Below are 56,332 nucleotides of genomic sequence, written 5' to 3' on the forward strand. Positions count from 1 at the left end.
GCCGAGCTCCACCACCGGCAGCACGCGACCGTCGAGCAGGTCATCGCGGACGGCAAGGGCTCGACGCTGGCCCACCTGCCCTCCGGGAACTTTCAACGGGTGGGAGGTGTCGAAGAACACCAGGTTACCCGTCACCGGGCCCGATTCGTTGCGCTGTTGTGTGATCCACATCGGATTGCCGGTGATGAGGGCCACCTGGTACAGCTCGGGGTCGCCGCGCCGGATCAGCGCGGGGGGCCGACGCGACCGCACCGGGACGTGGACGTAACGGGCCACCTGAACCTCGCCGAGGTCCAACGCCGAGGCCTCCGCCCGGAAGTCGCCCGCGTACTCGCTGGTGACGGACGTCGGCGCGATGTCGCGGCCGACCGCATCGGTGAACCACTCGAACCGGTCGGCAACCGGAATGGAAGCCGTCGATACCGTCGACTACATACGTCGTGCCCCCCGTCATCCGGCCATCCGCAAGGCCGAGCCGGCAGTGTAGTTTCCCGGCCGCCGTGTCCCGTCCTTGCCCCGCTCAGCAGGGGCAGCCGGCCGCGCCGTCAGTGAGCTCCTCCGTGCTCGGTCAACGAGAGCAGCGAGGATGGGAGGTACCCATGTCGTGGTGGAGTTCCGGGAGCGCTCGTCCCAGTCTGCGGCCGCGCGCGCCTGGAACTCCCACGCCGCTTCGACAGAGTTGCTGTTCTCCGGTTGGACGTCCATCGTCCCCTCCCTTCTGAGGCGCCGGACGAAGCCGGACCTGCACACTCAACCTTCGCTGAGACGGAGTCGGTTCCGTCAACCCTCGCTGAGATACGCGCAGCCTTCGGTGAGACAGGTCACCGGTTGACGTGTGACAGCGGAGCTGGACCGATTGACACCGAAGTTGGATCGAACGCAGTTTGTGACAGCGAAGGTGGATCACTGCTGTTCAGGGGCCCGAAGCAGTCGTACGTCGGGCTCTCGTGCCGTGCTCCTGCCAATTGGATGGCCTTGACCTGCCGCAACGAAGTTAGTCGACCGGATCGTGTTGACCTGCGCGGACTGGATTGAGTGAGACGCCGGTGGCTCGGCGATTTGCCTCTGCGGGAGGACGCTGTCCTTTGACGCTGAGGTTTGACGGCACGGCTCAGGCACTCCCCCGCGTGCCCAGCCGCCACGTCGGTAGGATGCGGTCGATCATGTTCGCGGCAACGTGTGCGCTCCAGGCCGGGGCGTGTAGGTTCGAATAAGGGGAGCACTGCGGCTCTGACAGAGCGGCCTTCGCTGGCGTGGGATGTCGCTGACCTGGCGCATCAGCAGTGGCTCGTCGTGCCGATGGTCGGTGCCGATGGTGCTCTCCACTTGCGGCGGCGGAGACGCCGGCACGGCGCACGCGGTTCCGGTGCAGTCCCAGCGGAAGAACCAAGTGCGGGCCTCCGCAACGCGCTTGGCATGTAACAGCGGTGTACGGAACATGGCACAGGGCTCGTACTGGCAGGTGCCGTTGCTTCCCCCTTAGCCCCGTCGGTGGGATGTTTGCGGCGGGAGCGGCCCGCAGCAGGCCGCGGGGAGGGATGGAGTGGACACCTTGACACGTCAGCGGCACCGCAACGGCCGCGGCAGTGGAAGAACCGGCGGAAGGGCTGGGGGAATCGGCGGGACCGGCGTGAACGGCACGACGCGGCGCCGCTGGGCGGTGGTGACCGCCGCGGCGATGGCCATGGCCGTACCCGTGACCCTCGGCGCCGCAGGCGACGCGGGGGCGGCGGGGTCGGCAGGGCCGGCGGGCGCACATTCGATCGTCTTCGCCCGCTACACCGCGGCAGCGCCCACGGAAGACCTCTACGCGATCTCCCCCAGTGGCGGCACGACCGTCAAACTCACCCACACCCCCACCGTCAGTGACGTGATGCCCAGTTGGTCCCCGGACGGCAAGCGGGTGGCCTTCGTCCGCTACGGATCCGGTGGCGCCATCGACGGCATCTGGACGATGAACACCACGGGCAGCGACCTGAAGGCCGTCCCCGGCACCAAAGGCGCCTCCGACCCGGCGTGGTCCCCGGACGGCAAGCGGATCGCCTACGCCAAGCCGGTCGGCACCCAGCACGAGATCTATGTGGCCGACATCGACGGCACTTCCGCCACCCGGCTCACCCACACCGCCGCTGACGACCTCCATCCGACGTGGTCCCCGGACGGCAAGTACCTCGCGTTCAACCGCGCGGACGCGGGCGGACACAGCAGGGTGATGAAGATCCAGCTGTCCACGCTGGCCCAGACGGCGGTCACCGGGCCCAGCTCCCACGACTCGACGCCCGACTGGTCGCACGGCAACCGGATCGCCTTCAGCCGCGTGGACTCCTCCGGCTTTGCCCACCTCTACCTCGTCCGCCCGGACGGCACCGGACTCCACAGCATCACCGGGGGGCTTTTCAACGACAAGAACCCCTCCTGGTCCCCGGACGGCAGCAGGCTGGTCTTCACCAGGGGCGGTACCGACGACGCGGACCCCGAACACCTCTACCTGGTACGGGCAGACGGCACCGCACTGACCCAGCTCACCCAGAACGACTCCCATGACCTGGAGGCAGACTGGCGCCCGTGAAACGCCAGTCCGAGAGGCCGGCACCCCGACCAGGTCCGGGGAGCTGGGTGCCGGCCCGCGCCACCCGCGCAGGCTCACCCGCGTCTGATGGAACGTGTCGCCTGCAGTCTCGGATGATCCAGGCGGCGGCTGTTTTTCGAGCCGGCGTTCAGGGTGCGACGCGGCGCCTGACCGGTTCCCCGAGCGGCTCGGTCGGCTCCGCCTCGACGGCTGCGAGCAGCGAGGCGCCCCAGACGATGTGACACCGCAGCAGGGGGCACCGGTCAAAGTTCGGTGAGATCGGTCAAGGTTCGGTGAGACGGGACAGCAACTCACCGGGACCGGGGGAACTCACCGTCCTGCCAGAAGCCGGTGCGAGGACCACCGCTGTCCCGTCTCAGCGCAGTTTGACCGTGGCGCTCCAGGCTAGAACGGCGGCTCCACGCTGAACCCGCCCGTAGCGGCCCAAGGATCGTCCTGCTCCCGCTGCTCCGCCGCCTCTCGTTCCCGCTCCCGCTTCCGCCGTTCGGCAGCCGCGCGACTCTCGGCGATCGTGGCAATGGCATCGAGGGCCGCGGCCGGGCGGCCGTGCCTGATCAGCATGTCGGGCAAGTCATGGTGAACCAAGTAGTGGGTGGAGGAGCGGAGCAGTGCGAGGGCTTCCTCCGTCCGTCCTGCTCCAGCAGCCGCGCCAGCGCGGTGTCCCACTCGCCCGGCTCCCGCTCGTTGAGGGCGATGGCCTCCGAGATGCCCTCCTTGTACACACCCTCGTTTCCCGCTGTTGCGCCCGTGCCGGTCAGCCGCCCGGGCGCAGCCGGAAACCGTGCACGGTGCGTACCGGTCGGCGAGCGCGGCCCGGAACTCCTGGGTGGTCACGAACACCGGCCCACGCACCGCCTGCTGCCGGCCATCGGACCGGTTCCGCTCGACCCCCTCGACCGCGGCCCGCACCCGCTCCTCGCGGAAGCGGTCGACCGCGCCGGCGAACTTCGGGCACCGGGCGGCGGTCGACGATCCCCGCGACGGCCCCGTACAGCGTCGGAGCGCCGTAGGTCTCGACCCGCCAGCCGAGCGAGCGGCGCTCCGCATCGCCTTCGTTGCGCCCGGTTGCGCGGATTTCGGCGGGGCGTTCGCGACGTTTCGGGCCTCATGAACCCAGCACCTTTGATGGCGGGCAGCGGGGCACACCTCCCGCAGCGCCTTCCACAGGCCCATCGCGCCGTCGCCAACGACCAACTCGGGGTCGCGCATGCCCCGGCGGCGGCAGTCCCGCAGCAGATCGGCCCACAACTCGGTCGACTCCCGCAGTCCCCTATGTGCACCACGTCGGCCCACACGTAGACGAAGCCGACCAGCTCGTGCGACCCGTCGGACAGGCCCTGGGCGGGCAGCCGTGCTCCCTTGAAGACAACGCCTACCGGCCGACCTCGCGGGCGCGGAAGTCCTCGACGGTCTCGCGGCGGATCAGCAGCCGGATCCGGCCGTCCCGGACGGCGGCCACCGCGGGACGGCCGACCAGGTTGTAGCCGGAGGCCATCGACAGTTGGTAGGCGCCCGCGGCGGGGACGGCCAGCAGGTCGCCCGCCCGCAGGTCCACGGGCACTGCGGCGCCGCGGACGAGGACGTCCCCGGCCTCGCAGTGCCGTCCGACGACGTCCGTCGGGGCGGTCGGCCCGCTGCCGCTGCGGCCGACGGGGCGGACCTGGTAGGCGGAGCCGTACAGCGCCGGGCGCGGGTTGTCGCTCATCCCGCCGTCGACGGCCGCGAACCGCCGGCCGTCGGCGGTGTGCTTCACCGACAGGACGCGGTAGACGGCGACACCGGCCGGCCCGGCGATCGCCCGGCCGGGCTCGACGATCAGCCGGGGCACGGCGAGGCCGTGTGCGGCGCAACGTTCGGCCAGTCGCGTCCCGACCGCACGGGCGAAGCGGGCGGGATCCAGTTCGCCGTCCCCGGGCAGGTAGCGGATGCCGTGGCCGCCTCCGAGGTCCAGTTCGGGGAGTTCACGGCCGTGCCGGTCGCGGACCGCCGCCAGCAGGGCGACCAGCCGGTCCACCGCGGCGAGGTAGGGCGCGGTGTCGGTGATCTGCGAGCCGAGGTGGCAGTGCAGTCCGGCGAGGTCGAGGCCGGGTCGGCCGAGGATGCGGGCGACCGCCTCGGCTGCGTCCCCGCCGGCGATCCGGAAGCCGAACTTCTGCCCGTCGGTGCCGGTCCGCACGGCGCTGTGGTGGCCGGCGGCGATGCCGGGCACCACCCGGAGCAGCACCCGCTGCGGGGTGCCGGCGTCGGCCGGGGCGGCGATCCCGGGGATCTCGGAGAGGCCGTCGACGACGATCCGGCCGACCCGCAGCCGCCGGGCGAGCCGGAGCTCCTCCGGGCTCTTGGCGTTGCCGTGCAGCAGGATCCGCTGCGCCGGGAAACCCGCGGCGGCGGCCAGCCGGAGCTCGCCGGCCGAGCAGACGTCCAGGCCGAGGCCCTCCTCGGCGATCCAGTCGGCCATGGCGCTGCACAGGAAGGCCTTGGCGGCGTAGTGCACGTCGGCGTGCGGCAGGGCGCGGCGCCAGGCCCGGGCGCGGCTGCGGACCTCGGCCTCGTCCAGGACGTACAGCGGGGTGCCGAAGCGGTCGGCGGCCTCGACGAGGCCGACACCGCCGATCAGCAGGTCGCCGCCGGGGCCGGGCCGGGCGGAGGCCGGCCAGGGGCTGCCGAGCGGCCGGGTGCCGGCCGGGCCGGCGGACGGACGGGGACCCGCGGACGGGCGACCGGTGGGCGGGTGGGCGGGTGGGCGGACAGCGTGGTCATGGCGCGGCACTCCTGCCGAGGAGGGGCGGGGACGGCGGCGCTGCGGGGACGGCGGCCGGGACGAGGGTGCGGAGCACCAGCTCGACGCGGAGGCGGGTGGCGCCGGCCCGGCGCAGTTCCACGACCACGGCGTGCAGTTCGCGGGGGCCGGTGCAGGCGAGGAGGAGTTCGAGGTCGGCCTCTCCGGCCAGCGCGAGGCCGGACCGTACGGCGGGGCAGCGCGCCGCCAGGTGGTCGAAGTCGAGGGGCGCGGGGCCGTGGCAGAGCCGGACGACGGCGTGCAGCGGACGCAGCGTCACCACTGCCGTTCCAGCGGCCGTTCGGCGGCGGGCAGCCCGCGGAGCGTGGCGCCGGCGGGGAACCCGGTGCCACCGGGGTGGGGCGCGACCAGTCCCGGGTCGAGGACGAGGCGGTCGATGCCGAGCGGGGCGGTGAGGCCGCGCAGGGCGGGTTCGGTGAGTTCGGCCGCCTCCTGGTCGGGGCCGAGCAGGGCGTGCAGGGCGGCGGCGGTGCTGAAGGCGACGGCGCAGCAGCTGCCGTCGCGGTGCCGGAAGAACCGCAGCACCTGCACCGGGCCGGTGGTCCGGACGGGCACGAAGCGCAGGGCATGCGCCGCCGGACCGCCGGGTGTCCCGGGTTCGTCGGGTTCGTCGGGCACGGTGGTGTCGGTGGTCATCGCTCGTCCTCGGGTGGCCTGGTCGGGAGGGTCGGTGAGGTGCCGTCAGTCGAGGTACTGCAGTGCCGTGCGGCAGTTGCCGGTGGTGCGGGCGTGGTCTGCCCGCGGTTCCTCCGAGCCGTCGGCGGCGGCCCGGAGGAGGGTGAGGGCGGTCCCCCGCACCTCGGCCGGCGGCACGGCCCGGCGGCTGCTCGACGGCACGGGGACGGCGGCGAGGACGGCGGCGAGGACATGGCGGTCGGTCACGGCAGGTGCTTCCTTCCGGTGGTCGGACGGGCGGCCCGGCTACCCGGGTCCCGCTCCACCAGTGGATTCCCTCCGCCCTCCCCGGGTACCGGTTCTTGACGCACGGCCTACGCGGACGGGCCCCGCCTTGACGCGTCCCTGACGCCGCCGTACCACGGCACGGCACTGCACGGCGCCGCTCCGCACCGTGCCCGTGGCTCGCCCGTCACCCGAGGGTGCGGCGGAGCCGGCCGGACAGGCGGCGCCAGATGGCCGTCCCGACGTGGCTCGTCTCCAGGCGGTCGGCCTCCCGGGCGGCCCGCTCGTTGCCGCACTCCGCGGCCCAGCGGTACCAGTCGATGGCCTCCCGGATGTCGCCGCGGGCCTCGCACGCCCGGGCGCCGTCCATGATCGCGGCGTTGTTCCCGGCCTGGCCGGCCCGGCGGAGCCAGTCCAGTGCGGTGCGGACGTCGCCGGGGCCGTCGGCCTCCAGGTGGGTCCGCGCGACCTCTCGCATGGCCTTGGTGCTGCCCGCCAGTGCGGACTGGCGCTGCCACTTCTCGCTGTTGGTGGTGTCGAGCTCGGCCATCGCGTGGATCGCCCTGGGGTCGCCGGCCTCGGCCAGTTCGCGGTACCGCTTGACGGCGCGCTTCCGCAGCCGCCGGCGCTCCTCGGGATCGTCGGTCCGGTCGCGCAGCTTCAGACAGATCCGGGCGATCTCGTGCTTGGCCTCCTTGTCGCCCAGGGCCTCGGCCTGGGTGTAGAAGCGGAGGGCGTCCTGCAGCCGGCCGGTCCGCTCGTGCCCGCCGGCCTCCGCCCGCGCGGCGGCCCGGGCGTCCGCGTCCGCGGTGCGGGCCGCCTTCGCCGACGGCTTCTCCGCGGGCGCGGCAGCGGCCTTCGCCGTGGCCTTGGGCGCGGCGGCCTTCTGGCCCGCGGCCTGCTGCGCTGCCGCCTTCGGCGGAGCGGCCGTCTTCGACGGCGCGGTCTTCCCGGCCGCGGGTGCGGAGGCGGCCCGGAGGCGGCGGGCTTCCTGCGCCGCCCCGGCGTGCCCCTTCGCGGCGGCGCGGTCGTACCACTCGAGGGCCCGGACCCGCTGGCCGGTGCTCTCCAGCAGCGCGGCCGCTTCGACCATCGACGGGAGGTGGTCCCGTTCGCCGGCCCGGCGGAGGTGGTCGATCGCCTCCGCGGTCCGTCCCTCCTCGCGGAGGCGCCGTCCGACGACGTGCAGCGCCTCGGTGTTTCCGGCGGCCCCGGCCCGGCGGTACCAGTCCGCCGACTCGGCCTGCCGCTGCGGGTCCTTGCCCAGGAGCTGCGCGGTCAGCAGCATGCCGTGGGCGTGGCCGGCCTCGGCGGCGCGCCAGTACCAGACCAGCGCCTCCTGGGGCCGCTTCTCCTTGTGGTACCAGGTGCCCAGCGCCAGCATGGCGTTGCTGTCGCCGTCCAGTGCGGCGGCCCGGTGCTGGCGCAGCGCGGTCCGCTCGGCGGCGGGCACCGTGCTGTGCGCCGCGGCGGCCCGCACCCGCAGGACGGCGTCGGCGGCCTTCGGGTGGTTGCGCTCGGCGGCCTTCTCGAACCACTGCAGGGCGTCGGCCAGCCCGCCGGGTTCCTTCTCCATCAGCTCGCCGAGCCGCATCGCGGCGTGCAGGTCTCCGGCCTCGGCCGCCTGGCGGTACAGCGCCGCCGCCTTGGGGAGGTGGTGGGGCAGCCGCTGCTCGATGAGGAAGGCGGCCTCGCGGGCGCCGGTGGGGTTGCCGCCCTCGGCGGACCGCCGGAACCAGTGCAGCGCCCCCTCGGGATCGCCCGCCTGCTTGAGGGAGGCGGCCAACCGCCGCATCGCCTCGGTGTCGCCGGCCTCGGCGTCCGCCAGGAACTTCGCGCCGGGGGTGCCCGGCCGCCCCTTCACCGCGGCGGCAGGCGGGGGTGTGGGCGGGGGCACCTCGACCTTCGCCGGAGCGGTCGGCGGCAGGGTGGTCGACTCCTCCCCCGGTCCACCGGTCGGCGCGGACGCGAGGCTCCGCTCCCGCAGGGCCCGTGCACCCGCCGCCGGCAGGCCGTCGGCCGCCGGTGCGGGAGCGGGCGTCGGCGTGGGCGTCGCCGGACCGGACCGCACCGACCACGCCCGCCCGCTGCGCATCGGCTCGGCCAGATCGAGGGCGATCGCCGACCGCTCGTCGACGGCCTCCCGCAGCACCGGCGGCAGCCAGTCCCGGCCCCGCGGCTGGGCGTCGGCGGGCAGCAGACCGGCGAACTCCGCCGGGTCCGGCCGGTTCTGCGGCTTCGGCTCCAGGCAGGGCCGGACGATCCGCTCCAGCGTCGGCGGCATGCCGTCGAGCTGCGGCCTGCCCTGGAGGATGTTCGCGCCGATCTGCATGGCGGATCCCGGCCCGAACGGGTGCCGGGCGAGGGCGGTGTAGGCGAGGACGAGGCCCAGCGCGAACATGTCGCTGGCCGGGCCGACGCGTTCGTCGCGGAGCTGCTCGGGCGAGGCGAAGGTGGTGGTGCGCAGCGCGACGCCGGTGGCGGTCAGGGTGCCGCCGTGCGCGGGGGCGAGGTGGCGGGCGATGCCGAAGTCGATGACGGCGGGCCCGGTGCCGGCGAGCAGGACGTTGGCCAGTTTGAGGTCGCGGTGCACCAGGCCGGCGGCGTGGATGCCGCGCAGGGCGTCGGTGAGGCCGGTGGCCAGCACACGCCAGGTCCGCTGGGGCAGCGGGGCGCCGTGCAGGTCGAGGGCGTCGGCGAGGTCGATGCCGGGGATGTAGCGGGCGGCGAACCAGGGTTCGGGGGCGTCGGTGTCGGCGTCGACGACCTCGGCGGTGTACTCGGAGCCGACCGCGCGGGCGGCCTGGACCTCCCGGGCGAACCGGGTGCGGAACCGTTCGGGGGCCTCGGCGAGCCGGTCGGGGCGGACGGTCTTGAGGGCGACCGCGCGGCCGTACTCGGTGCGGGCGAAGTAGACGTTGCCCCAGCCGCCCCGGCCGAGCAGCGCGAACAGCCGGTAGCGGCCGATCAGTTCGGGATCGTCCTGCTGCAGGTGCTCCACTCGCCCCCCTCTGCCCGTGCCGCCGCCGTTCTCGACCTGTCCGGATCCGCCCGCCCGGGCCGGTCCGTCCGGGCCGGTCCGTCCGGATCCGCCCGCCCGACTCAGTCCGTCCGGGTCAGCTCGTCGTCCTTCCCCGGCCGCCGGGGCGGTCGGGCCCGGACGCCCTCGGCGCGCTCGCCCGGCCAGCGCTGTCCGCTGCGGCGGAGGACGACACCGGGCACCAGCTCGATCTCGTCGTCCGGGCCGAACCCGCCGTACCGGGCGACGTCCGCCCCTCCCGCGGCCAGGTCGTCGCGGTGCGGCAGCGTCCGCCACGGCGAGGCCGCGCCGCCGGGGCGCAGGGTGCGGATCCGGCTGCGTCCCTTGCTGGTGTCCAGGACGCGGAGGGTGCCGCGGTGGGCGACGATCACCAGGTGGTGGCGGCTGACGGCCAGGCGGCGCCGCTCGGCGAGGAGTCCGGGGTCGATCCGGGCGAGGTGGCCGCGGCCGAGGGCGAATTCGCGGCCCTCGTCCTCGGCGAGGTTCTCCCAGGCCTGGCACTGCCCGTCGACGAGGATCTTGAGCTGGAGGCGGGGGCGCCGGGGCCCGGCGTCGGCGAGCAGGGTGCCGTGGCTGCGGCAGACGACCTTGCCGCCGCGGATCGCCGGGCCCGGGTTGCAGGCCTGCCGGGGGCAGCGCCAGGAGCGTTCGAGGATGTCCGCGCGGGGACGGCCGCCGAGCATCAGGTTGCGCGCCTTGAGGTCGTCGCGTTCGCCCTCGCGGGAGATCTCCCGGTCGGCGACGACCCGCATGTCCCGCCGGACCAGCCGGACGGGACCGCCCCGGGCGGGGCGTTCCGGCCTGAGGAAGTGCTCGCGGTCGCCCTGGATCCAGGGGTGGTCGCCGCGGTGGCCGGTGAAGTTGTCGCTGCTGACGACCGGGGTGCCGAAGACCTTCGCGTGGTCGAGCAGGTCCGGGTCGGCCTTGCCGATGGCGGCGATCAGTCCGCGGTCCCGCCACTCGCGCAGCAGGCCGGGTTCGCCGGGGTCGGGGAACTCGTCGTCGTACCTGCGGTCGAGCAGGCTGTTGTCGGCGATCGCGTGGACGGTGACGTCGGGGTCGCCGGTGGTCCGGCAGAGCGCCGCGAGGACGAGCCGCAGCCGCTCCAGGGAGCGGCGGGTGCCGCCGCCGAGCGCGGTCTCGCGGACGATGTTGGAGAGGTCGATCAGGTAGTCGGCCTGATCCGGTTCGCCCCGGAGATGGCGTTCCATGCCGCGGAAGGCCGCCAGGTCACTCGCCACGCCCGTCACCCCATGCAGCCGGCCCGCCCCGTACAGCAGGAGAGGCTAGCGACTCCCGCGGCCCCGCAGACCGTAATCCGGCAAACCGGGCCCACGGGCGCTCCGGGATGGTAATGGCCGGGCGCCCGGCCCCGGACGGGCCGGCTGCGGGCTGCTTCCGGGCTGTTCCCGGGTGCCCGACCGAGCGGTCCGCCCGGGGGGTCGTCCGGCTTGCCGCCGGGGCGGCCGTCCGGGCTGCGGACAGCCCTTGACATGCGTGTCCGTGGCTGGATTACTGGGATTCCCGGCACCGACCGAACGGTCGGTGGGCATTGGCTGGAGGCGTGATGAGCGGCAGCGGCACGGAGCACCATCGGGACGGGGCGCACCGCCTCGGCGAGCCGCTGCCCGCCGACCTGCGGGACGCCGGCGAGCGCCTCGACCGGCAGGAGCTGGCCGAGCTCCAGCTCCGCCGCCTCCGGCAGACCCTGCGGCACGCGTACGCGAACGTCGAGTTCTACCGCCGCTCCTTCGACGCGGCCGGCGTCCGCCCCGAGGACTGCCGCACCCTCGCGGACCTGGCGCGCTTCCCGTTCACCACCAAGGCCGACCTGCGGGACAACTACCCGTTCGGGATGTTCGCCGTGCCGATGGCCGACGTCCGGCGGGTGCACGCCTCCAGCGGCACCACCGGCCGTCCCACCGTGGTCGGCTACACCGAGAACGACCTGTCCGTCTGGGCGGACGTCGTCGCCCGCTCGATCCGCGCGGCCGGCGGCCGGCCCGGCCACAAGGTGCACATCGCCTACGGCTACGGCCTGTTCACCGGCGGCCTCGGCGCGCACTACGGCGCCGAACGGGCCGGCTGCACGGTGATCCCCGCCTCCGGCGGCATGACGGCCCGCCAGGTGCAGATCATCCGGGACTTCGAGCCCGAGATCATCATGGTCACCCCCTCGTACATGCTCACCCTGCTGGACGAGTTCGAGCGGCAGGGCGTCGACCCGCGCAGCACCTCGCTGCGGGTGGGCATCTTCGGCGCCGAGCCGTGGACGGAGGAGATGCGGCGCGAGATCGAGGAGCGCCTCGACCTGCACGCGGTCGACATCTACGGGCTGTCCGAGGTGATCGGCCCCGGCGTCTCCGCCGAGTGCGTGGAGACCAAGGACGGCCTGCACGTCTGGGAGGACCACTTCTACCCCGAGGTGGTCGACCCGCTCTCCGACGAGAGCCTGCCGGACGGCGAGGGCGGCGAACTCGTCTTCACCTCCCTCACCAAGGAGGCGATGCCGATCGTCCGCTACCGCACCCGCGACCTCACCCGGCTGCTGCCCGGCACCGCCCGTCCGGCGTTCCGCCGGATGGAGAAGGTCACCGGCCGCTCAGACGACATGATCATCCTGCGCGGGGTCAACGTCTTCCCCACCCAGATCGAGGAGATCGTGCTGCGCACCCCGGCGGTCGCGCCGCACTTCCAGCTGGAGCTGACCCGGCGCGGCCGGATGGACCACATGTCCGTCCGGGTGGAGTGCCGCCCGGACGCCACCCCCGAGCAGCGCGAGGCCGCGGCCGCCGCCATCGCCGCGGGCGTCAAGGACGGCGTCGGCGTGAGCGTCGCCGTGGAGGTCGTGCCGCCCGACACCCTGGAGCGCTCGGTCGGCAAGCTCCGCCGGGTCGTCGACACCCGCAACCGCTGAGCCGCCCGGGCCGGACGGACCGTCAGACGGGCTCCTCGCCGAGCACCCGGTGGAGCAGGCCGAGCAGGGCCGTGCGGTCGGCGGCCGGCAGGTCCGCGTAGCACTCGGCGAGGACCTCCTCCGCAACGGTGCGGCCGGCCTCCAGCATCCGTTCGCCGGCGGGTGTCAGCCGGTGGTCGATGCGCCGGCCGTGGCCGGGGGTCCGCTCGATCAGGCCCTGGGCGACGAGCCGGCCGGCGAGGGTGCCGAAGGCCTGCTCGGTCTGGAAGGTCTCGGCGGCGAGGGTGCGGGCCGAGGCGCCGGGCTGCCGGCCGACGGCGCGCAGCGCGTCCCACTGGGCGAGGGTGGTGCCGACCGCGGCGAGTCCGGTCTCCAGCGCCCGGTGCTGACGGTGCTGGACCTGCTTGACCGCTCTGCCGAGTTCCTGCAGATCACTGTGCATGGGCCGATTCTAGGCCATGACCAAGCTAGCTTATATAAGCATCCTTAGTTATGCTCGGCCCATGACCACGAACCGCGCAGTCGCGCTCGACGACGACCTGACCATCACCCTCACCGAGAACGGAACGGGCCGCCCCGCCCTGGTCCTCCACGGCGGCGGCGGGCCCGCCACCGTGGCCGGCCTCTCGGCCCACCTCGCCCGCACCCTGCACACCCTCACCCCCGTCCACCCCGGCTGGGACGGCACCCACCGCCCCGACCGGCTCACCCGCATCGCCGACCTCGCGCAGGTCTACCTGCGGCTGCTCCGCGACCGCGGGCTGACCGACGTCCTGCTGGTCGGCTCCTCCCTCGGCGGCTGGATCGCCGCCGAGATGGCCGTCCGGGACACCGCCGGGACGGTCGGCGGCCTCGTCCTGGTCAACGCCGTCGGCGTGCACGTCGAGGGCGAGCCGATCCGCGACGTCCTCACCCTCGACGCCCACGGCCTCGCCGAGCACGCCTGGCACGACGCCGAGCGGTACCACGTCGACCCGGCCGGGCTCCCCGCCGCCGAACTCGCCCGCCGCCAGGGCAACACGGCCACCATGCGCGCCCTCGCCGGCGACCCCTACATGCACGACCCCGAGCTGCTCGGCCGGCTCGGCGGGGTCGAGGTCCCCGCCCTGCTCGTCTGGGGCGAGAGCGACCGGATCGTCACCCCCGCGTACGGCGCCGCCTACGCCCGTGCCTTCGCCGACGCCCGCCTCGCCCTCGTCCCCGCCGCCGGCCACCTCCCGCACATCGAGCAGCCCGAGGCCACCTTCGCCCTCCTCGACGCCCACCTCGCCTGACCCGCCCGGCTCCGGCTCCGGGCAGTGGGCTCAGCCGGCGCCACCCGAGTGCTCCCGCCCGTTGGCGTTGAACCCGGTGAAGGGGTGCACGCCCGTCGGATCGGCCCCTGCGTCCCCATCGCCCCCGGCCCGCCGGTCGGCGCGGAACCGCCCGACCAGCAGGGCCAGCACCCGGCGGAACCGTGACGGCGCGGGCGCACCGCCACCGGTCCGCACGAAGTGCGGCCGCCGCGGCAAACCCGCCGGTCCGGGACGGTCACCATCCACCGGGCACTCCTCGTCCGCCGGAGGAAGCCCTCGGGCCCGGGTTGCGCACCGGCCCCGGGACGTCCTCGAGCTCCTCGTACACCACCTCGTTCCAGGGTCCCACCGGGATGCGCTTCGCCGCGTTCACGGCAGGGGTCACGGTGTCGCCGGCGCACGGTGCGGGTGGGGCCGTCGTCCTGCCTGCCCGAACTCCGTCCACCCGCCCGCACCCGGGAACCGGACCCCGCTACACCACCGCCGGTTCGGCGCGGCCGCGCAGCCGCGAGGGACGCAGCGCGACGAGGGCCGTCACCGCACCGAGGAGCACGGCCGCCGCGGTGAACGCCGCCGCCGGGGCGGCCCGGTCCGCCAGCAGGCCGCCCGCGGCCGAGCCCAGGGCGCCGCCGAGGTTGTAGGCGGTGTTCACCCAGGCCCCGGCCTCCGTGCGGGCGCCGGCCGGGACGAGGTCCTCGACCAGCAGGTAGCCGGTGACCAGCAGGGCATCCGTGCAGGCGCCCGCCAGGAACAGGCCGAACGCGGCACCCGGCGGGGCGAACAGCACCGCCGGCAGCCCGTAGCAGGCCGTCGCCGCGGCCGCGAGCAGCAGCAGCCGCCGTCCCGGTGCGGCCCGCCAGGCCAGCCGCCCGTACACCAGGCCGCCGACCGCGCCGCCCACCGAGAACAGCGCGAGCAACGGCCCGGCCGCGCCGGCACCCCAGGCGGCGACCACCACCAGCTCGTCGACCGCGAGTGCCGCCGCGACGGCGCACACCACCGCCAGCAGCGGAGCGAAGCCGGGCGCCCGCAGCGGACCGAGGACCGTGCCGCCCGCCGCGGGCTCCGGAAGGGCCGTCGGCCGGCCGCGCAGCGCCCGGGCGAACGCGGCGAATCCGGCCGATGCGAGCAGGGCGCAGACGGCGAGCGCCCGGGCGGCCGTGGTGTGCGCCGCGAGCAGTCCGCCGAGGACCGGACCGCAGGCGAAGATCGTCGACTCGGCCACCGTGTCGAGGCTCAGCGCGCACCGGCGCTGCTCCTCGCCGTCGGCCAGCTCGCCCCACACCGTGCGCATCAACGGCCCGACGGGCGGCGGGAAGACGCCGGCCGCCGCGGCCAGCAACAGGGCCGCCCAGGACGGCAGGCCGACGGCGGAGCCGGCCGCCAGTGCGAACAGCAGCAGGGTGTAACAGCACGTCAGGGCCATCAGTGCGGCGGGCCGCCGGGACACCAGCCGGGCGCGGACCGGGCCGAGCAGCGCCGAGAGCAGGCCGAACACACCGGCGGCCGCACCGGCCGCCGCGAACGAGCCGGTGCCGTCGCGGAGCGCGAGCAGCAGCGGCAACGGGAGGACGCCGTAGCTCAGCCGGGCGAGGAGCGCCGCGGCGAACGGCGCACGGGCATGCGGAAGGGAGAGGACAGCGCGATAGCCGACGCTGCCCCGGGAGGATCGGGACACGGGTGATCTCCGGTACGGGAAACGGACATGACGGGTCGACGGATCGCCGCCCCGTCCCGCCCGCGGAAGGGGCGAGGGGCGGCCGGAGTCGACCTGTCAGTGCGGCCCGGAGATGTCCATGCCGGAATCCTACGGTCCCTCACCACCCGCCCACCACCGCCTTCACCGAACCGGTTCCCCCGCAGGGGGCTCCCGCCCCCGGCGGCCGGCGAGCAGCCACCCCGCTGACGGCGGCGGGTCATGGGCTGCGCCGGGTGGACGTCGACGATCTCGCACGGCAGGCGGTCAACCTCGGTGGGGTTCCACCCCGGGTGGTGGACTCGCTCCTCGCACACGGGCACCTGGACGTGGTGGTCCGGGCCGCCCGCGAGCGTGCGGACTGCTTCTGCGCGCGGGCGGCGGCGCGCGGACTGTGCGAGGTCGGGGCGCTCGAACGGGCCTGGCGGTGGTGGAGCCGTTCGCACGGACGGGCCGGCCGCCTGCCGGTGCTGTGCCGGGAACCACCGTTCAGGAGCAGCCCTCACGGCACTCAGGTGGTCGATTCGGGGGCACGTGGGGCATTCCGGCCCGCCAGGCCGGGGTACGGCTGTGCAGTCCGGGAGTGGTGCTCCTGACGGGTCCGGCTCGCCCCTGGTGCGCGCGGTTGCCCGGCGCTCAGCGGGCGAAGAAGGCGCTCATGCCGTCGACGTCCGAGAGGTAGCTGTCGATCGCGGTGATCACGCCGTCCCGCACGGTGAGGACGGTGGCGAGGTGCTCGTCGAGTTCGCGGCCGTCGGCGGCGAGGGCGGTGTTGTGGAGCGAGAGGGCGACGCCGTGCTGGCCGACGAGGACGTGGAGCAGTTCGGTGCGGACGCCGCGTCCGGCGATCTCCCAGGCGCGGGTGGCGGCGGCGTCGCGGCCGTGCACGGCGCCGGAGATCGTTCCGCTGCCCGGCATCGACCAGACGACGTCCTCGGCCAGCAGTGCCCGCAGCCCCGCGTCGTCGCGTGCCCCGAACGCGGCGAGGAACCGCTCCGCGACCCGTGCGTGTCCGCTGCTCTCCACCATTCCCGCTCCTCCCGAGGGCGATTCGTCCTGGACCGACCCTAGGCCGCCGCGCAGCGGTCCGAACAGCCCCCGACGGGTGGTGTTGATACCGGTGTCAGCAACACCGAGACGCCCGCGAGGGCCACCGTCCGCCGCTGCCGAGGAAATCCGTCCGTTTACCGGTCAGTAGCCAATTCGTCCCGGAGCCTTGACGGGTGCTTTGCCGCTCGCGATTCTCGGGTGGATCCCGCACGGCATGCGCAGTACAAATCCCCCACCGCCTCCCGATGAAGCGAGGTGCGATTCCTTGACCACGCATCACCGCCGCAGAAGCCGCACGGCCACCACCCTCGTGGCGCTGCTTCTCGCCCTCACCGCCGGTGCCTTCGGCGCCGTCCGGGCCCCCGCGGCGCACGCCGCCGGCGGCTGGTGGGAGCCCGCGGCCCGACCCGCGCCCGACTCGCAGATCAACGTGACGGGGGCGCCGTTCACCGGTACCGACGCCGACGGAAACGTCCGCGGCTTCGTGGACGCGCACAACCACCTGATGTCCAACGAGGGTTTCGGCGGCCGCATCATCTGCGGCGCGACCTTCTCAGAGAAGGGCGCGGCGGACGCGCTCAAGGACTGCCCGGAGCACTACCCCGACGGCGCGCTCGCCCTGTTCGAGAACGTCACCGGCGGCGCCGACGGCCACCACGACCCGGTGGGCTGGCCGACCTTCAAGGACTGGCCGGCCCACGACTCGCTGAGCCACCAGCAGAACTACTACGCCTGGGTGGAGCGCGCCTGGCGCGGCGGCCAGCGCGTCCTGGTCAACGACCTCGTCACCAACGGGCTGCTGTGCTCGATCTACCCGTTCAAGGACCGCAGTTGTGACGAGATGACGGCGATCCGGCTGGAGGCGCAGAAGAGCTACGACCTGCAGGCGTACATCGACCGGATGTACGGCGGGCCGGGCAAGGGCTGGTTCCGGATCGTCACCGACAGCGCGCAGGCGCGGCAGGTGATCGAGCAGGGCAAGCTGGCGGTCGTCCTCGGGGTGGAGACCTCCGAGCCGTTCGGCTGCAAGCAGATCCTGGACATCGCCCAGTGCGACGAGGGCGACATCGACCGCGGCCTCGACGAGCTGTACGAGCTCGGGGTGCGCAGCATGTTCCTGTGCCACAAGTTCGACAACGCGCTGTGCGGCGTCCGCTTCGACGAGGGCACCATCGGCGTCGCGGTGAACGCCGGGCAGTTCCTGTCGACCGGCACGTTCTGGAAGACCGAGAAGTGCGCCGGCCCGCAGCACGACAACCCGATCGGTCTGCCGACCGCGCAGGCGGCGTCGCTGCTGCCGAAGGGCGTGCAGATCCCGACGTACGCGGGCGACGCCCAGTGCAACACCCGTGGCCTCACCCGGCTCGGCGAGTACGCCGTGCGCGGCATGATGCGGCGTCACATGATGCTGGAGGTCGACCACATGAGCGTGAAGGCGGCCGACCGCGCCTTCGAGCTGCTGGAGTCGCAGGCGTACCCGGGTGTGATCTCCAGCCACAGCTGGATGGACCTGCAGTGGACGGAGCGGCTGTACCGGCTCGGCGGGTTCGCCGCGCAGTACGCGCACTCCGCGGAGGGCTTCGTCGCCGAGGCGCACCGCACGGAGGCGCTGCGCGACCGGTACCACGTCGGGTACGGCTACGGCACGGACCTGAACGGGGTCGGCGGCTGGCCGGGTCCGGTCGGCGAGGACGCCCCCAATGCGGTGCGCTACCCGTTCCGCACCGCCGACGGCGGTTCGGTGGTCGACCGGCAGGTCACCGGCGACCGCATCTGGGACTACAACAAGGACGGCATGGCGCACGACGGCCTCGTGCCGGACTGGATCGAGCAGATGCGGCTCAGCGGCGGCCAGGACGTGGTGGACGACCTGATGCACGGCGCCCAGTCCTACCTGGACACCTGGAAGGCCACCGAGGGCCACCGGCCGGGCACCGACCTCGCCGCGGGCCGGGCGGCCGCCGCCAGCTCGTCCGAGTGGTCCCTGTTCACCAGTTACCGGCCCGGCCGGGCGGTGGACGGCGACCGGGGCACCCGCTGGGCGAGCGGCTGGAGCGACGACCAGTGGCTGCAGGTGGACCTCGGCTCGCCGCGGACGGTGAACCGGGTCACCCTCGACTGGGAGCGCGCCTACGGCCGGGAGTACCGCATCGAGCTGTCGGCCGACGGCAGCACCTGGCACACCGCCTGGTCGACCGCCGCGGGCAACGGCGGCATCGACACGGCCTTCTTCGACCCGGCCCAGGCCCGCTACGTGCGGGTGCACGGCGTCAAGCGCGCCACCGGCTGGGGCTACTCGCTGTACGAGGTCGGCGTCTTCGGTCCCTGACCGGGGCCGGAAGGAACGAGTGGGGCCGGCGTCCGGACGGGCGCCGGCCCCGCTCCCTCCGACGGGTACGGCCGTCAGGCCGCCGGGGGCTGCGCCGGTGCGGCCGCGGCCGGCTCGCCCCCGACGGCGGGGCCCTCCCGGAGCCGGCCGGGAGGAGCTTGACCAGGCTGACGAAGAGCAGCACGAGGCCGGCGGTCAGCAGGATGTGCCCGAGGCCGGCGATCCCGGCGATCGCCGCGCCGCTCTCGTGGCCGAGCACGGTCAGCGTCCCGTGCACGGTCATCATGCCGACGGTGAGGGCGAGGCCCGCGTTGTAGATCCAGTAGAACCAGGGGAAGAGTCTGCTGCCGGTCAGTCCGAACTGCTTCTCCAGCACCAGCACGATGAGGAAGAAGAGCATCCCGAGGGCCAGCAGATGGGTGTGGACGACGCCGAGTCGGGAGTCGCCGGTGAAGTCCTCGGCCTTGGTCAGCTCGCGGTAGTACAGGCCGCTGACCACGCCGAGGATCATGTAGACGTGCGCCGTGTTGAGGATTCTCCGCATACTGCTCGCCTCCGGACCGGTGGGATCGTGAGGCCCCACCCTCACCCGGAATCCGATGAGCCATCAACCGGGTCGCCGGTGAAGATCCCGCGGTCTCCGGCCCGCCGCCGCGGCCCGTCCTCCCCCGTGGCCGCCCGGCCGCGGCGTAGGCTCGAGGGCATGGCGGACGCGCAGTTCACGGTGCGGGCGGTCGGACGGGTGGAGTCGCCGCTGCGGACCCGGGCCGAGGCCCCGAGGCAGGGCGACGAGGGCGCCCCGGAGACCTGGCTGGTCTTCGAGCCCGAGGTGGCCCGGGGGCTGCGCGAACTGGCGGCCGGCCAGGAGGTCCTGCTGCTGACCTGGCTCGACCGCGCCGACCGCGGGGTGCTCGCCGTGCACCCGCGTGGCGACCTCGCCCGTCCGGAGACCGGCGTCTTCGCCACCCGCTCCCCCGACCGCCCCAACCCGATCGGGCTGCACCGCGTCACGATCCTCGCCGTCGACGGGCTGCGCCTGCGCGTCAGCGGCCTGGAGGCCCTGGACGGCACCCCGGTCCTGGACGTCAAGCCGGTCCTCCCCGGATCCGCCGAGCGCTGACCCGGGCTCCCCCGTCCCCGGCGCGCCCCTCCGACCCGGCCGCCGCACCGACCCCTTGCCAATTGGTATAGGCCAATCGTAGGCTCCAGGGCGGCTGACGGTGTGTCGAGTCCACACCGCCGCGCCCGCAGGCTCCCCGGGTTCGCACCTCTCCCCCACAACCGGCCCGAATCCGTACGAGGAGAACCATGTCCTGGACCCGCAGAGTCCTCGCCGCCGGCGTGCTGACGGCCGGCGCACTGGCCGCGACCGCCGGCACGGCCAGCGCGCACGGCTCGCTGTTCGGCCCCACCAGCCGGGTGGCGGCCTGCTACGCCGAGGGCCCCGAGCACCCCCAGTCCCAGGTCTGCAAGGACCTGGTCGCGATGAGCGGCACCCAGCCGCTGTACGACTGGAACGAGGTCAACATCGCCGACGCGAACGGCCGCAGCCAGCAGATCATTCCGGACGGCAAGCTGTGCTCGGCCAACCGCGACAAGTACAAGGCGCTCGACATGGCCCGCACCGACTGGCCGGCCACCTCCGTCACCGCGGGCAGCAACGCCTTCAACTTCCGCGTCACCGCCCCGCACCAGGGCGTCATGACGCTCTACATCACCAAGAGCGGCTACAACCCGACCCAGCCGCTCAAGTGGTCCGACCTCGACCTGGCCAACCCGGTCGCCCAGTACGCCACCGGGCGGACGGCGACCAACGGCTACTACACCTTCAACGGCACGCTGCCCAGCCGCACCGGCCGCCAGCTGGTGTACCTGGTCTGGCAGCGCACCGACAGTCCGGAGGCGTTCTACGGCTGCTCGGACGTCGACTTCGGCGGTTCGGCGGCCGCGGCCGGCCTCGCCGCCCCGATCGCGCCGGGGACGCCGACCGAGCAGCAGGTCGTCGCCGACGCGCCCAAGTCCACCGTGAGCCACCACGACCACGGCGCGGCGGCGGCCGCGGCGACCGCGGAGCTCGCGGCGGCCCCGGTCACGCCGGCCACCGGCTCGGCCGCCTCCGCCGTGCTGCTGGGCGTGGTGGGCCTGTCGCTGGTCTCGGCCGGCGCGTCCGGGGTGTACCTGTACCGGCGCACCCGGACGGTGGCCGCCGCCGTCTGACGGGTCGCCCCTGCCGGGCCGGGAGCGCATCGCGCGTCCGGCCCGGCAGGGGCACCGCCCCGCACGGTGACGCCGCGCTCGGACAACTCCACCGCCCCGGCCGGGTGTTGATCGGGCGACGGGCGGATCACGGCTCCGCAACGCGCCGGGCCGGCCGCCCCGCTGCGGCGATAGCGTCGGCGCCTCGCACCGCCGACCCTGGGGAGCCCATGCGCGTCCGCACCACCGCCCTCGTCTGCACCGCCGTCCTCGCGGCCGCGACCGCCTGCGCCGACCCCGGTCCTGGGGCCACGGCCGGCGGGCCCGCCGCCGCTCCGGTCTCCGGCCCGACCCGGGCGGTCGGCGACGCGGCCGCCGTCACCAGGCGCCTGCTCGCCGCCGGACTCCCGGTGAGGCTGACCGTCACCTACACCGGCGCCGACGACCCGGACGGGCTGCTCGGCCGGCCCGGCCAGTACGCGTCGAAGGCCGCCTTCGACGACACCCGGGTGTCCGACAGCCCGCTGGCCAGGGAGGAGGCCGCCGGGCGCCGGCGCGACGCCGTCTCCTACGGCGGCGCCGTGGAGGTCTTCGCCGCCCCGGAGGACGCCGGGGCCCGGGCCGACGACCTGGCCGGCCGGCAGCAGCCCGGGACCGGCGGCGCCCGGCCCGACTACGTGTACCGCTCGGGTGTGGTCGTGGTCCGGGTGTCGCACCTGCTGACGCCCGAACAGGCGCAGGCCTACGCGCGGGCGATCGGCTGACCGCTGCCGCTCGAGCCGGGGCCGGGCCCGGGCGGGGGACGCGACCTGCCGGATCGTCGGGCGCCGCCCGCCGTCCGGCAAGCCGGACGACCGCACGCGCCCACCCGTTCCGGCCCGGGGCGGCGGGGAGGCACCGGCCCGGGACCCCTGGGATCCTGGCCGTACCACGCCCCCACGCCCAGCGAGGAGCGGACATGTCCGGACAGTTCGAGGCGACCGTCGAGATCGACCGGCCGGTGGACCAGGTCTTCGCCTATCTGGCGGACGGCCGGCACGACCCCGAGTTCAGCCCCCGCGTCCAGCGGATCACCAAGTCGCCGGACGGCCCGACCACCGTCGGCACGGTCTTCCGCAGCACGGTGAAGGACGCCGGGATGAAGTCGGCCCGGGAGTTCCGCATCACCCGGTTGGAGGCACCCCGCACGGTCCGCTGGGCCGAGCAGAGCAAGAACCTCATCACCGCCGAGGGCGGCTACGACCTCGAACCGCTGCCGGACGGCCGCACCAGGGTGCGGATCTTCAACGAGCTGGAGGGCCACGGCCTGGGCCGGCTGCTGCTCGGCCCGGCCCTGCACGCCGCCCGCAAGGACGCACCGGCCTTCGGCGAGCGGATCAAGAACGCGGTCGAGCACTCCTGACGACCCGCGGTCGGCGGCGGTCCGCAGCGCCGTCGCCCCGCCGGGACAACCGGTGGGCGCACCCGCGGAGTTGCCGTCCGGGCGGGCTCCGGCGACCGTGGGGAGGTGGAGTGCCGCCGGGGCCCGTCGGACGGGTCCCGGGTCCGGCGGATCAGCGCCGGAGCGGCTCTGCGCCGAGCACGCCGGCCGGTTCGCGGGTGTGCGTCCCGGACCTCCGCGTCCGCGGGGCACCCTGCCGGCCCGAGCGCAAGGGAGCAGGACATGACCGAGGCCCGACCCGGAGTCGACGGGCAGCCCTCCGCCGGAGCGGCGCCGACCCCGGCCCGGCCGGACGGCCGCCGCGGCGAGTCGGCCGCGGACCTCCGGCGGATCGGCGTCAACCCGGACTTCTGGTACCCGGTGGCCGTGTCGCGGAAGGTCAAGCGGCAGCGCACCTTCGCCGCCGTCTTCGCGGGCGAGCGGATCGCGCTCTACCGCGGCCGCAGCGGCAGGGTCTACGCCCTGGAGGACCGCTGCGCGCACCGCCAGGTGCCGCTCAGCATGGGCGTGGTGGAGGACGAGATCCTGCGCTGCTGCTACCACGCCTGGGCCTACCGCGGGAACGGCCGCATCTCGCAGATCCCGTACCTGCCGAAGGGCTGCGAGCGGCCGCCGCGCGGGGTGCGGTCCTTCCCGGTGCGGGAGGCCTTCGGGCTGGTGTTCGTCTTCCCTGGCGATCCGGAGAAGGCCGAGTCCGCGCCGTTCCCGGTGCTGCCGGAGTTCGGCTCGCCCACGCACCGCACCATGACGTTCTCCCGCACGGTGAAGTGCCACTACTCGTTCATGCACGAGAACCTGCTCGACATGAACCACCAGTTCCTGCACCGCGGCGTGCTGGGCCGGATCAGGCCCGAGCTGCTCGGGTACGAGAGCGGGCCGCGGTCCGTGGAGGCGCGCTACCTCTTCGTGCCGGCCGGCGGTCGCAAGGACCGCGGCGCGGGCCTGCTGTCCGCCGAGGGCTTCGGCGGCAAGGACCGCCCGGACGTCATCACCATCCGTACCGAGTACCCGTACCAGACCCTGCACGACGTGCCGGAGGACGCCGAACTCCCGGCGTTCTCGCTCTGGGCGGCGTACGTGCCGGAGGACGCCGAGCAGCGCACCAACCACGCCTACGGCCTGCTGATGATCGCCAAGCCGCCCGTCCCCGGGGCGCTGCACGTGGCGTGGCCGTTCATCCGGCGGTTCACCGAGCGGGTCTTCGCGCAGGACCGGATGGCGGTGGAGGCCGAACAGCGGGCCTGGGACGAGCAGGGCGCGGACCGCAACCACGAGGTGTTCCCGCTCATCCTGGACGTCCGCGACGTGCTGCGCAGCAACGGCGTCCCGCTCTCGGCGCAGCCGGCCGCGGGCCCCGGCGGGGCACCGTACCCCAACGGCTCCGCCGCCCGCGCCGGTGAGGGGCTCGCCGGGGCGTCCGCCGAACCGCAGTCGGCCGATCGGAGACAGCCGTGAAGGACCTGAAGTTCGAACAGAAGCGCTCGCTGTCGCGGATCGAGGCGGCGGCGCAGCTGGAGGCGCTGGCGGCCGCGCTGCGCCACGGCGGTTCGGCCGAGCTGGAGCTCGGCCCGGGAGTGCTCACGCTGCGCGTCCCCGACGAGCTCCGTACCGAGTTGGAGGTGGAGTCGGGCGAGGGCGAGATCGAGGTGGAGATCGAGCTGAAGTGGTCGACCGGGGAGGCCGCGGACGGCTGAGCGGGACGGACCGCCGCGGCCGACCGACGGGGTCGGCGGGGCAGCGGGGCGGGACCGGCGGGAGTGCGCCCGGAGGGGTGCGCTCCCGCCGGTCCGTGTCCGCCCCGCCGTTGGTCACGCCATAGCAGAAGATCTCGATCCGGTGCGGAGCTGAACCCGAAGTCCGCCCGCACGAGCGAATCCGGCTCCGGACTCCTCCATGACAACTCCCGGTGCGGCAAGTCTGGTTGGCGGCAGCGACCGGCGGACCGACGGGCCCGCCGCACGGCTGCCGGGCACCGGCGTGCGAATACCTGGCCGAAACCCTGGCACGTTCCACATGAATGCACTGATTCACCTGCGTAGTAGTGTTTTTGAGGTCTCGTCAGACATGTCCGGAAACCGGCTATGCTTCTTCCGGCTCGGCCCGCCGCACCGCCGTCGCACCAGGTCACCCGGACCGACGCGGGTGCCGCGCCGCCCGCCAGACGCAGCCCCCCACGTCCCCCGGAGCGGCCGCCGCCCGTCCGTCCCCCGCCACCCGCTCGATCGCTTGAGGATGCCGATGCTTCGTGCTGGATCGCCCCCCGCCAACCGGGTCTCCGCTCCCGTCCTCGGGTGGCTCCTGCCCACGGTGGTGACAGCGACAGCCGTGGTCGCCGCCGTCTCGGTGGTCTCGTCCGGTGCCCGCGCGGGAGTCCTCTGGTGCGGGCTGGCGTGCACGGCGGCCGTGGCCGCGGCCGCCGCCGAGGCGGCCCGCCGGGGGCGCGCGCTGACCGCCCTGCGGGAGCAGTGCGCCCGGCAGGAGGAAGAACTGAACGCCCGGCTGGCCCGGCAGCAGGCCGAAACGCTCGAACTGGCCACGGTCGCCCTGCCCGAGGCGGTGGCCCGGCTCCAGCGCGGCGAGTTCCCCGAGGACGTCCTCAAGGCGTTCGAGCGCCGGGAGGCCGGCGCGGCCAACGAGTTCCGCGCCGCGCGGGAGGCCGTGCTGCGCACCGTGCTGGACGCGGTCGACAACGAGGAGGGCATGCGCGAGTCCGCCCAGCGGGCCTTCGTCAACATCGCCCGCCGCGTCCAGGCGATCGTCCACCGGCAGGCCCAGGACCTGCGCACCATGGAGGACCGGCACGGCAACGATCCGGCCGTCCTCGACGACCTGCTGCTGCTCGACCACGGCAACGCGCTGATCGGCCGCCTCGCGGACAGCATCGCCGTCCTCGGCGGCGCCCGGCCCGGCCGCCAGTGGAGCCGGGCGGTGCCGCTGTACTCGGTGCTCCGCGGCGGCATCTCCCGGATCCTCGACTACCGCCGCGTCGAACTGCACCCGGTCTCCGAGGTCGCCGTGGTCGGCCCCGCCGTGGAACCGCTCATCCACGCGCTCGCCGAGCTGCTGGACAACGCCACCCGCTACTCGCCGCCGCACACCAGAGTGCACCTGTCCGCCACCGAGGTGCAGGCCGGGATAGCGATCGAGATCGAGGACGGCGGCCTCAGCCTCAGCGAGGAGGGCCGGGCCCGCGCCGAGCGCATGCTCCGGGACGCACAGGCCGGCATCGACCTCAACGACCTCGGCGAGACCCCCCGGCTCGGCCTGGCCGTGGTCGGCCGGCTCGCCCAGGCGTACGGCTTCCAGGTCTCGCTGCGCCCGTCCGCCTACGGCGGGGTGCGCGCGGTGCTGATCGTGCCGCAGCAGCTGATCACCACGGCCCCCGCCACCGGCCGGGCGCACGGCATCGGCGCCGCCGCGGGTCTGCGGCCGGTCCCGGGCGCGATCCCGCAGCCCGCCTCCGAGCCCCGGCCGTACGGCCGGACGACGGCGGGCGCGCTCTCCGCCGGCCAGTCGTTCGGGTCGAACGCGGGGATCCTCGCGGAGTCGGGCCGTACGGACAACGAGATTCCGGTGGTGGCCGAGCGGGCCCCGAACGGGTTGCCGCAGCGCCGCCGCCACGCCAGGCCCTCCCGGCCGGGCCCGGAGGTCTCCCGGGTCCCCGAGCCGGCCCAGGCACCGGTACAGCCCGGCATGTGGCTGGCCGCGTTCCACGAGGGGGTGAACGGCCACACGCCGTCCACCGGTACGGCCGGCCCCACCAGTGAAGAGTCGGCAGGGAAGGGCGAGCAGTGATTCAGCAGCGCAGCAACATGGACTGGATGCTCAAGGAGCTGGCGAACGGCGTCCCGCACACCCGCCACATCATCGTGCTGTCGGCGGACGGCCTGCGGATGGCGCAGTACGGCACCGACCCGGACACCGCCGACCGCCTGGCCGCCGCCTGCGCCGGCCTGCAGAGCCTGGCCACCGCCGTGGGCCACGAGTTCCCGCACGGCGACGGCCGGATGCGGCTGGTGGTGATCGAGGTGAGCGGCGGCTTCTTCTACCTGATGTCCGCCGGCGCCCGGGCCTACCTGGCGGTGCTCGCCGACGAGGGCGTGGACGCGGGCCTGATGGGCCAGCGGATGCGGGACCTCGTCGCCAGGATCGGCGAGCATCTCAGCACACCGCCCCGCAACGGCGAGCAGGTCGCATGAGTGCAGGCGACCAGGACTGGGACGAGGGAATCCCCGAACGTCTCTATGTGATCACGCGAGGCCGCAGCGGCCTGGCCGAGCAGGCCACGTTCGACCTGGTCACCCTGATCGTCTCCCGCGCGGAACCGGCGCCCACCATGCAGCCGGAACTTGCGGCGATCCTGCGGATCTGCGGTTCGCCGCTCTCCGTGGCCGAGATCTCCGCCTACCTCGGGCTGCCGACCAGCGCGGTCACCGTGCTGCTGGCAGACCTCCTCGCCGACGGACGGATCGAGGCGCGATCCCCCGTCCCGCAGGCGATCCTCCCCGACCGCGCCCTGCTGGAGGCGGTGATCCATGGACTACAGAGGCTCTGACACGCTCGCCGGACCGGCGAGCGCGGACCTGCTGCCCGACTCGGCCACCATGGCGGTGAAGGTGGTGATCGTCGGTGGCTTCGGCGTCGGCAAGACCACCCTCGTCGGATCGGTGAGCGAGATCCGGCCGCTGACCACCGAGGAGACGATGACCCAGGCCGGCGCGGGCGTCGACGACCTGGCCGGGATCGAGCGCAAGACCTCCACCACGGTGGCGATGGACTTCGGCCGGATCAGCATCACCGACGAACTGGTGCTGTACGTCTTCGGCACGCCCGGCCAGGAACGCTTCTGGTTCCTCTGGAACGGGCTGTTCGAAGGCGCGCTGGGCGCGGTCGTGCTGGTCGACACCCGGCGCCTGGAGGTGAGCTTCGACGTGATCGGGCGGCTGGAGGACCGCGGCGTGCCCTTCGTCGTGGCCGTCAACTCCTTCCCGGAGTCCCCCGGTTACCCCACCGAGGACCTGCGGGCCGCGCTCGACCTGGACCCCGAGGTGCCGATCGTCGCCTGCGACGCCCGGACCCGCGAGTCCAGCAAGGACGTCCTGCTCACGCTGATGCACTACCTGTACGGCCTCTCCGCCCGGGCGGCCCGGTGACCCGGCCGCCCGGCTGACACTCCGCCGCCCGCCCGTCCCCGCACCGCCCGTCCCCGACGAACCGCCACCCGCGACGACCCCGGAGCCATCGTGACCTCGCCGTTCCCCGAGAACACCTCCGCCACCCCGCCGCCCGGGTGCCCCGCCCACGGGCTCGGCCCCGACGGTCTGCGCCGCCTCTACGGCCCCGAGGCCGAGGCCGACCCGGCCGGCCTGTACGAGAAGCTGCGCGCCGAGCACGGCGAGGTGGCCCCCGTGCTGCTGCACGGCGACATCCCCGCCTGGCTGGTCCTCGGGCACTCGGCGAACCTCGCCGCGATGCGCACCCCGTCCCGGTTCTCCCGGGACTCCCGCCGCTGGACGGCCTTCCAGAACGGCCTGGTCACCCCGGAGTCCCCGCTGATGCCGGTGATCGCCTGGCAGCCGCTCTGCGTGTTCGCCGACGGGGAGGAGCACCGTCGGCTGCGCGGCGCGGTGACGGACGGCCTGAACCGCTTCGACCGGCGCGGGATCCGCCGCTACGTCACCCGCTTCGCCGACCAGCTGATCGAGGAGTTCGGCGCGTCCGGCCGGGCCGAACTGGTCTCCCAGTTCGCCGAGCACCTGCCGATGCTGGTGATGACGCAGCTGGTCGGCATGCCCGAGGAGTACGGACCGCGGCTGGTCGAGGCCGCCCGCGACCTCATGAAGGGCACCGAGACGGCGATCGCGAGCAACGACTACGTGGTGGCGACGCTGCGCCGGATGATGGAGCGCAAGCGGGAGGCGCCCGGTGCCGACCTGGTGAGCTGGCTGATGCAGCACGAGGCCGGGCTCACCGACGACGAGGTGCTGGAGCACCTGCGGGTGGTACTGCTCGCGGCGAACGAGACCACCGTCAACCTGATCGCGGACGGGCTGAAGATGGTCCTCACCGACCGGCGGTTCCGCGCCCACCTGTCCGGCGGCCAGATGACGCTGCCCGACGCCCTGGACCAGGTGCTCTGGGACTCCCCGCCGATGCTGCTGGTCGCGGGCCGCTGGGCCACCGGCGACACCGAGCTCGGCGGGCAGCAGATCAAGGCCGGCGACATGCTCCTGCTCGGCCTCGCGGCCGGCAACGCCGACCCGGCCGTCCGCCCGGACCTGTCGACGCCGCTCTTCGGCAACCGCTCCCACCTGGCCTTCGGCAGCGGACCGCACGAGTGCCCGGGCCAGGACATCGGCCGGGCCATCGCGGAGACCGGCATCGACATCCTGCTGACCCGCCTGCCGGACCTCCGACTCGCCGTCCCCGAGGCCGAGTTGACCTGGACCTCGGCCTGGATCTCCCGGCACCTGGTCGAGCTGCCGGTGAGCTTCTCCCCGCGCACGGCCGAGTCCGCGCCGACGGCCGCCGCCCCGCCGGTGGTACCGGCGACACCGACCGTCCCGGCACCGGCCGCACCGGCCGTCCCTGCCACCCCGGCCGCAGCCCCTGCCCCGGAGCCGGTCGCGGCGGTGGTGCCGCGCCAGCGGCGCAGCTGGTGGACGGCGCTGACGAGCGTCTTCCGGCGCTGACCGCCCCGCGGACCGCAGGTCCCGGGGCGGCTCCGGTGGTGAGCGGTGGGCGGTGGTCAGCGGCTGTCGTAGGCCCGGCGGGCCGCTTCCACCGCCGGGAGGGCGCGCTCGACCCAGCGGCCCAGGCCGCCGACCAGGTCGGCGGCCTGCTCGCCGAGCGGGGTGAGGCCGTAGTCGACCCGGGGCGGGATGACCGGGTGGGCCTCGCGGTGCACGAAGCCGTCCCGCTCCAGGGTCTGGAGGGTCTGCGCCAGCATCTTCTCGCTCACTCCGGCGACCGCACGGCGCAGCTCGCTGAAGCGGTAGCCGCGCTCGCGCAGGGCGATCAGCACCAGGACGCCCCAGCGACTGGTGACGTGCTCCAGGATCCCGCGGGAGGGGCACATCCGGTCGGTGACGTCTCCGATGACGGCGGCAGGGGCGGACCCGCTGTCGAGCGGGGTACTTACCTTCATATCAGTACCGTACTTCAAAGTGGGTACTTTCGATCGGTTAGTGTGACGCCTACCGTGGTGGTTGAAGTCGAAACCATCTGAGGAGCGCGTCATGATCGTCGTCACCGGAGCCACCGGACAGCTCGGCCGCCTGGTCGTCGAAGGCCTGCTGGAGCGGGTGCCCGCACAGCAGGTCGCGGTGGCCGTCCGTTCGCCCGAGAAGGCCGCGGACTGGGCCGCCCGCGGCGTCGAGGTCCGCGAGGCCGACTACGGCCGCCCGGAGACCCTCGCCGGCGCCTTCCGCGCCGGCGAGACGGTGCTGCTGGTCTCCGGCAGCGAGGTCGGCTCCCGGGTGCCGCAGCACACCGCCGTCGTCGAGGCCGCCGAGGCCGCCGGTGTCGCCCGGCTCGTCTACACCGGCGTGCTCGGCGGCGACGAGGCCACCTTCGACCTCGCCGCGGAGCACCGGGCGACCGAGGCCGCGATCCTCGCCTCCGGCCTGCCCTACACCTTCCTGCGGAACGGCTGGTACACGGAGAACTTCACCGCCGGCGCGGCCGGCGCCGTCGAGCGCGGGGTGGTGCTCGGCAGCAGCGGCGAGGGCCGGCTCGCCACCGCGGCCCGGGCCGACTACGCGGCCGCGGCCGTCGCCGTGCTCACCGGCGAGGGCCACGAGAACCGCGCCTACGAGCTCAGCGGCGACACCTCCTGGAACCTCGCCGAGTACGCGGCCGAACTCGCCGCCCGCTCCGGACGCCCCGTCGCGTACCGGGACGTCGCCCCGCAGGAGCACCTGGACGCCCTCGTCGGCGCCGGGCTGCCGGCCGGCTTCGCGGCGATCCTGGTCGACGTCGACGCGGCCGTCCGCCGCGGCGAGCTCGACCGCGACCGCGGGGTCCTCTCCGCGCTGATCGGCCGGCCCACCACCCCGCTCGCCGACTCGGTGCGGGCCGCGCTGGGCGCCTGACCGCGACAGGGACCTTGGTCCCTGCCCTCCGGAGCCGGCCGGACCTGGTGACGTACCGTCCGGGGCGCCGAGGATGGACCTGCGCCACTGCCGCGCAGCTCACCTCGGAGAGGAATTGCCATGCCCCAGTACGTACTTGCCGGGATCGACGGCTCGCCCGAGAGCACCGCGGCGGCCCGCTGGGCGGCCGGCGAGGCCGTCCGCCGCGGGCTGCCGCTGCGCCTGGTGCACGCGCAGACCTGGCTGGACGACATCCACGCCGACGCCGGACGGCCCGCGGACGTCCGCGGGCTGACGCTGCGGATGCTGGCCGACGCCCGCGAGGAGGTCCGCGCCGCGCACCCGGCGCTGGAGGTCGGGGCCGAGCTGGTCGGCGGCGGGGACCCGGTCGACGTGCTGGTCGAGGCCGCTGCCGGGGCCGAGCTGCTGGTGGTCGGCTCCCGCGGGCTCGGCGGCTTCGCCGGGCTGCTGGTGGGCTCGGTGGGGCTCGCCCTCGCCGGCCGGTCCGAGGCGCCGACGGTGCTGGTCCGGTCCGCCGGGGCACAGGACGGCCCGCACCCCGAGGGAGCCGCCGTGGTGGTCGGGGTCGACACCCGCTCGCCCTCCCCCGAGGTGCTCGAATTCGCCTTCCGCGAGGCCGCCCGGCGCGGGCTGGTGCTGCGTGCGGTGCACGGCTGGACCCCGCCGCCGGTGTGGGGCTACGCGGGCGGCATCGCCCCGCAGGTCGAGGCCGACCAGTTCCGTGCCGTCGAGGCCGAGCTGCTCGACGAGGCCCTCGTCGGCTGGCGGGAGAAGTACCCCGAGGTGACCGTCCTTCAGGACTGCCGGATCGCCGGCGGCGCGCAGGCCGTCGTCGACACCGCCGCGGACGCCGCCCTGGTGGTCGTCGGCCGCCGGCGCCGCCGCCACCGGGTCGGCCTGCACCTCGGCCCGGTCGCCCACGCCGTCCTGCACCACGCCCAGGCCCCGGTCGCCGTCGTCCCGCACGACTGACGGCGCACGACTGACGGCGCACGACTGACGGCGAGCGGCTGACGGCGAGCGACGCGGGGCAGCACCGGTGCGCAGGGCCGCCTCCACGGGGTTCAATGCCGGGATGGCGGAGCGGACGGGGATGTACGACAGCAGGTTCGAGGTCGACGGCGTGCCGGAACTGTTGGCGCGGGTGGAACACCGGCACGACCCCGAGGCGTGGCAGGAGCTGGGCCAACGGCTCGTCCTGGAACACGACCTGGTCTTCCCGGCGGGCTTCGCCGCGCTGCCCCGACTGGTGCGCCTCGCCCCGCGCAGCGCACAGGCGCGCGCCCTGGCCGGGAGGATCCTCGCACGGGCCGCCGGGCACCACGGCTGCGACGACCTGCTGGCGGACTGCGCCCCTGCGGTCGCCGAGTTCGGCCGGGTGCTGCACGCGCACCTGCGGTCACGGCCGGCCGACTACCTCGTGGCCTTCCGAGCGCTGCTCGCCGTCGAGGAGGAGTACCACTGGGCGAACACCCTGGAGGACTTCACGGACGAGATCGTGCACGTCGACTGTCCGCACTGCGGTGCGCCGACGACGATCGCAGTCGGCGGGTTCGGCTGCTACTCCCAGGTCTGGGACGGGGACGAGGAACTGCGCCGGGACCTGCGGCCCGCGGCCGCCGAGGAACTCACCGGCACGGGTCGGTGGATGCACCGGCTCGCCGTCCGCGACGGACAGCAGGTGCTCGCCGACGGCATCGCCCACCTCTTCGGCCGTGCGGAATGCCCGGTCTGCGCCTGCCTCTACACCGTCGCGGACGAGTGCGCGGCCGCCAACAGCCCGGTCGTGCGATAGGCGTGTCTTCACGGCGTACGGATGCCCCGTGGGGCTCGGAGAAGTGCGCGACCCGGATGCGGACACCGCGCGGACCGTAGGTGCACCGGATCCGTCAGGAGCACCGGTCCCGGACTGCGCAGTTCTCCCCCGGCCTTCGGCCGGGAGGTGCCCCCGCGCGCCCCTGACGCCCGCGTCGGTGTGGCACGCCCGGGGACGGCCCCCACGCCGTCCCCGGGTTCCGTGCGTCGGCCCGGCCGGCCCCCACGGCAGTCCGGGCCGCGTCCGCCCACCCCTGGTGCGGACGCCGCCGGTTCGGCGGTCCTGTCGGGTCCGGACGAGGGGTCCGGTCCGTGGACGGATCGTCAGGACTGCTTCACCGGTGCCTCCACGGTGCCGCACACCGCCCGGTCGCGCGGAGGGCCGAAGGTCCCGCCGACCGGCCCGGCGGCCGACCCGCCGACCGGTCGGAGGTCTCCGGCCGGCTGACGGGGCTCAGGTGAGCAGCTGTTCGATGCGGTCGAGGGCGCTGGGCAGGTCGCGGGGGCGGAGGATGCCCGCGCCGGGCTGGTGGCCCGCCCAGCCCGGGCCCGCGGTGAGGACGACCGGTCGGGCCCGAGAGCCTCGGCCGCCCCAGGCGGTCTCGGCGGCCCGGCGGGCGAGGACCCGGTCGGCGGTGTGCTTGGCCTGGGACCAGATCATCACGGCGGCCGGGCCCGTTCTGCGGACCGCCTCCAGCAGTGCCTCGGCGGGTACGGCGGCGCCGAACATCCGGTAGGGCAGGCCGCGTTCGGCCAGACCGGCGGCGACCGCCTCCAGCGGGAGGGTGTGCAGTTCGGCGGGCATGCCGGCGAGCAGGGCGGGCGGGCCGGGACGGGGCGGCACGGGCCGGTCGGCGACCCGGCGGAGCGCCGTGGAGACGTGCCAGGAGAGCAGGTGCTCGACCTCGACGTACCGCTCGCCCTCGCCGGCCCACCGGCGGCCGGCCGCCCGCAGTGCGGGCATCATGACCTCCGTCCAGGCGGCCACCGCCCCCATGTCGTCGACGACCTGACGGAGGAGCCGGGCGACCTCCGCGGTGTCCAGGCGGACGGCGGCCCGGGTGAGGCCGCGGCACTCCGGGCTCACCGGCCCGGCCGCCGGTGCGTTCGCCGTGTCCGTCCGGTCGGGGAACCCTTCGGCGGGGCCTTCGTCGGCACCCTCGCCGGGGGCGGCACCGGCTCCGGACGGGACGGGCGCCGCGGCGCCGAGGGCCAGCCGGGCGGCCTCGCCGGGCGGGACACCGCGGGCGGTCAGCCGGCACATGGCTTCGAGGACGGCGATGTCCTGCGGGGTCCATCGCCGGTGGTGCCCCTCCTCGCGCCGGGCGGGCCCGATGCCGTAGCGCCGCTCCCAGGAGCGCACGGTGGTCGGTGAGACGCCGAGCCTGCGGGCCACTCCCCCGGTGGTGAGGCTGGCCTCGGCGAGCACCGGCGCAGCGGTGGAAGCCGTAGCAGCGGCGGGGGCCGTGGCGGCTGTGCCCGGCGGGCCGGCGGCGGGTGAGTGGGCTCCCACGGTCTCCTCCTCACGGGCGGCGGTCGAACGGGCTGTTGGTCGGGCGGCGACTCCGGTGGCCGCGGGATCGCTGCCCGTCCAGCATGGCCAACCCGTACGCGGAGGGGCGCTCGCAGCGGTTGCGCACCGGAAGGGGCCGCGGCCCGTCCGGCGGCGGGTCAGTCGTGGACGGCGAGGCTGTCCCGCATCCGGGCCAGTCCGTCCCGCATCCGGGTCTTGACGGTGCCGAGCGGTGCGCCGAGCATCGCGGCGATCTGCGACTGCGAGTAGCCGCCGTAGTACGCGAGGGTGAGCGACTGACGTTGGAGTTCGGTGAGTGCGCCGAGGCAGCGCCGGACCCGGTCGCGGTCGATGCGGCGTTCCACGGCCTCGGCGACCTCGTCGAACACCGGGGCGGGCGAGGCGGCGGCGGCCCGCCGGTCGCGGTCGGCGGAGGCCTGCGCGGAGCGGACGCGGTCGACGGCGCGGCGGTGGGTGATGGTGAGCACCCAGGTCAGCACCCCGCCGCGGTCCGGCCGGTAGCGGGCGGCGGTGCGCCAGACCTCCAGCAGCACCTCCTGGGCCACTTCCTCGGCCTGCGCCCGGTCCCGCAGCACCCGGTGGGCGAGGCCCAGCACGGGGCCGGCCACTGCCTCGTAGAGCACGCCGAACGCGCGTTCGTCGCCGCGGGCGATGCGCGGCAGCAGGCCCGACAGGTCCCGGGCGCCGGTGCCGGGCTGCGCCGGAACGCGGTCGACGGGGTCTGCGGGGAGGGGGTGCTCACGGACGGCTGTCACGCTGCGACCCTCTCGGCCCGGCCGGTTCACGGGCTACTCGCAGCGTTCCTGCACCGTTCCCGCCACGGCGGCCCGGCAGGGCTCGCGGGTCAGTCGGTGAGCAGCTCGGCGAGGCGCTTCGCGGTCCTCTCGCCGGCCCGCTGCTTGATCAGCCCCTCCTTGGCGGCGGCGCGCAGCAGGACGACGGTGGTGTCCTCGCCCTCCCCGGCGGTGAGCACCGCGGTCACCAGGACGGGGTTCATGTTCCAGGCGCCGCCTCCGGTCAGCACCCGCATCGTGCTGCGCCGCCCGGCGGGGGCGGAGCGGTCCGCCGGGACCCGCCGGCCCTGCCGGTCGAGGACGGCGGACACCCGGGCCCGGGCCCGGGCGGGCGGCAGCGGGAGCGTCAGGGTGATCTCGTGGACGTTCTTCGGCAGCCGCAGGGCGACGAGCCGGGAGAGCCTGCCGCCGAGCGCGCCGACGGCCTCGGCCAGGATCTCGTCCTCGTCGTCCACTGCCGCTCCCCCGTCCCGGCCGCCACCCGGGCCGCCGCCGTACGAGGATCAGACTATCGGCCGGTTTCGGCGGGCCCGTGCGGCCGGCCCGTCAGGCCTTCGCCGGGGCCGGGGAGGACGAGGAGGACGAGGAGGACGGGGACGACGGTGACAGCGACGGCGCCGGGGACGACACCGGAGCGTCGGCCGTAGAGGCGGCCGGGGACTGCGGTGCGTCGCGGTGCAGTTCGGCGGGCGGGGTCCGCTCGGCGTCCATCGGGTCGACCCGCACCAGGCTGCCCCAGACCGCCATCCGGTAGAGCGAGGTGTAGACGGGGGTGCAGGTCGTCAGGGTGATGTACCGGCCGGGCCCGTGGTACGGGGAACCCGCGGGGACGGCCGCGACGATGCCGACGTTCTCCGGCGAGGTCTCGGGCAGGATCCCGTCCACCCGGTAGACGTACCAGCTGTCGCGGGTCTCGACGACGATCGGCGCACCGACGTCCACCGCGTCGAGGTCGTGGAACTTCGCGCCGTGGCCGTCCCGGTGGGCGGCGAGCGCGAAGTTGCCGGACCGGTCCCAGGGCATCGCGGCGCGGGGCTCCTGGTAGACGCCGGCGACGCCCTGGTCGAGGACGGCCGGGGCGGTGCCGACCTTGATGACGACCGGGTCCTGCTGCATCGCGGGGACGTGCAGGAAGCCGACCTCCTGCCCGGTGGTCACGGTGCTCGGTGCGCCGGAGGGGCCGGGTGCCGCCCAGCTCTGCCGCAGCCGGTCGCCCGCCCGGTCGGCCTGCCGGTCGGCGAGGACGTCCGTCCACCAGAGCGAGTACGCGGCGAACAGCGCGGCCGCCAGGGCGATCGTCAGCATCAGGTTGCCGAAGGCGTTCGTCCACCTGCGGCGCGGGGATCGCCGCGCGTCCTCTGCCGGAGCCCGGTCCATCGGGTCCTCCTCCGCCGGGCGCCTGCCGGTCGTCTCGTCGGCCCGGCGTCCGAAGATCCGTCAGACCGGCTTACGGCGGCGCCGATTGTCCGTGTCCGGGTTCCGTCCGCCGCGGTGGGCCGTCCGTCCCGGAGTTGCCCGTTCCCCGACAGTCTGCCGACCGGGGACGGCCGGTCGGCGCAGACGGCACGCGGCATTCGGGTGGCGTGGCCCGCCGGACGACCCGTCGGGGAAGGCCTGCGGACCTCTTCACTCGAACGGCATGCGTGCCTTCCGGCCGACACCGTGTCCCGGGCCATTACAACTCTGACTGTCATACGAGCCGTTCCCCCCACCGATCCCCCTCTCCGGCGAGGAGGCCACGTGCCATGACCACTGCCACCCGGCCACTGACCCTCACGGTCATCGTTCCCGCACACAACGAGGAGCAGGGCCTCCCGGCCACGCTCGAATCCCTGCTGCGCCAGACAGTCCCGGCCGAGGAAATCATCGTGATCGACGACGGGTCCACGGACCGCACGAGCGAGGTCGCCGCCGGGTACGGCGTGACGGTGCTGCGCCCGCCGCACAACCTGGGCAGCAAGGCGAAGGCGCAGAACTACGCGCTGCCGCACTGCACGAGCGACCTGGTGCTCGCCGTCGACGCCGACACCGTGCTGGCGGACGACTACATCGAGAACATCAAGCCGGCCTTCCACGACGAGAGCGTGGCGATCGCCTCCGGCTGCGTGCAGAGCAGGTTCGACCGGACCTGGGCCGAACGCGGACGCGCCGTGGAGTACCTGCACGGCTTCCACTGGAACCGTCCCATCGAGAACATGGCGAACTCCCCGGTGGTCTGCTCGGGGTGCTGCTCGGTGTTCCGGATGGAGCCGTTGATGGAATTCGGCGGTTTCCCCGAGCGGACGATCGTCGAGGACATGGACTACACCTGGTCCGTCCAGATCGCGGGGAAGAGGGCGGTCTACGTCAGCAGCGCGGTGGCCTGGGCGGCCGACCCGGAGAACCTGACCTATTTCCGCAAGCAGGTGTGGCGGTGGGCGTCCGGCTTCTTCCAGAACGTCCGCCTCCACTACCCCCGTATGATCGTCAAGAAGCCCATGCTCGCGCTGTGGGTCTCCCTCAAGCTCTGGGAGACCGTCGCCGTGCCGCTGTGGCTGCTCGTCCCCCTCCTCGTTCCGGGCGTGGGCTACTCGCTCGGTGAGGCGTTCGTCTGGTGGCTCGTGTGGTGGCTGTCGACCAGCACCCTCATGATCGGCGTGCCGCTGGTCCACGGGGCCCGGAAGCGGCAGGTTCCGCTTCGGCGGGTCCTGCGGAACCTGCCCTTCTGCTTCATGACCAAGCTGGTCGAGTTCTGCTACCAGTGGAAGGCTCTGGTCGTCGAACTCGTCCTCGTCCCGCTGCGGCTCTCGAAGGGCATGGTGCACTACGAGAAGGGCCGGGCCGACACGACGGTGGTGCCGGCCCCGGCGGCTGCGCGGGCCGGGATCGAATCCGGGGAGCCCGCCACGACCACCTGAGTCCGGTGCTCCGGCCGGCCCCGGCACGCCCGCGGGGCCGGCCGCCGCATGCCCGGACGAGCGGGCCTCGACACCGCCCGGTACGACGAGCGAGGTGCCCGGCACCGCCCCCTCGCGGGGTGGGCCCGGGCACCTCGGTGCGTTCTCCTCGGAGCCGTCGACGCTCCGTCAGTGACCCGCCGTCCGACGGCCGAAGAACTTCATCATCAGGCCGGACGCGCCCAGCACCAGCGCCACGCCCACGTACGCGAGGCCGCTGAAGCCGGTCTTCGGAAGAGAGTGCCCGTATCCCATGAGGGTGCTTCCTTTCGGTGAGGGGACCCAGCCCTGATGCACCGGTCGGCCGGTGCCGCCGGGCAACTGAGTACCAATATGTTTTTAAGCTGCCAGTGGCCGTTTTCGGTGAGCGGCACGTATGTTGTTCGGGTGAAGCTCGTACGGAAACCGTCCGGCGACCCGGCCGGCCCGGGGTGACGGCGGTGCACGGCTTCGCCGCCACCGAGTTCCAGCTCGTCCTGCTGCGCCGGATGGCCGACTTCCACCCCGAACTGGTGGAAGCGGCCCTGCACCGGCTCGGGGCCACCCGCGCCGGCATGCGGGAGGCGAACCAGCGGTGGCAGGCGATGATCCGCTCGCCCCGCTTCCCGCACGGCGCCGCCCGGTACGCCGCCGTGCTCGGCCCGCCGGAGGCCGTGGGGCCCCGCCGGATCGGCGACCTGGACTGCACGGTGCAGCAGTGGGCGCTGCCGCTCTGGCCGGACCTGCGGTTCGAGATCCTGCTCGGGCCCGGCGGCGGCGCGTCCCCGCCGTGGAACGAGTGGCTGGTCCGCGCGCCCGGCTCGGCCCCGCCGCGGCTGCACACCCTGGAGGACCTCCTGCCGTGGAGCTGCGTCGTGGCGGACGTCGGCGCGGCCTTCCCGCCCGCCGTGCCCCGCGAGGGCAGTGCGCCGACCCGGTGGCAGCTCGACTTCACCGCCACGGACGCCGCCGGCCGATTGCACTCCTGCACCGCCGACTTCACCTGGGGCCTGTTGCAGGAGGTGCGCACCACCGGCACCGCCCCCGCCGTCGCCCCAGGCGCGGAACCCGCCTGACGCCCCGTCCGGTCCGCGGCCGGCGGCTGCGGACCGGCGGAAAATCGCGGGAGGCCCGGCCGGATCTGTGGTCGGATACCGGTCGACTCGACCGTCCGAGAAGGGGGATGCCCGTGGGATCCGTACTGCAGGCGCCGGTGCTGGAGGGTTCGCTGGTGCGGCTGGAGCCGCTGGAGCACCGCCACGCGGCGGGCCTGGCCGCTGCGGCGGAGGAGGACCGCGGCTCGTACGGCTTCACCTGGGTGCCCGCCGCGGCGGAGGCCACGGCGTACGTGGACAAGCAGCTCGCCCGGGCGGCCACGGGCCGGGTCACCCCGTTCGCCCAGGTGGACCGCGCCTCGGGGCGGGTGGTCGGAGCCACCGCGTTCCTGGATCCGCGGCCCTGGCCGGACGGCGAGGGACTGTGCGCGGTCGAGGTCGGCTTCACCTGGCTGGCCGCGTCCGCGCAGGGCACCGGGTTGAACACCGAGGCCAAGTACCTGCTGTTCCGGCACGCCTTCGAGCAGTGGGGCGTGGCGCGGGTCGACCTGAAGACCGACGCGCGCAACGGCCGCTCGCGGGCCGCGATCGAACGCGTCGGCGCCCGGTTCGAAGGGGTCCTGCGGAACTGGTCGGCCTCGTGGGCGCCCGGCGAGCAGGGCAGCCTCCGCGACTCGGCGATCTTCTCGGTGACGGCGGAGGAGTGGCCGGAGGTCCGGGCCGGCCTCGAACGGCGCCTCGCCGGGCACCGCACCGCACGATGACGCCGCACGGTGACGCCGCACGGTGACGCGGCACGGTGACGCGGCACGGTGACGCGGCACGGTGACGCGGCACCGGCCGGAGGACCGCGGCCGATGACGGGAGCGGTGCCCGGCCCGACGGAGGAGGACCCGTGACCGCATCCACCGCCACCGTGTTCCGCGGTGTCCGCCCGTTCGGCGTCGGCGAGCCGGTCGACCTGGTCGCCGTGGACGGGCTGCTGGCCGCCCGGGTGGAGGTCGTCGACGGGGCGGCCGGATCGTCCTGCCGACACTGGCGGACGCGCACGTCCCCCCGGACAGGACGGCCTGGGGCGAGCCCTGGTACAGCCGCCGTCCGGCCGCCGGGCTGCCCGAGTACGTGCAGGGCGACGTCGACCTGTACGCGCAGCAGCGGACGCCGGTCGCCGAGCGGGCCCGGCGGCTGCTGGCGCACGCGGTGGCGCAGGGCACCCGGGCGGTCCGGGCGAACGTCGACGTGGCCCCGGCCTACGGGCCGGCCGGCGTCGAGGGCCTGGCGGCGGCGCGGGGCGCTGGACGTCCAGGTGGTGGCCTTCCCGCAGCACGGGGTGGGGCGGACGCCCGGCGCGGGGCGCTGCTGGCCGAGGCGGCGGCGAGCGGGCTGGTCGACGCGGTGGGCGGGATCGATCCGGCGGGATTCGACGGGGTGGGCGCGGCGGGCGAGGGCCCGGACCAGCTGGACCAGGTCTTCGACCTCGCCGAACGGCACGGCCTGCTCGTCGACGTCCACCTGCACGAGACCGGGGAGCGCGGCCTGGCCCCGCTGCGGGACGTCGCCGCCCGGACGGCCGGCGAGCCGGCCGAGTGCTTCGCGCTGGCCTCCGCCGGCGACGCCGCGCTGCTGTGGCTGCCCGCCGCGGACCTGGCGCCCGGTTCGCCGGCGGACTTCCTGCTGGTCGGGGGCGAGTGCCTGCCGCAGGTGGTGGTCGACCTGCCCCGGCGGGACGTGGTCGTCCGGGCGGGCCGGGTGGTCGCCCGGGACGGGCGGTTCACCGGCTGAACGGCGGGGCGGCAGCGCGACCGGCCGCACCATTCGTGGTGAAGTACCCGGATCGTCCCTAGGATGGATGACCGGCGCTCGGGCGTGGCCGGACGGGTGACGTCCAGGGCGGAAGCCGATCAGCTCGGGACGGGGTCCCCATGGCTCAGGCCGCCGGTCCGCCGCGGACCGTTCTCATCACCGTGGACGACGATCCGGCGGTGTCCCGCGCCGTCGCCCGGGACCTGCGCCGACGGTACGGCGAGTCGTACCGGGTGGTGCGCGCGGAGTCCGGGGAGTCGGCGCTGGAGGCGCTGCGGGAGCTGAAGCTGCGCGGCGACCCGGTGGCGGTGATCATCGCCGACTACCGGATGCCGGCGATGAGCGGCATCGAGTTCCTCGAACAGGCGATCGACATCTACCCCGATGCGCGGCGGGTGCTGCTCACCGCGTACGCGGACACCGGCGCGGCGATCGACGCCATCAACGTGATCGACCTCGACCACTACCTCCTCAAGCCGTGGGAGCCGCCGGAGGAGAAGCTCTACCCGGTGCTGGACGACCTGCTGGAGGTGTGGCGGGCCGCCGACCACCGCCGGGTCGCCGTCACCAAGGTCGTCGGCCACCGCTGGTCGGCGCGCTCCTCCGCGGTGCGGGAGTTCCTGGCCCGCAACGAGGTGCCCTACCGCTGGTACTCCTCCGACGACCCCGAGGGGCGGCGGCTGCTCGCCGCCGCGGGCGAGGACGGCCGGCGGCTGCCGCTGGTGGTCACCCCGGACGGCACGGCACTGGTCGCACCCGCCGACCGGGACCTCGCCGCCCGGGTCGGCCTGGCCACCACCCCGGCCGCCGACTTCTACGACCTCGTCATCATCGGCGGCGGGCCGGCCGGCCTCGGCGCGGCCGTCTACGGCGCCTCCGAGGGGCTGCGGACCGTCCTGGTGGAGCGGTCCGCGACCGGCGGCCAGGCCGGCCAGAGCTCGCGCATCGAGAACTACCTCGGCTTCCCGGACGGCGTGTCCGGGGCGCAGCTCACCGACCGGGCACGGCGCCAGGCGGCGAAGTTCGGTGCCGAGATCCTCACCGCGCGGGAGGTCACCGGGCTGGAGGTCGGCGGCGCCGCGCGGGTCGTCCGGTTCGCCGACGGCTCGGCGATCGCCGGGCACACGGTGATCCTGGCGACGGGCGTGTCCTACCGGCAGCTGGACGCGCCGGGGGCGGCGGAACTGACCGGGTGCGGGGTGTTCTACGGCTCGGCGCTGACCGAGGCCGCCGCCTGCCAGGGCCAGGACGTCTACATCGTCGGCGGCGCCAACTCGGCCGGCCAGGCCGCCCTGTACCTGGCCCGCAGCGCCAAGTCGGTGACCCTGGTGGTGCGCGGGCCCACGCTGGCGGCGACCATGTCGCACTACCTCGTCCAGCAGGTCGAGGAGGCCCCGGAGATCTCCGTCCGCGCCAACACCGTGGTGGAGGCGGCGCACGGCGAGCACCAGCTGGAGCGGCTGACGCTGCGCGACACCGAGTCCGGCGGGAGCGAACTCGTCGACGCGCAGTGGATGTTCGTGTTCATCGGGGCGGCGCCGCGGACGGACTGGCTGGAGGGCACGGTGCTCCGGGACTCCCGCGGGTTCATCCTGACCGGCCCGGACCTGGCACCGGAGGGCCGACTGCCGGCCGGCTGGGAGCTGGACCGCCCGCCCTACCACCTGGAGACGAACGTCCCCGGCGTGTTCGTCGCCGGGGACGCCCGCGCCGAGTCGGCCAAACGCGTCGCCTCCGCCGTCGGCGAGGGCGCGATGGCCGTGATGCTCGCCCACCGCTACCTGGAGCAGTCATGACCGGCCGTCCGATGCCCTGCGATCCGGTGGAGCTCTCCACCCTCTTCCTGTTCGAGGAGCTCGCCCCGGAGCAGCTGGACCGGCTCTGCCGGGAGGGCTCGGTGGTGGAGTTCGACGCGGGGCCGGTGTACGCCGAGGGCGATCCGGCGAGCTGCTTCTACGTGCTGCTGGAGGGCACGGTGGTGCTCTCGCGCAAGGTCGGCGACTCCGACGTGGAGGTCACCCGGACCTCCGACCGCGGGGTGTACGCGGGGGCGTTCCAGTCCTACCTGGGCGACCGGGTGCCGCAGGTGTACAACAGCTCGCTGCAGGTGCCGGAGCGTTCGCGGTTCTTCGTGCTGCCGGCGGAGACCTTCGCGCAGGTGATGCGGGAGTGGTTCCCGATGGCCGTGCACCTGCTGGAGGGGCTGTTCTTCGGGTACAAGAGCGCGCAGGCCGCGGTCGGGCAGCGGGAGCGGCTGCTCGCCCTGGGGGCGTTGTCCGCCGGGCTCACCCACGAGTTGAACAATCCCGCGGCGGCGGCCGTCCGGGCGACCTCGGCGCTGCGCGAACGGGTCGCCGGGATGCGCCACAAGCTGGGCGCGATCGCGGCGGGCCCGTTCCGGCGGGAGAGCCTGGAGTCGCTGGTCGAGGTCCAGGAGCGGACGGCGGAGCGGGTCGCCAAGGCGGTCGCGCTCAGCCCGCTGGAGGCCTCGGACCGCGAGGACGCGCTCGCCGACTGGCTGGACGACCACGGCATCGCGGGCGGCTGGCAGTTGGCCCCGACCTTCGTCCAGGCCGGCCTGGACACCGACTGGCTCGACCAGGTCGCGGCGCGGGTGGACGAGGGCCTGTTGGAGGGGGCGGTGCGGTGGCTCAACTACACGGTCGAGACCGAGCTGTTGATGAACGAGATCGAGGAGTCCACCAACCGCGTCTCGGCGCTCGTCACCGCCGCGAAGCAGTACTCGCAGCTCGACCGCGCGCCCTACCGGACGGCCGACGTGCACGAGCTGATCGACAGCACGCTGCTGATGGTCTCCGGGAAGATCGGCCCGCGGATCCGGGTGGTCAAGGAGTACGACCGGACGCTGCCGGCGATCCCCGCCTACCCGGGCGAGCTCAACCAGGTGTGGACGAACCTGATCGACAACGCCGTCGCGGCCATGGACGGCGACGGCGGGGAGGGCACGCTGACGGTGCGCACCGCGCGCGACGGCGACCGGCTGCTCGTGGAGTTCGGCGACACCGGCCCGGGCGTGCCGGCGGAGATCCGCGACCGCATCTTCGACCCGTTCTTCACCACCAAGCCGGTCGGTGAGGGGACGGGTCTCGGCCTGGACATCTCCTGGCGCATCGTCGTCAACAAGCACCACGGCGACCTGCGGGTGGAGTCCGTGCCGGGCGACACCCGGTTCCAGGTGCGCCTGCCGCTGACCGCGCCCGGGGCGGGCGCGGCCGAGCAGCCGTCCTGAGCGGCCGCCGGGCGGCCCGACCGACAGAGCGAGGTGGACGGGATGGGATACATCGGCACGGTGGGGCTGGTGCTCCACCCGGAGCGCCAGTGCGCGTCGACCGTGGACGCCGTCCTCGACTGGGGGCACGGGCGCGGTGCGAAGGTGCTGGGGATGGCGGAGGAGGTGCACCGGATCGGCTGCCGGGCGATACCGGTCGGGGCCGAGGAGATGACGGCCTCCGCGGACCTGCTGATCAGTCTCGGCGGGGACGGCACCATGCTGCGGGCGCTGCGGCTCGCGGTCGGCGGGCACGCACCCGTTCTCGGGGTCAACGTCGGACGGCTGGGGTTCCTCGCCGAGGTCGACATACCCGAACTGCCGTCGGCGCTGGACGCGATCGACGAGCACCGGTTCACGGTCGAGCAGCGGTCCGGCGTCCGGGCCGGGTTCGAGGCGGGCCACGAGACGGCGCTCAACGACGTGGTGCTGGTGCGCAGTCCGGGGCAGCGCTCGGCGGAGGTCGCCGTGCGCGTCCAGGAGCAGCCGTTCGTGCAGTACACGGCGGACGCGGTGGTGGTCGCCACGCCCACCGGGTCGACCGCGTACAGCTTCTCCGCCGGGGGCCCGATCGTGTCGCCCAACGCCGAGGGGCTGCTGATCACGCCGGTGGCGCCGCACGCGGTGTTCAACCGCTCGGTCTTCCTCTCCGCGGGCGAGCGGCTGTCGTTGGAGGTGCTGGCGCACAGCGGGGACCTCGCCGTGGAGGCGGACGGCCGGCTGGTCGGCCGTGTCCGGCCGGGTGACGTGGTCGAGGTGACCATGCTGCCGGCCGCGGCCCGGGTGGTCCGGCTCGGCCGCACCACGTTCTACCAGCGGGCGCAGCGCAAGCTCCGTCTCTCCGGTTCGGCCGAGCCGGACTGAGGTCCGGCACCGCCGAGTCGACGGCGGGATCTTTTCCGTCACCGCGCCGAGAGCCCTCTCTGCACATCAAAGGAGGCTTAAGAGAGGGTTAAGCCGCGGGCTTTCTCGCATCATTGCAGGTCAGAGCCGCATGAGGCATGGTCTCCTGACATTGCCATGACGGTTGCCACTCCGTAATATTCAGGCCCACGGACGACGCCGCTTCAAGCCTGAGAGCGCTCTCACTACTGTCGGTGAGCACAACCTGATGCGCTAACCGACGGACCCCGTACGGCAGTTGCCTCCCCCGCTCCCCCACCCGACCCGCGGAGAACGGAACCCCCACTCATGACGCCTCGTCACCAGCGCCCGATATCACGCCGCAAGCTCCTCGCCGCCACGGCGGGCGTGGCCCTCACCGTGCCCGCCGCGGTGACCTGGCTGCAGTCCAGTGCCGGCGCGTCGACCTCGGTCACCCTGCCGCTGGACCTGGTCAACACCACCGGGAACAACACCGTCTACGCCTACGTCCTCGGCCGCGACCCCGCCGCGGGCGGCAACTGGGCCTTCGTGCAGGCGAACGGCAGCAGCCTGTACCACCCGCCGTCCCCGGCCAACGACCAGACGCCGCTGGGCGTCGACTGCGCCATCGCGCTCAACGGCTCCGGCGCCGGCCCCCGCCGGGTGACCCTGCCACGCCTGGACAGCGGCCGCATCTACTTCGCCGTCGGCTCGAAGCTCACCTTCCTGATGAACCGCGGCGGCGGCCTCGCCCTGCCGTCGGTGAGCAACCCGTCCGACCCGAACATCGACATCCGCCACGACTTCTGCGAATTCACGTTCAACAACGACCAGTTGTACGCCAACATCACCTTCGTCGACATGGTCGGCCTGCCGATCTCCTTCCAGCTGGAGACCGGTCAGGGCACCCAGAACGTGCGCGGCCTGCCCGCCGACGGGCTCTCCCGGGTCGCGAGCGCGCTGCGGGCGCAGTCCGCGGCCGACGGCAGCGACTGGAGCCGACTGATCGTCAGCAAGAACGGCGCGGACCTGCGGGTGCTCAGCCCCAACCTGGCGATCCGCGGCAACAGCGCGCTGTTCAAGGGCTACTTCGACAGCTACGTCGACCAGGTGTGGACCAAGTACCGCACCACCGACCTCAAGATCGACACCCAGTTCACCTGGGGCACCGTCACCGGCCGGGTGAACGGCGACACGCTGACCTTCCCCGGCGTCGGCAGCTTCGCCCGGCCCTCCACCCTGTCGATCTTCTCCTGCAGCGACGCACCCTTCACCACCGGCAACGACGAGATGGGCAACCTGAGCGCCCGACTCGCCGCCGCCTTCAACCGCACCACCCTGCTGGACAACCCGAACCAGCCGACCGCCGAGAACCCGTCGGCCTTCTACACCAAGCCGCGCACCAACCACTACGCCCGGATCCTGCACACCACCACCCCCGACGGTCTGGGCTACGCCTTCCCGTACGACGACGTGCACCCGTCCGGGGTGGACTTCGAGGGCAAGGTGCAGTCCGGCAGCCCGACCCGGTGGACGATCACGGTCGGCGGCACCGCGGGCGGCGGCGGCAGCACGCCGACCCCGACGCCGACCGCGACCGCCACCGGTGGCGGCGGGGCCAGCGCCTTCTCCACCATCCAGGCCGAGGCGTTCAACGCCCAGTCGGGCACCCGGACGGAGGCCTGCTCGGACACCGGCGGCGGCTCCGACGTGGGCAACCTCGGCAACGGCGACTGGCTGAAGTTCAACGCCGTCGACTTCGGTACGGCCGGGGCGACCCGCTTCAGCGCGCGGGTGGCGTCCGGCGCGGCAGCCGGGGTGAGCGGACTGGTGCAGGTCCGGCTCGGCAGTCCCACCGCCACGCCGGTCGGCAACTTCGCGATCGCCAACACCGGCGGCTGGCAGACCTGGCGGACCGTCCCGGCCGACATCGCCCGGACCACCGGGACGCACGACGTCTACGTGACCTTCGACAGCGGCCAGCCCGCCGACTTCGTCAACCTCAACTGGTTCACCTTCGCGTAACCCCCGAGGTCATCGCGTGCGGTCCCCGGCGGGCAGGCCGGGGGCCGCACACCCGTTCCGCCGCAGGACCTCCGGGCCACCGGGGAGCCGCAGGGCTACTGGTCCCGCGCCCTACCGCTCGTCGTGGATCACCGCGAGGGCGTGCTCGCGGGCCCGGGCGCCCAGGGTGGCGTTGAGCGCGCTGAAGAGCTCGCCCGCACCGACGCCGTTCCAGCCCGGCGGGAGCAGCGAGAGCGGCAGGCCCGGGTCGCGGTAGGGCAGCCGGCGCCACTGGGTGAGCATCGGCACGTACACCCGGAAGGCCTCCTGCGGGGACACCCCGGCCGTCTCCGTCCGCTCCAGCACCGGACGGTAGCGGCGCAGGAAGTCCGCGTACAGCGCGGTGAGTTCGTCGAGGTCCCACCAGCGGCGGACCTTGGAGCGCAGGTCGCCGAAGGCGAGGTGCTCGCCGGTGAAGAGGTCGACGTACCCGGCGAGCCCGAGGCGTTCCAAGGTCCGGCGGGTCTCGGCCGCGAGGTTGCCCGGGGCGATCCAGGCGCCGGGCGCGGCGGTGCCGAAGCCGAGCCTGGTCAGTGCGGCCCGCAGCTCGTGCCGCTTCTGGCGCTCGGACTCGGGGACGGAGAAGACCACGACGATCCAGCCGTCCTCGGCGACGGCGCGGACCCGTTCGAAGATCCGGACGTCGCCCTCCGCGAGCGTCTCCAGCACCGGCGCGGCGAGCGAGTAGCCGGCCGCGCCGTCGTGGCGGGCGCTCTCCAGGACGCCCCGCCGCTTGAGCCGGGAGACCGAGGAGCGGACGGCCGGCGGCTCGACCCCGAGGTCGCCCATCAGCCGGACCACCGAGGCGACCGAGAGCCAGTTCTGCTCGCCGCGGGCGTACAGCCCGAACGCGGTGATGATCAGCGGTCCGTGCCGCGTGTCGCGGCCGGCCGCCGGGGACTCCTCGGGCCCGGCCGTCACAGCTGTGTTCTCCTCGCCTCGGGCCGGTGCCGTCCGTCGTGCCCGTCGGCGGGCAGCCTACCGCCTCGCCGCGGTGCATGATCGCGGCGTTCCGGGCGGCCGCCGTGCGGTGCCGGGCGGCCGCCGGCCGGGCTCAGACCAGGGATGTGGCCACCACCCGGTTGCGCAGTTCGCCGAGGCCGCCGACGCGGGTGACGACGAGGTCGCCGTGGCCGAGGAAGACCTGCGGGTCGCGGGCGCTGCCGATGCCGCTCGGGGTGCCGGTGAGCAGGACGTCCCCGGCGCGCAGGGTCATGCCCCGGCTGAGTTCGGCGATCAGCCGGGCGAACGGGAAGGCCATCTGCGCGCTGGAGGCGTTCTGCCTCAGGACGCCGTTCACCTCGCACTGCACCTGCAGGTCGGCGGGGTCGGCGATCTCGTCGGCGGTGGTGAGCCAGGGGCCGAGCGGCATGGTGGCGTCGATGCTCTTGCCCTTGAGCCACTGGCCGCCGTGCGCCCGCTGCAGGTCGCGCTGGGAGACGTCGTTGGCGACCAGGTAGCCGAGGACGTGCTGCAGTGCCTCGGCCTCGGGGATGGACCGGCCGTCGCGGCCGATGACGAGGGCGATCTCGGCCTCGTAGTCCCACTGGGCGGAGAGGTCGGGGTCGTAGGCGATGTCGTCGGCCGGGCCGATGACGGTGTCCGGGCCCTTGGTGAAGAAGGTGGGCCGGGTCGGCCGCTCGGCCGGGTCCTGGCCGCCGCGCTTGCCGACCGACTCCTCGAAGTGGTCCTGGTAGTTCCAGCCGGTGCAGAGGATGTCCCGGTTGAAGCGCTGCAGGGGCGGCTCCAGCCGGACGCCGTCGAGCGGCAGCACGTCGGGGCCGGCAAGGGCCGCCTCGGCCGCCCCGCGGGCCGCGTCCAGGGCGGCGGGGCCGCCGCGGACGAGGTCGTCGACGGTTCCGAGCGAGACGGGCAGCGCCGCCACCGCCGTCCCCGTCCGGTCGACGGCCGCGGCGCGCCGGGCGCCCCCGACGGTGAGCGATGCGAGTCTCATGCCTGCCCTTCGTGAGGATCTGTGCCGGTCGTCAGAGAATGTCGATGCGAGGGGGGCGCTCGGGTGGTCGGTTCAGGGGCGCGCGCGGGGCACCTCCCGAGCACCCTTGAAGACGACTCCTAGGGCTTGTCCGACGATTCGCGTCGCATCGGCGCGCGGCGGGAATCGTCAGACAAGCCCTAGCGGCCGCCGGGGCGCACCAGGCGGTCGTCCGGGACGACGGCGACGCCGAGGATCTCGATCATGGCTTCGGGCTGCCAGAGCGCGGTGCAGCCGATGCCGGCCATGGCGGGGTAGACGGGGCCGGCCAGCTCCCGCCAGACCTTGCCGATCTCCTTGCCGTGGGCCTGGTAGTCGGGGATGTCGGTCAGGTACAGGGTCACGCTGACCAGGTCCTGCGGTTCGCCGCCCACCTCGCGCAGAGTGGTGAGCACGTTGCCGAAGGCCTGGCGGAACTGCTCGACGATGCCGCCGGGGACGATCCGCATGTCGGCGTCGAGGGCGGTCTGGCCGCCGAGGTAGAGGGTGTTCCCCGCCAGCGTGCCGTGCGAGTAGCCGCTGGGCACGGGAAGGGTGGCCGGGTTCACGGCGACGGGCGTCATGCGACCTCCGGTCGGTGCTGCGTCGGGCCGGTTCCGCCCCGCCGCGCGGGGCGTATTGACAATAGATGACGGCCGTGAAAAAAACGAGAGACCGATCGGCCCGGGCGCCGGGCGGGAACAGCGCCGGCCCGGCAGCAGACACCTTCGACACCACCATGGCGCCGGGCGCCGCGGCCGGCCCACCGGCGCGCCGACGTCCGCCGCACGGAACGGAGCCGTCCGCGATGGAGCCCGACCTCAGCAAGTACCGCCTCGAGGGCGACAACTCGATGTACCGGCTGCCGAGCGGCCTGGTCGCGCCCGTCGTGACGCGCCGCGGCCTGGAGGACCCGGGCACGGCCGACTCGGGCGGCGCCGTCCGGGTCTCCGGCGTGAGCATCCAGCACACCCCGGCCCGGCGGCTCTGGTTCGGCAAGGTCAGCAACGAGCCCGGCTACCGCTCCGTCTCCCACCACCACGGCGAGGCCGAGACCGGCGGCTACGTGCTCTCCGGCCGGGCGCGCATCTACTTCGGCGAGGAGTTCGCGGACTACCTCGACATGGAGGAGGGCGACTGGGTGTTCGTACCGCCCTTCATGCCGCACGTGGAGTGCAACCTGTCGCGGACGAAGCCGCTGGTCTGGATGACCACCCGCACGCCCGAGAACATCGTGGTCAACCTGCCGGACGTCGCCGACGCCGACCTGCGCGACTGGACGGACCGATGACCGCCGACGCCGCCCCGCCCACCTCCGCGGTCTTCACCGCGGCGGTCACCCTGAGCCCGGCCGAGCCCCAGCACTTCGACCTCGCGTTCACCGCCACCACCCAGCCCTGCCCGTGGCCGAAGGCGTACGGCGGCGACCTGGTGGCACAGGCCGCGGCCGCCGCGATGCGCTCGGTCGCCGACGGCAAGTCGCTGCACTCCGTGCACGGCTACTTCCTCCGGCCGGCCGACATCGGCGCCGCCGTACGCCACGAGGTCGAGCTGCTGCGGGACGGCCGCGGCTACAGCACCAGGCAGGTGCGCGCCTACCAGAACGGCCGGCCGGTCTACGTCTGCCTGGCGAACTTCGCGGCCGGCGAGCCCGGCGGCAGCTTCGAGGCAGGCCCCGACCTCGACCTGGAGGTGCCGGCCCCCGAGACCCTGCCCGACTCCGCGGCGTACCTGGCGGAGCGCAGCGGCGGCACCATGACCGAGGCGTCCAAGGCGTACTGGTCGGGCGGCCGGAGCTTCGACATGCGCCACGTGCCGGGCCCGCTCTACCTCGCCGTGGAGGGCAAGCAGACGCCGCACCAGGCGGTGTGGGTGCGGCCGTTCGACCGGTTGCGGCCCGTCGAGGGGCTGACCGACGACCAGCGGGACCGGGCGGCGCTCGCCTACGTCTGCGACTACACGATCCTGGAGCCGGTGCTGCGGGTGCTCGGACTGCCCTGGGCGATGCCCGGGCTGGTCACCGCGAGCCTCGACCACGCGATGTGGTTCCACCGGCGCGGGCCGGTCGACGACTGGCTGCTCTACGTCCAGGAGGCGGTCGCCGCCGAGAGCGGCCGCGGTCTCGGTACCGGGCGCTTCTTCACCCGGGACCACCGCCACCTGGCGACCGTCGCCCAGGAGGGCATGATCCGCACCGCCTGACCCTGCGTCAACGCCTTGGAAGGACTCCTCCGTTGACTCTTTCACCGTCGGCCCACCTGGACACCTTCACCCGCGACCACCTGCCCCCGGCGGAGCTGTGGCCGACGCTCGAGTTCACCACGCCGGAGCTGCAGTACCCGGACCGGCTGAACGCCGCGGCCGAACTCGTCGACCTGCCCGTCCTCACCCACGGCCCCGACGCCCCCGCGCTGCGCACCCCGGACGGCGAGACCTGGTCGTACGGCCTGCTGCAGCGGCGGGCCAACCAGGTCGCCCAGGTGCTGACCGAGGACCTCGGTCTCGTTCCGGGCGGGCGGGTGCTGCTGCGCTCCCCCAACAACCCGTGGGCGGTGGCGGCCTGGCTGGGCGTGCTGAAGGCGGGCGGGGTCGCCGTGGCCACCATGGCCGCGCTGCGCGCCCGGGAGCTGTCGCCGGTCGTGGAGCGGACGCTGCCGGCGGTCGCGCTGGTGGACCACCGCTTCACCGAGGACGTCGAGGCCGTCCGGGCGGCCGTCCTGCCCTCGCTGACGGTGGTGGCGCACGGCGGCGACGGCCCCGGGGACCTGGTGGCGCGGGCGGCCGCCAAGTCCGGCGCGTTCACCAACGTGCCGACCGCCGCGGACGACGTCGCCCTGCTCGGCCCGACCTCCGGCAGCACCGGCGTCCCGAAGATCACCATGCACTTCCACCGCGACGTGCTCTCCATCGACAACACCTTCGGCCGGCCGCTGCTCGGCCTCGGCCCGGGCGACACGGTCGCCTGCTCGGCGCCGCTGGCCTTCACCTTCGGCCTGGGCATGCTGGTCGTCTTCCCGCTGCGGGCCGGCGCCTGCGCGCTGCTGACCGAGTCGGCGACGCCGCTGCAGCTGGCCGAGCTCGTCGAGAAGCAGGGCGTCAGCGTGCTGGCGACCGCCCCGACCGCGTACCGGGCGATCCTGCGGGGCGGGCAGGAGCACCGGCTCGCCGGGCTGCGGGCCGCGGTCTCCGCCGGTGAGCACCTGCCGCGGACGACCTGGGAGGCGCTGAACGAACGGCTGGGGCTGCGGGTCATCGACGGCATCGGCGCCACCGAGCTGCTGCACATCTTCGTCTCGGCGGCCGGCGACGACATCCGCCCGGGCGCCACCGGCAGACCGGTGCCGGGCTGGCGGGCCGCCGTCCTCGACGTCGACGGCCGCGAGCTCGGCCCCGGCGAGGTCGGCCGGCTGGCCGTGATCGGCCCGGTCGGCTGCCGCTACCTCGACGACCCGCGCCAGTACGACTACGTGGTGGACGGCTGGAACGTCACCGGGGACCTCTTCCACCGGGACGCCGACGGCTACTTCTACTACCGGGCCCGCAGCGACGCGATGATCGTCTCCTCCGGCTACAACATCGGCGGCCCCGAGGTCGAGGCGGCCGTCGACACCCACCCGGACGTGGTGGAGTCCGGGGTCGTCGCCAAACCGGACACCGAGCGCGGCTCCGTCGTCTGCGCCTTCGTCGTGCTGCGCGAGGGCGTCACCGGCGACGCCGCGAAGGCCAAGGAGATCCAGGACCACGTCAAGCGGATCCTGGCGCCCTACAAGTACCCGCGTGAGGTGCGGTTCTGCGAGGCCCTGCCGCGCAACACCAGCGGCAAGCTGCAGCGCTTCGTGCTGCGCAGGATCGTCGACGACGAGCAGGCCGCAGCGCCTGCCGCCGAGCACTGAGAGGACCAGCGCGTGAGGATCGCGATCGTCGGCGGCGGGCCCGGCGGCCTGTACTTCGCCGCCCTGATGAAGCAGCTCGACCCGGCCCACCGGGTGACCGTCTGGGAGCGCAACGCGCCGGACGACACCTTCGGCTTCGGCGTGGTGTTCTCCGACGAGACGCTCGGCGGAATCGAGAACGCCGACCCGGAGTTCGCCGCCGCGATGGCCGACCGCTTCGCGCGCTGGACCGACATCGACATCCACTTCGACGGCGGCAGCCACACCGTCGGCGGCCAGGGCTTCGCCGCCCTGGGCCGCCGGGAGCTGCTGGGCCTGCTCCAGGACCGCTGCCGCCACCTGGGCGTCGAGCTGCACTTCGGCACCGCGGCGCCCGACACGGCCGAGCTGCTCGCCTCGTACGACCTCACGGTCGCCGCGGACGGCGCCAACTCGCGGGTGCGGCAGGCGTTCGCCGAGGAGTTCCGGCCCGCGCTGGACACCCGGCGCAACAAGTACATGTGGCTCGGCACGGACCTCGTGTTCGAGGCGTTCCAGTTCTTCGTCAAGCAGACGCGGTGGGGCACCGTGCAGGTCCACGGCTACCCGTACTCCGACGCCGGTTCGACCTTCATCGTGGAGATGCACGAGGACGTCTGGCGCCGGGCCGGCTTCGACGCCGCCGAGGGCGAGGAGTTCCCGCCCGGCACCTCGGACGAGAAGGCCGTCGACCGGATCCGGGAGCTGTTCGCCGCCGAGCTGGACGGCCACCGGCTGTTCGCCAACAACTCCAAGTGGCTGAACTTCACCACCGTGCGCAACGAGCGGTGGCACCACGGCGGTCTCGTCCTGCTCGGGGACGCCGCGCACACCGCGCACTTCTCCATCGGCTCGGGGACGAAGCTGGCCATGGAGGACGCCCTCGCGCTCGCCGCCTGCCTGCACGAACACCCCGGCCTCGACGAGGCGTTGACGGCGTACGAGGCCGAGCGGCGGCCGGTCGTCGAGTCCACCCAGCGGGCCGCGCAGGCCTCGCTGGAGTGGTTCGAGAACATCGGCATGTACGTCCGCCAGGAGCCGACCCAGTTCTGCTTCAACCTGCTGACCCGCTCGCGCCGGATCACCTACGACAACCTGCGCGAGCGCGACGGCGACTTCGCCGACCGGGTCGCCGCCGGCTTCGCGGCGGCGCAGGGCGCGGCAGCCGCCGGCACGGCGGCCGGGGCCGTCCCGGCGATGTTCCAGCCGTTCCGGATCGGGCAGCTGGAGCTGAAGAACCGCGTCGTGGTCTCCCCGATGGACATGTACTCCGCGGTCGACGGCGTGCCCGGCGACTTCCACCTCGTCCACCTCGGCTCCCGGGCGATGGGCGGCGCGGGCCTCGTCATGACCGAGATGGTCTGCGTCTCGGAGGACGCCCGGATCACCCCCGGCTGCACCGGCCTGTGGACGGACGGGCAGCGCGACGCCTGGCGCCGGATCGTCTCCTACGTGCACGGGCAGAGCTCCGCCCGGATCGGCCTGCAGCTCGGCCACGCGGGGCGCAAGGGCTCCACCCGGCTGATGTGGGAGGGCATGGACGACCCGCTGGCGGAGGGCAACTGGCCGGTCGTCGGCCCCTCGCCGCTGCCGTACGGGCCTGGCTCCGCCGTCCCCCGCGAGGTGACCCGGGCGGACCTGGACCGGATCACCGCCGACTTCGTCGCGGCGGCCCGGCGCGGCGCCGAGGCCGGCTTCGACCTGCTCGAACTGCACTGCGCGCACGGCTACCTGCTCTCGTCCTTCCTGTCGCCGCTGGCGAACCGCCGCACCGACGAGTACGGCGGTTCACTGGAGAACCGGCTGCGCTACCCGCTGGAGGTCTTCGACGCCGTCCGCGCCGTCTGGCCGGCCGAACGGCCGGTGATCGTGCGCATCTCGGCCACCGACTGGGCGCCCGACGGCAACACCGAGCACGACGCGGTGGAGATCGCCCGCGCCTTCGTCGCGCACGGCGCGGCCGCCGTGGACGTCTCCTCCGGCCAGGTCACCAAGGACGAGCGCCCCGCCTACGGCCGCTCCTACCAGACGCCGTTCGCCGACCGGATCCGGCACGAGGTCGCGGCCGCCGCCGGCGCCGCCGTCATCGCGGTCGGCGCGATCGCCTCCTACGACGACGTGAACTCCATCCTGCTGGCCGGGCGCGCCGACCTCTGCGCGATCGGCCGCACCCACCTCTACGACCCGCACTGGACGCTGCACGCGGCCGCCGAGCAGGACTACCGCGGACCCGCCGCGGACTGGCCGCTGCCCTTCCGGGCGGGCAGCCGCAAGCCGCCCTCGGCGCGGACGGACGCGGTGCGGCCCCGCCTCTCGCTGCTCCGCGCGGAGGGCCCGGACCGAGCCGTCCACCTGCGCTGGACGCCTCCCCGGCAGCCGGCCCGGGTGCCCTGAGCGGCACGGCTCCGCTACACCGGGCCGACCCAGGGGCTCCCGTCCGCGTCCGCCCGGAGCACCCGGGTGGCGGTGCCCGCCGCCCGGCCGGGCAGGCCCGCTGCCGCTAGGGTGGCAAGCGCCGTGTCCTTTGCGGCATGGAATGCGTGGTTTATCCGGGTTTGCCCCTGCGGCAGGTCCGGGCCCCTGGTCCGCGGATCCGCTTCCGGCAGGACCTCCGCCGCATGCGTGCACGACGGCGAACGTGCACAACGGCGAAACGGGGGTAGCCGCCCGTGAGCCGCACCGACGGAAGGGAGACCAAAACGGTGGAGACGACCGGGGCAGTGGAGGGACCCACCCCGCAGCCGGTGCTCAGCCCGCTGACCACCGCATCGCTGTTCCTCGTGCTCACCGTCGACCCCGGCGGCGAGCCGGTGGTGCGCGAGCTGCTGGCGGACCTGGCCGGGCTGCAGCGCAGCGTCGGCTTCGGGTACCCCGACGGGCGGCTCAGCGTGGTCGCCGGGATCGGCTCGGCCTGCTGGGACCGGCTGGCGGACGGCCCGCGCCCGGCCGGGCTGCACCCCTTCCGCGAGCTGCGGGGCGCCCGCCACCGGGCCCCGGCCACCCCGGGCGACCTGCTCTTCCACATCCGGGCCGCGCGGCAGGACCTCTGCTTCTCGCTCGGCTCGGAGATCATGTCCAGGCTGCGCGGCGCGGTCGCGGTGGCCGACGAGGTCACCGGCTTCACCTACCTCGACCAGCGCGACCTGCTCGGCTTCGTCGACGGCACCGAGAACCCGGTGGGCCGGGCGGCCGCGGAGGCCGTGCTGATCGGCGCGGAGGACCCGGACTTCGCCGGCGGCGCCTACGTGATCGTGCAGAAGTACCTGCACGACCTCGACGCCTGGAACCGGCTGCCGGTCGAGCAGCAGGAGCGGATCGTCGGGCGCCGCAAGCTCACCAACGTCGAGATCGACTCCCCCGGCTCGCACGTCGAGCTCAACACGATCACCGGCCCGGACGGCGCGGAGCGGCAGATCCTGCGCGACAACATGCCCTTCGGCAGCCCCGGCAGCGGCGAGTTCGGCACGTACTTCATCGGGTACGCGCGGACGCCGGAGGTCACCGAGGAGATGCTGCGCCACATGTTCCTCGGCGACGGGCCGGTGAGCCACGACCGGATCCTCGACTTCTCCACGGCCGTCACCGGCACGCTGTTCTTCGTGCCCTCCGCCGACCTGCTGGAGGACCTCGGGGCCGCGGACGACGCCGGCACCGACGAGCGGGGGTCGCTCGGCATCGGGGACCTGAAGAGCCGCTGAGCGCGCCCGGGTACCGGGGGCGCCACCGCAACCGAAACAGGCGACAGGAGGCCTGACCCATGGACAACCTGCACCGCGAACTCGCGCCCGTCTCGGCCGAGGCCTGGGCCGACCTGGAGCAGGAGGCCCGGCGCACCTTCACCCGGCACGTGGCCGCCCGCCGCATCGTGGACGTGCCCGAGGCCGGCGGCACGGAGCTCGCCGCGGTCAACACCGGCCGCCTGGACGAGATCCGCTCGCCGGACCCGGG

51 protein-coding genes and 3 pseudogenes (1 of these 54 cut by a window edge) are annotated in these 56,332 nt (G+C 74.2%); 32 read left to right on the forward strand and 22 right to left on the reverse strand.

Annotation, left to right across the window (positions count from 1 at the left end; all coding sequences use genetic code 11):
- Positions 1-147: 147 nt before the first annotated feature.
- A pseudogene (locus AB0442_RS25825) lies at positions 148-408 on the reverse strand (AraC family transcriptional regulator); the annotation flags it as partial.
- Positions 409-1,630: 1,222 nt separating this feature from the next.
- On the opposite strand from AB0442_RS25825, the gene AB0442_RS25830 reads away from it, so the two are divergent.
- Positions 1,631-2,569, forward strand: a complete 939-nt coding sequence (locus AB0442_RS25830; protein ID WP_366165659.1) for a DPP IV N-terminal domain-containing protein — start codon at positions 1,631-1,633, stop codon at positions 2,567-2,569.
- 575 nt (positions 2,570-3,144) lie between these two features.
- Here the strand turns inward: AB0442_RS25830 and AB0442_RS25835 are convergent.
- From AB0442_RS25835 to AB0442_RS25870, 8 genes and pseudogenes are all read right to left on the reverse strand, one after another.
- The gene (locus tag AB0442_RS25835) at positions 3,145-3,312 is read right to left on the reverse strand and encodes a hypothetical protein (protein ID WP_366165744.1); all 168 of its coding nucleotides are present in this window, start codon (positions 3,310-3,312) and stop codon (positions 3,145-3,147) included.
- A 319-nt stretch (positions 3,313-3,631) separates the two neighbouring features.
- A pseudogene (locus AB0442_RS25840) lies at positions 3,632-3,859 on the reverse strand (transposase); the annotation flags it as partial.
- Between the two features lie 103 nt (positions 3,860-3,962).
- Positions 3,963-5,360 carry a diaminopimelate decarboxylase gene (gene lysA / locus AB0442_RS25845; RefSeq protein WP_366165661.1) on the reverse strand — a complete coding sequence of 466 codons (1,398 nt, stop codon included), beginning with the start codon at positions 5,358-5,360 and terminating at the stop codon, positions 3,963-3,965.
- On the reverse strand, positions 5,347-5,649 hold the full coding sequence (locus tag AB0442_RS25850) for a hypothetical protein (protein ID WP_366165663.1): 303 nt from the start codon (positions 5,647-5,649) through the stop codon (positions 5,347-5,349). The genes lysA and AB0442_RS25850 overlap by 14 nt, the downstream gene beginning before the upstream one ends.
- Entirely contained in the window at positions 5,646-6,026 is a 381-nt protein-coding gene (locus AB0442_RS25855) for an SAV_915 family protein (RefSeq protein ID WP_366165664.1), read from the reverse strand. The genes AB0442_RS25850 and AB0442_RS25855 overlap by 4 nt, the downstream gene beginning before the upstream one ends.
- Before the next feature lie 45 nt (positions 6,027-6,071).
- The gene (locus AB0442_RS25860; RefSeq protein WP_366165666.1) at positions 6,072-6,272 is read right to left on the reverse strand and encodes a hypothetical protein; all 201 of its coding nucleotides are present in this window, start codon (positions 6,270-6,272) and stop codon (positions 6,072-6,074) included.
- Positions 6,273-6,477: 205 nt separating this feature from the next.
- Positions 6,478-9,291 carry a protein kinase gene (locus AB0442_RS25865; protein ID WP_366165668.1) on the reverse strand — a complete coding sequence of 938 codons (2,814 nt, stop codon included), beginning with the start codon at positions 9,289-9,291 and terminating at the stop codon, positions 6,478-6,480.
- 101 nt (positions 9,292-9,392) lie between these two features.
- A complete protein-coding gene (locus AB0442_RS25870) occupies positions 9,393-10,571 on the reverse strand; it encodes an FHA domain-containing protein (RefSeq protein ID WP_366165670.1) in 1,179 nt (392 codons plus the stop codon).
- A gap of 326 nt (positions 10,572-10,897) precedes the next feature.
- Here AB0442_RS25870 and paaK point away from each other — a divergent pair, with 326 nt between their 5' ends.
- A complete protein-coding gene (paaK, locus tag AB0442_RS25875; RefSeq protein ID WP_366165672.1) occupies positions 10,898-12,247 on the forward strand; it encodes a phenylacetate--CoA ligase PaaK in 1,350 nt (449 codons plus the stop codon).
- A gap of 22 nt (positions 12,248-12,269) precedes the next feature.
- On the opposite strand, the gene AB0442_RS25880 is transcribed toward paaK, so the two are convergent.
- Positions 12,270-12,689, reverse strand: a complete 420-nt coding sequence (locus AB0442_RS25880; RefSeq protein WP_366165674.1) for a MarR family winged helix-turn-helix transcriptional regulator — start codon at positions 12,687-12,689, stop codon at positions 12,270-12,272.
- 61 nt (positions 12,690-12,750) lie between these two features.
- On the opposite strand from AB0442_RS25880, the gene AB0442_RS25885 reads away from it, so the two are divergent.
- Positions 12,751-13,521 carry an alpha/beta hydrolase gene (locus AB0442_RS25885; protein ID WP_366165676.1) on the forward strand — a complete coding sequence of 257 codons (771 nt, stop codon included), beginning with the start codon at positions 12,751-12,753 and terminating at the stop codon, positions 13,519-13,521.
- A 493-nt stretch (positions 13,522-14,014) separates the two neighbouring features.
- Here AB0442_RS25885 and AB0442_RS25890 read toward each other — a convergent pair whose 3' ends face one another.
- Positions 14,015-15,220 (reverse strand): MFS transporter, encoded by a 1,206-nt coding sequence (locus AB0442_RS25890; protein ID WP_366165678.1) that lies wholly within the window; start codon positions 15,218-15,220, stop codon positions 14,015-14,017.
- Positions 15,221-15,874: 654 nt separating this feature from the next.
- On the reverse strand, positions 15,875-16,267 hold the full coding sequence (locus AB0442_RS25895; protein WP_366165679.1) for a nuclear transport factor 2 family protein: 393 nt from the start codon (positions 16,265-16,267) through the stop codon (positions 15,875-15,877).
- Between the two features lie 286 nt (positions 16,268-16,553).
- On the opposite strand from AB0442_RS25895, the gene AB0442_RS25900 reads away from it, so the two are divergent.
- Positions 16,554-18,617, forward strand: a complete 2,064-nt coding sequence (locus AB0442_RS25900) for a discoidin domain-containing protein (protein WP_366165681.1) — start codon at positions 16,554-16,556, stop codon at positions 18,615-18,617.
- On the opposite strand, the gene AB0442_RS25905 is transcribed toward AB0442_RS25900, so the two are convergent.
- Positions 18,559-19,161, reverse strand: coding sequence for a DUF2871 domain-containing protein (locus tag AB0442_RS25905; RefSeq protein ID WP_366165683.1), 603 nt, complete (start codon positions 19,159-19,161; stop codon positions 18,559-18,561). The genes AB0442_RS25900 and AB0442_RS25905 overlap by 59 nt on opposite strands.
- Before the next feature lie 159 nt (positions 19,162-19,320).
- Between AB0442_RS25905 and tsaA the strand changes: the two genes are divergently transcribed.
- The 11 genes from tsaA to AB0442_RS25960 all read left to right on the forward strand — a co-directional run bounded on the left by tsaA (position 19,321) and on the right by AB0442_RS25960 (position 28,946).
- Complete coding sequence (gene tsaA / locus AB0442_RS25910; protein ID WP_366165685.1) at positions 19,321-19,737, forward strand: tRNA (N6-threonylcarbamoyladenosine(37)-N6)-methyltransferase TrmO; 417 nt, start codon at positions 19,321-19,323, stop codon at positions 19,735-19,737.
- A 188-nt stretch (positions 19,738-19,925) separates the two neighbouring features.
- Positions 19,926-20,834, forward strand: coding sequence for a lytic polysaccharide monooxygenase (locus AB0442_RS25915; RefSeq protein ID WP_366165687.1), 909 nt, complete (start codon positions 19,926-19,928; stop codon positions 20,832-20,834).
- 209 nt (positions 20,835-21,043) lie between these two features.
- A complete protein-coding gene (locus AB0442_RS25920) occupies positions 21,044-21,577 on the forward strand; it encodes a hypothetical protein (RefSeq protein ID WP_366165688.1) in 534 nt (177 codons plus the stop codon).
- 194 nt (positions 21,578-21,771) lie between these two features.
- Positions 21,772-22,215 carry an SRPBCC family protein gene (locus AB0442_RS25925; RefSeq protein WP_363541474.1) on the forward strand — a complete coding sequence of 148 codons (444 nt, stop codon included), beginning with the start codon at positions 21,772-21,774 and terminating at the stop codon, positions 22,213-22,215.
- A 261-nt stretch (positions 22,216-22,476) separates the two neighbouring features.
- Positions 22,477-23,709 (forward strand): aromatic ring-hydroxylating dioxygenase subunit alpha, encoded by a 1,233-nt coding sequence (locus AB0442_RS25930; protein WP_366165690.1) that lies wholly within the window; start codon positions 22,477-22,479, stop codon positions 23,707-23,709.
- A complete protein-coding gene (locus AB0442_RS25935) occupies positions 23,706-23,948 on the forward strand; it encodes an amphi-Trp domain-containing protein (RefSeq protein WP_344626925.1) in 243 nt (80 codons plus the stop codon). The genes AB0442_RS25930 and AB0442_RS25935 overlap by 4 nt, the downstream gene beginning before the upstream one ends.
- A gap of 544 nt (positions 23,949-24,492) precedes the next feature.
- Positions 24,493-26,049 (forward strand): ATP-binding protein, encoded by a 1,557-nt coding sequence (locus AB0442_RS25940; protein ID WP_366165691.1) that lies wholly within the window; start codon positions 24,493-24,495, stop codon positions 26,047-26,049.
- On the forward strand, positions 26,046-26,453 hold the full coding sequence (locus AB0442_RS25945) for a roadblock/LC7 domain-containing protein (RefSeq protein WP_344627735.1): 408 nt from the start codon (positions 26,046-26,048) through the stop codon (positions 26,451-26,453). The genes AB0442_RS25940 and AB0442_RS25945 overlap by 4 nt, the downstream gene beginning before the upstream one ends.
- A complete protein-coding gene (locus AB0442_RS25950) occupies positions 26,450-26,809 on the forward strand; it encodes a DUF742 domain-containing protein (RefSeq protein WP_344627736.1) in 360 nt (119 codons plus the stop codon). Before AB0442_RS25945 ends, AB0442_RS25950 begins: the two co-directional genes overlap by 4 nt.
- Complete coding sequence (locus AB0442_RS25955) at positions 26,790-27,407, forward strand: ATP/GTP-binding protein (protein WP_363541471.1); 618 nt, start codon at positions 26,790-26,792, stop codon at positions 27,405-27,407. The genes AB0442_RS25950 and AB0442_RS25955 overlap by 20 nt, the downstream gene beginning before the upstream one ends.
- Positions 27,408-27,497: 90 nt before the next feature.
- Positions 27,498-28,946 carry a cytochrome P450 gene (locus AB0442_RS25960; RefSeq protein ID WP_366165692.1) on the forward strand — a complete coding sequence of 483 codons (1,449 nt, stop codon included), beginning with the start codon at positions 27,498-27,500 and terminating at the stop codon, positions 28,944-28,946.
- 56 nt (positions 28,947-29,002) lie between these two features.
- On the opposite strand, the gene AB0442_RS25965 is transcribed toward AB0442_RS25960, so the two are convergent.
- Positions 29,003-29,332 (reverse strand): helix-turn-helix domain-containing protein, encoded by a 330-nt coding sequence (locus tag AB0442_RS25965; RefSeq protein ID WP_366165738.1) that lies wholly within the window; start codon positions 29,330-29,332, stop codon positions 29,003-29,005.
- Positions 29,333-29,492: 160 nt separating this feature from the next.
- Between AB0442_RS25965 and AB0442_RS25970 the strand changes: the two genes are divergently transcribed.
- From AB0442_RS25970 to AB0442_RS25980, 3 genes are all read left to right on the forward strand, one after another.
- Positions 29,493-30,347, forward strand: a complete 855-nt coding sequence (locus tag AB0442_RS25970) for an NAD(P)H-binding protein (protein WP_366165693.1) — start codon at positions 29,493-29,495, stop codon at positions 30,345-30,347.
- A gap of 120 nt (positions 30,348-30,467) precedes the next feature.
- A complete protein-coding gene (locus tag AB0442_RS25975) occupies positions 30,468-31,340 on the forward strand; it encodes a universal stress protein (RefSeq protein WP_366165694.1) in 873 nt (290 codons plus the stop codon).
- 103 nt (positions 31,341-31,443) lie between these two features.
- Positions 31,444-32,163: a hypothetical protein gene (locus tag AB0442_RS25980; protein ID WP_366165695.1), complete on the forward strand. Its 720-nt coding sequence runs from the start codon at positions 31,444-31,446 to the stop codon at positions 32,161-32,163.
- 474 nt (positions 32,164-32,637) lie between these two features.
- On the opposite strand, the gene AB0442_RS25985 is transcribed toward AB0442_RS25980, so the two are convergent.
- The 4 genes from AB0442_RS25985 to AB0442_RS26000 all read right to left on the reverse strand — a co-directional run bounded on the left by AB0442_RS25985 (position 32,638) and on the right by AB0442_RS26000 (position 35,888).
- Positions 32,638-33,612, reverse strand: coding sequence for a MerR family transcriptional regulator (locus AB0442_RS25985; protein ID WP_366165740.1), 975 nt, complete (start codon positions 33,610-33,612; stop codon positions 32,638-32,640).
- 242 nt (positions 33,613-33,854) lie between these two features.
- Complete coding sequence (gene sigK, locus AB0442_RS25990; protein WP_366165697.1) at positions 33,855-34,472, reverse strand: ECF RNA polymerase sigma factor SigK; 618 nt, start codon at positions 34,470-34,472, stop codon at positions 33,855-33,857.
- 89 nt (positions 34,473-34,561) lie between these two features.
- Positions 34,562-34,966: a hypothetical protein gene (locus tag AB0442_RS25995; protein ID WP_366165699.1), complete on the reverse strand. Its 405-nt coding sequence runs from the start codon at positions 34,964-34,966 to the stop codon at positions 34,562-34,564.
- A 91-nt stretch (positions 34,967-35,057) separates the two neighbouring features.
- The gene (locus tag AB0442_RS26000) at positions 35,058-35,888 is read right to left on the reverse strand and encodes a class E sortase (RefSeq protein WP_366165700.1); all 831 of its coding nucleotides are present in this window, start codon (positions 35,886-35,888) and stop codon (positions 35,058-35,060) included.
- Positions 35,889-36,256: 368 nt separating this feature from the next.
- Between AB0442_RS26000 and AB0442_RS26005 the strand changes: the two genes are divergently transcribed.
- Entirely contained in the window at positions 36,257-37,408 is a 1,152-nt protein-coding gene (locus AB0442_RS26005; RefSeq protein ID WP_366165702.1) for a glycosyltransferase family 2 protein, read from the forward strand.
- A 168-nt stretch (positions 37,409-37,576) separates the two neighbouring features.
- Here AB0442_RS26005 and AB0442_RS26010 read toward each other — a convergent pair whose 3' ends face one another.
- Positions 37,577-37,702 carry an LPXTG cell wall anchor domain-containing protein gene (locus AB0442_RS26010; RefSeq protein ID WP_363541461.1) on the reverse strand — a complete coding sequence of 42 codons (126 nt, stop codon included), beginning with the start codon at positions 37,700-37,702 and terminating at the stop codon, positions 37,577-37,579.
- A 233-nt stretch (positions 37,703-37,935) separates the two neighbouring features.
- On the opposite strand from AB0442_RS26010, the gene AB0442_RS26015 reads away from it, so the two are divergent.
- The 7 genes and pseudogenes from AB0442_RS26015 to AB0442_RS26045 all read left to right on the forward strand — a co-directional run bounded on the left by AB0442_RS26015 (position 37,936) and on the right by AB0442_RS26045 (position 46,462).
- Positions 37,936-38,502 carry a hypothetical protein gene (locus AB0442_RS26015; protein ID WP_366165742.1) on the forward strand — a complete coding sequence of 189 codons (567 nt, stop codon included), beginning with the start codon at positions 37,936-37,938 and terminating at the stop codon, positions 38,500-38,502.
- 113 nt (positions 38,503-38,615) lie between these two features.
- Positions 38,616-39,245 carry a GNAT family protein gene (locus tag AB0442_RS26020; RefSeq protein WP_366165704.1) on the forward strand — a complete coding sequence of 210 codons (630 nt, stop codon included), beginning with the start codon at positions 38,616-38,618 and terminating at the stop codon, positions 39,243-39,245.
- A gap of 131 nt (positions 39,246-39,376) precedes the next feature.
- Positions 39,377-40,263 (forward strand): annotated as a pseudogene (locus tag AB0442_RS26025) (hypothetical protein).
- Between the two features lie 140 nt (positions 40,264-40,403).
- A complete protein-coding gene (locus tag AB0442_RS26030) occupies positions 40,404-42,080 on the forward strand; it encodes an FAD-dependent oxidoreductase (RefSeq protein ID WP_366165706.1) in 1,677 nt (558 codons plus the stop codon).
- On the forward strand, positions 42,077-43,534 hold the full coding sequence (locus tag AB0442_RS26035) for an ATP-binding protein (protein WP_366165708.1): 1,458 nt from the start codon (positions 42,077-42,079) through the stop codon (positions 43,532-43,534). Before AB0442_RS26030 ends, AB0442_RS26035 begins: the two co-directional genes overlap by 4 nt.
- Before the next feature lie 42 nt (positions 43,535-43,576).
- On the forward strand, positions 43,577-44,437 hold the full coding sequence (locus AB0442_RS26040) for an NAD(+)/NADH kinase (RefSeq protein WP_366165710.1): 861 nt from the start codon (positions 43,577-43,579) through the stop codon (positions 44,435-44,437).
- 327 nt (positions 44,438-44,764) lie between these two features.
- Positions 44,765-46,462, forward strand: a complete 1,698-nt coding sequence (locus AB0442_RS26045; RefSeq protein WP_366165712.1) for a beta-1,3-glucanase family protein — start codon at positions 44,765-44,767, stop codon at positions 46,460-46,462.
- 111 nt (positions 46,463-46,573) lie between these two features.
- Here AB0442_RS26045 and AB0442_RS26050 read toward each other — a convergent pair whose 3' ends face one another.
- From AB0442_RS26050 to AB0442_RS26060, 3 genes are all read right to left on the reverse strand, one after another.
- Positions 46,574-47,422, reverse strand: a complete 849-nt coding sequence (locus AB0442_RS26050) for a PaaX family transcriptional regulator C-terminal domain-containing protein (RefSeq protein WP_366165714.1) — start codon at positions 47,420-47,422, stop codon at positions 46,574-46,576.
- A gap of 133 nt (positions 47,423-47,555) precedes the next feature.
- Positions 47,556-48,455 (reverse strand): fumarylacetoacetate hydrolase family protein, encoded by a 900-nt coding sequence (locus tag AB0442_RS26055; RefSeq protein WP_366165716.1) that lies wholly within the window; start codon positions 48,453-48,455, stop codon positions 47,556-47,558.
- Positions 48,456-48,634: 179 nt separating this feature from the next.
- Positions 48,635-49,057 carry a RidA family protein gene (locus AB0442_RS26060; RefSeq protein WP_366165718.1) on the reverse strand — a complete coding sequence of 141 codons (423 nt, stop codon included), beginning with the start codon at positions 49,055-49,057 and terminating at the stop codon, positions 48,635-48,637.
- A 224-nt stretch (positions 49,058-49,281) separates the two neighbouring features.
- Here AB0442_RS26060 and AB0442_RS26065 point away from each other — a divergent pair, with 224 nt between their 5' ends.
- The 6 genes from AB0442_RS26065 to AB0442_RS26090 all read left to right on the forward strand — a co-directional run.
- The gene (locus AB0442_RS26065) at positions 49,282-49,764 is read left to right on the forward strand and encodes a cupin domain-containing protein (RefSeq protein WP_344627205.1); all 483 of its coding nucleotides are present in this window, start codon (positions 49,282-49,284) and stop codon (positions 49,762-49,764) included.
- Positions 49,761-50,675 carry an acyl-CoA thioesterase domain-containing protein gene (locus AB0442_RS26070; RefSeq protein ID WP_366165720.1) on the forward strand — a complete coding sequence of 305 codons (915 nt, stop codon included), beginning with the start codon at positions 49,761-49,763 and terminating at the stop codon, positions 50,673-50,675. Before AB0442_RS26065 ends, AB0442_RS26070 begins: the two co-directional genes overlap by 4 nt.
- A 32-nt stretch (positions 50,676-50,707) precedes the next feature.
- Positions 50,708-52,366, forward strand: coding sequence for an AMP-binding protein (locus AB0442_RS26075; RefSeq protein ID WP_366165722.1), 1,659 nt, complete (start codon positions 50,708-50,710; stop codon positions 52,364-52,366).
- Between the two features lie 12 nt (positions 52,367-52,378).
- Positions 52,379-54,778: a bifunctional salicylyl-CoA 5-hydroxylase/oxidoreductase gene (locus AB0442_RS26080; protein ID WP_366165724.1), complete on the forward strand. Its 2,400-nt coding sequence runs from the start codon at positions 52,379-52,381 to the stop codon at positions 54,776-54,778.
- A 308-nt stretch (positions 54,779-55,086) separates the two neighbouring features.
- Positions 55,087-56,082 (forward strand): Dyp-type peroxidase, encoded by a 996-nt coding sequence (locus AB0442_RS26085; protein ID WP_366165726.1) that lies wholly within the window; start codon positions 55,087-55,089, stop codon positions 56,080-56,082.
- Between the two features lie 59 nt (positions 56,083-56,141).
- On the forward strand, positions 56,142-56,332 hold the 5' portion of the coding sequence (locus tag AB0442_RS26090) for a family 1 encapsulin nanocompartment shell protein (RefSeq protein WP_366165728.1). The gene runs 619 nt beyond the window's last position; 191 of the gene's 810 nt are visible here — the first part of the coding sequence; its start codon is at positions 56,142-56,144; its stop codon lies beyond the right edge, outside the window.

It is taken from the genome of Kitasatospora sp. NPDC085895 (assembly GCF_040702125.1).
Classification (GTDB): Bacteria; Actinomycetota; Actinomycetes; order Streptomycetales; family Streptomycetaceae; genus Kitasatospora; species Kitasatospora arboriphila.

Excerpts from the sequence above, each read along its gene's own strand:
- AB0442_RS25970 (WP_366165693.1), top strand. The coding sequence starts at position 29,493 with ATGATCGTCGTCACCGGAGCCACCGGACAGCTCGGCCGCCTGGTCGTC.
- AB0442_RS25940 (WP_366165691.1), top strand. The coding sequence starts at position 24,493 with ATGCTTCGTGCTGGATCGCCCCCCGCCAACCGGGTCTCCGCTCCCGTC.
- AB0442_RS26035 (WP_366165708.1), top strand. The coding sequence starts at position 42,077 with ATGACCGGCCGTCCGATGCCCTGCGATCCGGTGGAGCTCTCCACCCTC.
- AB0442_RS25915 (WP_366165687.1), top strand. The coding sequence starts at position 19,926 with ATGTCCTGGACCCGCAGAGTCCTCGCCGCCGGCGTGCTGACGGCCGGC.
- AB0442_RS26055 (WP_366165716.1), bottom strand. The coding sequence starts at position 48,455 with ATGAGACTCGCATCGCTCACCGTCGGGGGCGCCCGGCGCGCCGCGGCC.
- AB0442_RS25855 (WP_366165664.1), bottom strand. The coding sequence starts at position 6,026 with ATGACCACCGACACCACCGTGCCCGACGAACCCGACGAACCCGGGACA.
- AB0442_RS25905 (WP_366165683.1), bottom strand. The coding sequence starts at position 19,161 with ATGCGGAGAATCCTCAACACGGCGCACGTCTACATGATCCTCGGCGTG.
- AB0442_RS25880 (WP_366165674.1), bottom strand. The coding sequence starts at position 12,689 with ATGCACAGTGATCTGCAGGAACTCGGCAGAGCGGTCAAGCAGGTCCAG.
- paaK (WP_366165672.1), top strand. The coding sequence starts at position 10,898 with ATGAGCGGCAGCGGCACGGAGCACCATCGGGACGGGGCGCACCGCCTC.
- AB0442_RS25920 (WP_366165688.1), top strand. The coding sequence starts at position 21,044 with ATGCGCGTCCGCACCACCGCCCTCGTCTGCACCGCCGTCCTCGCGGCC.
- AB0442_RS26065 (WP_344627205.1), top strand. The coding sequence starts at position 49,282 with ATGGAGCCCGACCTCAGCAAGTACCGCCTCGAGGGCGACAACTCGATG.
- AB0442_RS26060 (WP_366165718.1), bottom strand. The coding sequence starts at position 49,057 with ATGACGCCCGTCGCCGTGAACCCGGCCACCCTTCCCGTGCCCAGCGGC.
- AB0442_RS25980 (WP_366165695.1), top strand. The coding sequence starts at position 31,444 with ATGGCGGAGCGGACGGGGATGTACGACAGCAGGTTCGAGGTCGACGGC.
- AB0442_RS25975 (WP_366165694.1), top strand. The coding sequence starts at position 30,468 with ATGCCCCAGTACGTACTTGCCGGGATCGACGGCTCGCCCGAGAGCACC.
- AB0442_RS26000 (WP_366165700.1), bottom strand. The coding sequence starts at position 35,888 with ATGGACCGGGCTCCGGCAGAGGACGCGCGGCGATCCCCGCGCCGCAGG.
- AB0442_RS26070 (WP_366165720.1), top strand. The coding sequence starts at position 49,761 with ATGACCGCCGACGCCGCCCCGCCCACCTCCGCGGTCTTCACCGCGGCG.
- AB0442_RS25930 (WP_366165690.1), top strand. The coding sequence starts at position 22,477 with ATGACCGAGGCCCGACCCGGAGTCGACGGGCAGCCCTCCGCCGGAGCG.
- AB0442_RS25955 (WP_363541471.1), top strand. The coding sequence starts at position 26,790 with ATGGACTACAGAGGCTCTGACACGCTCGCCGGACCGGCGAGCGCGGAC.
- AB0442_RS26015 (WP_366165742.1), top strand. The coding sequence starts at position 37,936 with ATGGCCGACTTCCACCCCGAACTGGTGGAAGCGGCCCTGCACCGGCTC.
- AB0442_RS26040 (WP_366165710.1), top strand. The coding sequence starts at position 43,577 with ATGGGATACATCGGCACGGTGGGGCTGGTGCTCCACCCGGAGCGCCAG.
- AB0442_RS26010 (WP_363541461.1), bottom strand. The coding sequence starts at position 37,702 with ATGGGATACGGGCACTCTCTTCCGAAGACCGGCTTCAGCGGCCTCGCG.
- AB0442_RS25965 (WP_366165738.1), bottom strand. The coding sequence starts at position 29,332 with ATGTGCCCCTCCCGCGGGATCCTGGAGCACGTCACCAGTCGCTGGGGC.
- AB0442_RS26005 (WP_366165702.1), top strand. The coding sequence starts at position 36,257 with ATGACCACTGCCACCCGGCCACTGACCCTCACGGTCATCGTTCCCGCA.
- AB0442_RS25885 (WP_366165676.1), top strand. The coding sequence starts at position 12,751 with ATGACCACGAACCGCGCAGTCGCGCTCGACGACGACCTGACCATCACC.
- AB0442_RS25925 (WP_363541474.1), top strand. The coding sequence starts at position 21,772 with ATGTCCGGACAGTTCGAGGCGACCGTCGAGATCGACCGGCCGGTGGAC.
- AB0442_RS25895 (WP_366165679.1), bottom strand. The coding sequence starts at position 16,267 with ATGGTGGAGAGCAGCGGACACGCACGGGTCGCGGAGCGGTTCCTCGCC.
- tsaA (WP_366165685.1), top strand. The coding sequence starts at position 19,321 with ATGGCGGACGCGCAGTTCACGGTGCGGGCGGTCGGACGGGTGGAGTCG.
- AB0442_RS25950 (WP_344627736.1), top strand. The coding sequence starts at position 26,450 with ATGAGTGCAGGCGACCAGGACTGGGACGAGGGAATCCCCGAACGTCTC.
- AB0442_RS26045 (WP_366165712.1), top strand. The coding sequence starts at position 44,765 with ATGACGCCTCGTCACCAGCGCCCGATATCACGCCGCAAGCTCCTCGCC.
- AB0442_RS26030 (WP_366165706.1), top strand. The coding sequence starts at position 40,404 with ATGGCTCAGGCCGCCGGTCCGCCGCGGACCGTTCTCATCACCGTGGAC.